Source organism: Alteromonas sp. 009811495 (assembly GCF_028865455.1).
Lineage (GTDB): Bacteria > Pseudomonadota > Gammaproteobacteria > Enterobacterales > Alteromonadaceae > Alteromonas.
The window spans coordinates 3,978,393-4,036,063 of record NZ_CP113972.1 but is presented as its reverse complement, the minus strand read 5'-3'; the positions used below and the strand labels follow the sequence as shown (position 1 = coordinate 4,036,063).

54 protein-coding genes (2 of these 54 cut by a window edge) are annotated in these 57,671 nt (G+C 45.6%); 35 read left to right on the top strand and 19 right to left on the bottom strand.

Features of this window, described 5'->3' with window-relative positions:
• The 4 genes in view from OZ660_RS18120 to rsd are tightly spaced (at most 54 nt apart) and all read right to left on the bottom strand, a layout consistent with a single transcriptional unit that may run on beyond the window.
• Positions 1–159, bottom strand: the beginning of a protein-coding gene (locus tag OZ660_RS18120; RefSeq protein ID WP_226431970.1) for a secondary thiamine-phosphate synthase enzyme YjbQ. The gene continues 279 nt to the left of window position 1, outside the view; the window shows 159 of its 438 coding nt (coding positions 1–159); the start codon lies at positions 157–159; its stop codon lies off the left edge, out of view.
• The gene (locus OZ660_RS18115; RefSeq protein ID WP_202262751.1) at positions 149–613 is read right to left on the bottom strand and encodes a chemotaxis protein CheX; all 465 of its coding nucleotides are present in this window, start codon (positions 611–613) and stop codon (positions 149–151) included. The genes OZ660_RS18120 and OZ660_RS18115 overlap by 11 nt, the downstream gene beginning before the upstream one ends.
• The gene (locus OZ660_RS18110) at positions 603–1,076 is read right to left on the bottom strand and encodes a transcriptional repressor (protein WP_202262750.1); all 474 of its coding nucleotides are present in this window, start codon (positions 1,074–1,076) and stop codon (positions 603–605) included. The genes OZ660_RS18115 and OZ660_RS18110 overlap by 11 nt, the downstream gene beginning before the upstream one ends.
• 54 nt (positions 1,077–1,130) lie before the next feature.
• A complete protein-coding gene (rsd, locus tag OZ660_RS18105; RefSeq protein WP_274741904.1) occupies positions 1,131–1,577 on the bottom strand; it encodes a sigma D regulator in 447 nt (148 codons plus the stop codon).
• A gap of 211 nt (positions 1,578–1,788) precedes the next feature.
• Between rsd and nudC the strand changes: the two genes are divergently transcribed.
• The 3 genes from nudC (at position 1,789) to OZ660_RS18090 (ending at position 4,610) form a co-directional block, all read left to right on the top strand.
• The gene (nudC, locus tag OZ660_RS18100) at positions 1,789–2,622 is read left to right on the top strand and encodes an NAD(+) diphosphatase (RefSeq protein ID WP_202262748.1); all 834 of its coding nucleotides are present in this window, start codon (positions 1,789–1,791) and stop codon (positions 2,620–2,622) included.
• Between the two features lie 269 nt (positions 2,623–2,891).
• Positions 2,892–3,983, top strand: a complete 1,092-nt coding sequence (hemE, locus tag OZ660_RS18095) for a uroporphyrinogen decarboxylase (RefSeq protein WP_202262747.1) — start codon at positions 2,892–2,894, stop codon at positions 3,981–3,983.
• 24 nt (positions 3,984–4,007) lie between these two features.
• Positions 4,008–4,610 (top strand): hypothetical protein, encoded by a 603-nt coding sequence (locus tag OZ660_RS18090; protein WP_274741903.1) that lies wholly within the window; start codon positions 4,008–4,010, stop codon positions 4,608–4,610.
• 10 nt (positions 4,611–4,620) lie between these two features.
• Here the strand turns inward: OZ660_RS18090 and queG are convergent, their stop codons facing one another.
• A complete protein-coding gene (gene queG / locus OZ660_RS18085; RefSeq protein ID WP_274741902.1) occupies positions 4,621–5,763 on the bottom strand; it encodes a tRNA epoxyqueuosine(34) reductase QueG in 1,143 nt (380 codons plus the stop codon).
• Between the two features lie 6 nt (positions 5,764–5,769).
• Between queG and OZ660_RS18080 the strand changes: the two genes are divergently transcribed.
• From OZ660_RS18080 to OZ660_RS18015, 14 genes are all read left to right on the top strand, one after another.
• Entirely contained in the window at positions 5,770–7,269 is a 1,500-nt protein-coding gene (locus OZ660_RS18080) for an NAD(P)H-hydrate dehydratase (RefSeq protein WP_274741901.1), read from the top strand.
• A gap of 74 nt (positions 7,270–7,343) precedes the next feature.
• Positions 7,344–7,826 carry a tRNA (adenosine(37)-N6)-threonylcarbamoyltransferase complex ATPase subunit type 1 TsaE gene (gene tsaE, locus OZ660_RS18075; protein WP_202262743.1) on the top strand — a complete coding sequence of 161 codons (483 nt, stop codon included), beginning with the start codon at positions 7,344–7,346 and terminating at the stop codon, positions 7,824–7,826.
• Between the two features lie 63 nt (positions 7,827–7,889).
• Entirely contained in the window at positions 7,890–9,233 is a 1,344-nt protein-coding gene (locus OZ660_RS18070; RefSeq protein ID WP_274741900.1) for an N-acetylmuramoyl-L-alanine amidase, read from the top strand.
• Between the two features lie 121 nt (positions 9,234–9,354).
• Positions 9,355–11,118, top strand: coding sequence for a DNA mismatch repair endonuclease MutL (gene mutL, locus OZ660_RS18065; protein WP_274741899.1), 1,764 nt, complete (start codon positions 9,355–9,357; stop codon positions 11,116–11,118).
• A 1-nt stretch (position 11,119) separates the two neighbouring features.
• Positions 11,120–12,055, top strand: coding sequence for a tRNA (adenosine(37)-N6)-dimethylallyltransferase MiaA (gene miaA, locus OZ660_RS18060; RefSeq protein ID WP_274741898.1), 936 nt, complete (start codon positions 11,120–11,122; stop codon positions 12,053–12,055).
• 78 nt (positions 12,056–12,133) lie between these two features.
• Entirely contained in the window at positions 12,134–12,382 is a 249-nt protein-coding gene (gene hfq, locus OZ660_RS18055; RefSeq protein WP_014951092.1) for an RNA chaperone Hfq, read from the top strand.
• Positions 12,383–12,399: 17 nt separating this feature from the next.
• Complete coding sequence (gene hflX, locus OZ660_RS18050; RefSeq protein ID WP_226431979.1) at positions 12,400–13,689, top strand: ribosome rescue GTPase HflX; 1,290 nt, start codon at positions 12,400–12,402, stop codon at positions 13,687–13,689.
• 67 nt (positions 13,690–13,756) lie between these two features.
• On the top strand, positions 13,757–14,908 hold the full coding sequence (hflK, locus tag OZ660_RS18045) for an FtsH protease activity modulator HflK (protein ID WP_202262738.1): 1,152 nt from the start codon (positions 13,757–13,759) through the stop codon (positions 14,906–14,908).
• 6 nt (positions 14,909–14,914) lie between these two features.
• The gene (gene hflC / locus OZ660_RS18040; protein ID WP_202262737.1) at positions 14,915–15,796 is read left to right on the top strand and encodes a protease modulator HflC; all 882 of its coding nucleotides are present in this window, start codon (positions 14,915–14,917) and stop codon (positions 15,794–15,796) included.
• Between the two features lie 289 nt (positions 15,797–16,085).
• Positions 16,086–17,687, top strand: a complete 1,602-nt coding sequence (locus tag OZ660_RS18035; protein ID WP_274741897.1) for an AbgT family transporter — start codon at positions 16,086–16,088, stop codon at positions 17,685–17,687.
• A 244-nt stretch (positions 17,688–17,931) separates the two neighbouring features.
• Positions 17,932–19,011, top strand: coding sequence for a ferrochelatase (gene hemH, locus OZ660_RS18030; RefSeq protein WP_274741896.1), 1,080 nt, complete (start codon positions 17,932–17,934; stop codon positions 19,009–19,011).
• A gap of 28 nt (positions 19,012–19,039) precedes the next feature.
• Complete coding sequence (locus OZ660_RS18025; protein WP_226431980.1) at positions 19,040–19,447, top strand: DUF4112 domain-containing protein; 408 nt, start codon at positions 19,040–19,042, stop codon at positions 19,445–19,447.
• A 106-nt stretch (positions 19,448–19,553) separates the two neighbouring features.
• Complete coding sequence (locus tag OZ660_RS18020; protein WP_274741895.1) at positions 19,554–21,194, top strand: acetolactate synthase large subunit; 1,641 nt, start codon at positions 19,554–19,556, stop codon at positions 21,192–21,194.
• A gap of 42 nt (positions 21,195–21,236) precedes the next feature.
• Entirely contained in the window at positions 21,237–22,667 is a 1,431-nt protein-coding gene (locus tag OZ660_RS18015; protein ID WP_202262732.1) for an aldehyde dehydrogenase family protein, read from the top strand.
• 30 nt (positions 22,668–22,697) lie between these two features.
• Here OZ660_RS18015 and OZ660_RS18010 read toward each other — a convergent pair whose 3' ends face one another.
• Positions 22,698–23,057, bottom strand: coding sequence for a DUF2237 family protein (locus OZ660_RS18010; RefSeq protein ID WP_202262731.1), 360 nt, complete (start codon positions 23,055–23,057; stop codon positions 22,698–22,700).
• A gap of 102 nt (positions 23,058–23,159) precedes the next feature.
• On the opposite strand from OZ660_RS18010, the gene ubiG reads away from it, so the two are divergent.
• From ubiG to OZ660_RS17980, 6 genes are all read left to right on the top strand, one after another.
• Positions 23,160–23,912: a bifunctional 2-polyprenyl-6-hydroxyphenol methylase/3-demethylubiquinol 3-O-methyltransferase UbiG gene (gene ubiG / locus OZ660_RS18005; protein WP_274741894.1), complete on the top strand. Its 753-nt coding sequence runs from the start codon at positions 23,160–23,162 to the stop codon at positions 23,910–23,912.
• Positions 23,913–24,168: 256 nt separating this feature from the next.
• Complete coding sequence (locus tag OZ660_RS18000; protein ID WP_274741893.1) at positions 24,169–25,107, top strand: lipase family alpha/beta hydrolase; 939 nt, start codon at positions 24,169–24,171, stop codon at positions 25,105–25,107.
• Complete coding sequence (locus OZ660_RS17995; protein ID WP_274741892.1) at positions 25,107–26,066, top strand: lipase secretion chaperone; 960 nt, start codon at positions 25,107–25,109, stop codon at positions 26,064–26,066. The genes OZ660_RS18000 and OZ660_RS17995 overlap by 1 nt, the downstream gene beginning before the upstream one ends.
• Positions 26,067–26,209: 143 nt before the next feature.
• Positions 26,210–26,818 carry a glutathione S-transferase family protein gene (locus OZ660_RS17990; protein WP_202262727.1) on the top strand — a complete coding sequence of 203 codons (609 nt, stop codon included), beginning with the start codon at positions 26,210–26,212 and terminating at the stop codon, positions 26,816–26,818.
• Positions 26,818–27,477: a glutathione S-transferase family protein gene (locus OZ660_RS17985; protein ID WP_274741891.1), complete on the top strand. Its 660-nt coding sequence runs from the start codon at positions 26,818–26,820 to the stop codon at positions 27,475–27,477. The genes OZ660_RS17990 and OZ660_RS17985 overlap by 1 nt, the downstream gene beginning before the upstream one ends.
• Positions 27,478–27,583: 106 nt before the next feature.
• The gene (locus tag OZ660_RS17980) at positions 27,584–29,563 is read left to right on the top strand and encodes an alpha/beta hydrolase family protein (RefSeq protein WP_274741890.1); all 1,980 of its coding nucleotides are present in this window, start codon (positions 27,584–27,586) and stop codon (positions 29,561–29,563) included.
• A 69-nt stretch (positions 29,564–29,632) separates the two neighbouring features.
• On the opposite strand, the gene OZ660_RS17975 is transcribed toward OZ660_RS17980, so the two are convergent.
• On the bottom strand, positions 29,633–30,529 hold the full coding sequence (locus OZ660_RS17975; RefSeq protein ID WP_274741889.1) for a LysR family transcriptional regulator: 897 nt from the start codon (positions 30,527–30,529) through the stop codon (positions 29,633–29,635).
• 179 nt (positions 30,530–30,708) lie between these two features.
• Here OZ660_RS17975 and OZ660_RS17970 point away from each other — a divergent pair, with 179 nt between their 5' ends.
• Positions 30,709–31,449: a hypothetical protein gene (locus tag OZ660_RS17970; protein WP_274741888.1), complete on the top strand. Its 741-nt coding sequence runs from the start codon at positions 30,709–30,711 to the stop codon at positions 31,447–31,449.
• Between the two features lie 25 nt (positions 31,450–31,474).
• On the opposite strand, the gene OZ660_RS17965 is transcribed toward OZ660_RS17970, so the two are convergent.
• Positions 31,475–32,641 (bottom strand): ROK family transcriptional regulator, encoded by a 1,167-nt coding sequence (locus OZ660_RS17965; RefSeq protein WP_274741887.1) that lies wholly within the window; start codon positions 32,639–32,641, stop codon positions 31,475–31,477.
• Between the two features lie 249 nt (positions 32,642–32,890).
• Here OZ660_RS17965 and OZ660_RS17960 point away from each other — a divergent pair, with 249 nt between their 5' ends.
• Positions 32,891–33,856 (top strand): carbohydrate kinase family protein, encoded by a 966-nt coding sequence (locus tag OZ660_RS17960; protein WP_274741886.1) that lies wholly within the window; start codon positions 32,891–32,893, stop codon positions 33,854–33,856.
• Between the two features lie 63 nt (positions 33,857–33,919).
• Here OZ660_RS17960 and OZ660_RS17955 read toward each other — a convergent pair whose 3' ends face one another.
• Both OZ660_RS17955 and OZ660_RS17950 read right to left on the bottom strand, forming a co-directional pair.
• Positions 33,920–35,524, bottom strand: a complete 1,605-nt coding sequence (locus OZ660_RS17955; protein WP_274741885.1) for a cisplatin damage response ATP-dependent DNA ligase — start codon at positions 35,522–35,524, stop codon at positions 33,920–33,922.
• Complete coding sequence (locus OZ660_RS17950) at positions 35,524–36,540, bottom strand: ligase-associated DNA damage response exonuclease (protein WP_274741884.1); 1,017 nt, start codon at positions 36,538–36,540, stop codon at positions 35,524–35,526. Before OZ660_RS17950 ends, OZ660_RS17955 begins: the two co-directional genes overlap by 1 nt.
• Before the next feature lie 144 nt (positions 36,541–36,684).
• Here OZ660_RS17950 and OZ660_RS17945 point away from each other — a divergent pair, with 144 nt between their 5' ends.
• Positions 36,685–39,153, top strand: coding sequence for a ligase-associated DNA damage response DEXH box helicase (locus tag OZ660_RS17945; RefSeq protein ID WP_274741883.1), 2,469 nt, complete (start codon positions 36,685–36,687; stop codon positions 39,151–39,153).
• Positions 39,154–39,193: 40 nt separating this feature from the next.
• Positions 39,194–39,898 (top strand): ligase-associated DNA damage response endonuclease PdeM, encoded by a 705-nt coding sequence (gene pdeM / locus OZ660_RS17940; protein ID WP_274741882.1) that lies wholly within the window; start codon positions 39,194–39,196, stop codon positions 39,896–39,898.
• A gap of 166 nt (positions 39,899–40,064) precedes the next feature.
• Here the strand turns inward: pdeM and OZ660_RS17935 are convergent, their stop codons facing one another.
• From OZ660_RS17935 to folM, 3 genes are all read right to left on the bottom strand, one after another.
• Positions 40,065–40,958 (bottom strand): carbon-nitrogen hydrolase, encoded by an 894-nt coding sequence (locus OZ660_RS17935; RefSeq protein WP_226431993.1) that lies wholly within the window; start codon positions 40,956–40,958, stop codon positions 40,065–40,067.
• Positions 40,945–42,009: an agmatine deiminase family protein gene (locus OZ660_RS17930; RefSeq protein ID WP_274741881.1), complete on the bottom strand. Its 1,065-nt coding sequence runs from the start codon at positions 42,007–42,009 to the stop codon at positions 40,945–40,947. Before OZ660_RS17930 ends, OZ660_RS17935 begins: the two co-directional genes overlap by 14 nt.
• 119 nt (positions 42,010–42,128) lie before the next feature.
• Positions 42,129–42,836, bottom strand: a complete 708-nt coding sequence (folM, locus tag OZ660_RS17925) for a dihydromonapterin reductase (RefSeq protein ID WP_274741880.1) — start codon at positions 42,834–42,836, stop codon at positions 42,129–42,131.
• A gap of 158 nt (positions 42,837–42,994) precedes the next feature.
• On the opposite strand from folM, the gene folE reads away from it, so the two are divergent.
• Positions 42,995–43,678 (top strand): GTP cyclohydrolase I FolE, encoded by a 684-nt coding sequence (gene folE / locus OZ660_RS17920; RefSeq protein ID WP_202262715.1) that lies wholly within the window; start codon positions 42,995–42,997, stop codon positions 43,676–43,678.
• Positions 43,679–43,735: 57 nt separating this feature from the next.
• Here folE and OZ660_RS17915 read toward each other — a convergent pair whose 3' ends face one another.
• Positions 43,736–43,963 (bottom strand): hypothetical protein, encoded by a 228-nt coding sequence (locus tag OZ660_RS17915; RefSeq protein WP_202262714.1) that lies wholly within the window; start codon positions 43,961–43,963, stop codon positions 43,736–43,738.
• A 288-nt stretch (positions 43,964–44,251) separates the two neighbouring features.
• Positions 44,252–46,201 carry an alpha-amylase family glycosyl hydrolase gene (locus tag OZ660_RS17910; protein ID WP_274741879.1) on the bottom strand — a complete coding sequence of 650 codons (1,950 nt, stop codon included), beginning with the start codon at positions 46,199–46,201 and terminating at the stop codon, positions 44,252–44,254.
• Between the two features lie 281 nt (positions 46,202–46,482).
• Here OZ660_RS17910 and OZ660_RS17905 point away from each other — a divergent pair, with 281 nt between their 5' ends.
• Complete coding sequence (locus OZ660_RS17905; RefSeq protein ID WP_274743469.1) at positions 46,483–47,697, top strand: MFS transporter; 1,215 nt, start codon at positions 46,483–46,485, stop codon at positions 47,695–47,697.
• Positions 47,698–47,810: 113 nt separating this feature from the next.
• The gene (locus OZ660_RS17900) at positions 47,811–48,623 is read left to right on the top strand and encodes a mechanosensitive ion channel family protein (protein ID WP_274741878.1); all 813 of its coding nucleotides are present in this window, start codon (positions 47,811–47,813) and stop codon (positions 48,621–48,623) included.
• Here the strand turns inward: OZ660_RS17900 and gloA2 are convergent.
• Together gloA2 and OZ660_RS17890 are read right to left on the bottom strand one after the other, a co-directional pair.
• Complete coding sequence (gene gloA2, locus OZ660_RS17895; RefSeq protein WP_202262710.1) at positions 48,620–49,003, bottom strand: SMU1112c/YaeR family gloxylase I-like metalloprotein; 384 nt, start codon at positions 49,001–49,003, stop codon at positions 48,620–48,622. The two genes, OZ660_RS17900 and gloA2, sit on opposite strands and share 4 nt — an antisense overlap.
• Before the next feature lie 14 nt (positions 49,004–49,017).
• Entirely contained in the window at positions 49,018–49,968 is a 951-nt protein-coding gene (locus tag OZ660_RS17890; RefSeq protein ID WP_274741877.1) for an aldo/keto reductase, read from the bottom strand.
• 145 nt (positions 49,969–50,113) lie between these two features.
• Here OZ660_RS17890 and OZ660_RS17885 point away from each other — a divergent pair, with 145 nt between their 5' ends.
• The 5 genes from OZ660_RS17885 (at position 50,114) to OZ660_RS17865 (ending at position 54,866) form a co-directional block, all read left to right on the top strand.
• Positions 50,114–50,650 (top strand): lipocalin family protein, encoded by a 537-nt coding sequence (locus tag OZ660_RS17885; protein ID WP_274741875.1) that lies wholly within the window; start codon positions 50,114–50,116, stop codon positions 50,648–50,650.
• 69 nt (positions 50,651–50,719) lie between these two features.
• Positions 50,720–51,769 (top strand): dihydroorotase, encoded by a 1,050-nt coding sequence (gene pyrC / locus OZ660_RS17880; RefSeq protein WP_274741873.1) that lies wholly within the window; start codon positions 50,720–50,722, stop codon positions 51,767–51,769.
• Positions 51,736–53,061 (top strand): substrate-binding periplasmic protein, encoded by a 1,326-nt coding sequence (locus tag OZ660_RS17875; RefSeq protein WP_274741871.1) that lies wholly within the window; start codon positions 51,736–51,738, stop codon positions 53,059–53,061. The genes pyrC and OZ660_RS17875 overlap by 34 nt, the downstream gene beginning before the upstream one ends.
• Positions 53,061–54,440, top strand: a complete 1,380-nt coding sequence (gene dbpA / locus OZ660_RS17870; RefSeq protein ID WP_274741869.1) for an ATP-dependent RNA helicase DbpA — start codon at positions 53,061–53,063, stop codon at positions 54,438–54,440. Before OZ660_RS17875 ends, dbpA begins: the two co-directional genes overlap by 1 nt.
• 18 nt (positions 54,441–54,458) lie before the next feature.
• Entirely contained in the window at positions 54,459–54,866 is a 408-nt protein-coding gene (locus OZ660_RS17865; RefSeq protein WP_274741867.1) for an ACT domain-containing protein, read from the top strand.
• Here the strand turns inward: OZ660_RS17865 and OZ660_RS17860 are convergent.
• Entirely contained in the window at positions 54,829–55,503 is a 675-nt protein-coding gene (locus OZ660_RS17860) for a lysoplasmalogenase (RefSeq protein WP_274741865.1), read from the bottom strand. The genes OZ660_RS17865 and OZ660_RS17860 overlap by 38 nt on opposite strands.
• Before the next feature lie 122 nt (positions 55,504–55,625).
• A protein-coding gene (locus OZ660_RS17855) for a M13 family metallopeptidase (protein ID WP_202262702.1) crosses the window boundary here: on the bottom strand, positions 55,626–57,671 show its 3' portion. It continues 21 nt past the right edge of the window; the window shows 2,046 of its 2,067 coding nt (coding positions 22–2,067); the start codon falls outside the window, past its right edge; it ends in the stop codon at positions 55,626–55,628.

The following is a 57,671-nucleotide window of genomic DNA, read 5'->3' as shown; positions in this document are numbered from 1 at the left end:
TAAGCTCGCACTTGTGTGTTGAAGCCATAAGTGGAGCAAGCCCACTTCCACGTCTCTAATATATGGAAGTGCGGCAATAACATCGTCAGTTATTAGGTGAAATCCTCGGGGGTAACTGGGCAGTGTAATTTTTTCAGACTGCCAGAAATTATTTGTCAAAGCAGATTTCCAAATGCGCTAAGCCTTCATCGCACATAAATGGCAAAATGATTTTTGCTCCGTCAACCTGATGACTTATGGTGTGCTGCTTGCCTGATACTACGATTGGCGTAGCCATACCGAATTCATAGCCTCGCTCTGCGAGATCGCGCTTTGCGTTGCCGCAAATCATGTTGGTAACCTCACCAACCATATCGCCTACTTCAGCGTCTAACTTTTCTGGGCGCTCCCCTACCATGCGTTCCATGATAGTTAAGGCTAGCGCTTCATCAAATGTAATAGACATTGAGCCTCGAACGTTGGGACCAACCATACCGATAAGACCTGATACGTCACCTTTGGCAACGTCACTTTGCTTACGCTTGGGTTTACCAGGCGTCAGTTTAGTTTGCGCCATGGTTTCCATTACATTCAGTAAACCAGAAATGAACGGGTTCACAAAATCAGCATTCATGTACATTCTCCTTAAGAGATGAGTCTTCCGTTTTTTGGCAATCAGCGCATAGGCCGTGTGCTTCTATTGTTTGTTTTGATACTCGAAAACCATGCTGTTGAGCTTGGTTTTCCAAGGTCTCTTGAAGACCTTCAGATTGAATTTCTGCCACATCGCCGCAGCTATCACAGATCAGAAATTGCACTGGGTGATTACACCCAAAGTGGTAACATGCAACGAATGCGTTTGTAGATTCCAATCGATGAATAAAGCCGAAGTCGAGCAAAAAATCTAATGCGCGATATACGGTAGCGGGTTTAGCGCTTGATTCTGTTTCTTTCAGTGAGTCGAGAAGCTCATAAGCGCCCATCGGGCCGTGCTTTGAAACGAGAATTTCGTACACTTTCTCTCGAAGCGGAGTGAATCGTGCACCGCGCTGTTCGCAATATGCGCGGGCTTTGTGGATAAGTGTGGTTTTATTCATGAATTGAAACCGTAAACTCGACTTTCATTGTTATAATAAAGCGCCATGTATGGATCACGCTTTGTGCGTGTGTACGTGAGCAATTAGTTCATCTTCAAGGGCGAACCGCTCCTCGAGTGTTTCCCCAAGCGTTGCAAGTGCAACATCAAAACCCGATGCTTGTTCTGCGCTAACTGCTTCTGCAAATTTATCATTAAACGACAGCGCGGCGTCAGTAGTTTTTGTCAATTGAGGGTAAAGATCTTCTTTTAATTGCTGCCCTTTTTCGTCGTTTTCGACAAGTAATTCGAATATTTCAAAGTGTCCAGCAGACAAATAGTCCAAAAGCGCACTACAAAAATCAGAAATTTTATCCGCATCAGGTAGGCATTCGGTTTGTTGATTAATGCCCGCTAAACTGCAATACGACACTAACAACGCCTGCCTTTCAAGCAACCATTTATCTATAACGTGGCTCTTTCCGCCCCATTTCGATTTAACGCTTTCCAATTGCTGCAACATGATTATTTTGCTACCTGCCTAGCGATATTCTTGATCAGTATAACACTGTGCCATAGCGACACAAATTTTGCGCACAATATCCTCACTATCACGCCAATTACTGTCTCAATTTTGAGACATGTAAGAGTATGGCAATTCTTTTGCTCAATACAAAGATAAATGGGCGCTAATTATATGTTATCGTGATGAAATTAGATGTGAGGTAACGACAATGATGATACGACAGGACGAAAGCCGTTTAAAAACGCAAAAAGCAATGTGGGTGGTTTTCAGCCGTGGAAAGTTAGTGGTTGATGCAAAGTCACAAATGCTCCCTGTAGCCCACTTGACGGAACTACCGTTTTTGTCGTCTTACATTGATGATATTCATCAGCTTCCCCCGTTGAACGAGAGTGCGCATCAGGAGTTACCTGTTTTTGTAGTCGATATGGGGGCTGAGCATTTAGAGGCTGCAGAGTGGGAGCGTGTTTCCCTAAGACAGTTGCTGGTTAGTGCACAGGATATTGCTTTTTCAGTCATTGGAAGGGCTTGGCAGTACACGCATTTCCTACGTACTCATCAATTTTGTGGTCAATGTGGCGCGAAAGCAGAACGTGTTGATTGGGAAATGGCAATGCACTGTCACCGTTGTCAGCATCGCAGCTACCCACGCGTGTCGCCTTGTGTGATTGTATCTATCCACAATAACGAACAAATCTTATTGGCAAAAGGCGTACGCCATAAAGAAGCCAATATGTATTCAACACTAGCGGGATTTGTCGAAAGTGGCGAGAGCCTTGAAGAAGCAGTCCATCGAGAGATTTTTGAAGAAGTTGGCGTAAAGGTAAAAAACTTGCGTTACTTTAACAGTCAGCCTTGGCCATTTCCCCATTCACTCATGGTTGGCTTTATTGCTGAATACGCAGGGGGAGAGATTCGCTGTCAGGAAAATGAAATAGACGACGCACAGTGGTTTGATATTGATAGGTTGCCAAATATTCCACCTAAAGTGTCGATTGCAGGCCAACTCATTGCAGAAACGGTGTCGCTAATTGGCAACAAATAAAAAACCCTGCCGAAGCAGGGTTTCAATAAGATTAGCACGGTCCCGTGTAGGGCTTCTTTTTAGTTAACGTGTATAGTAATAGCAAACACTCACTTTAAGTGCAAGTTACAAATTCAAGTATTATTCGTCTTTATTTGTCGACAGTATGTCGCAAGTCAAATTTTTTCCATTAGGTTTTAGCACACGCCGTGAATAATACTGGTATACTCCCGCGTTCAGGCTGCTATTGCCTTTTGTCTATTCTATCTACAGTTATTTAGGTGAGCTATATGTCGCAAAATATTCCCAGTGTTGATAAACCCGCGTTGAAGAACGATCGTTATTTACGTGCGTTACTTAAACAGCCGGTTGACATGACACCCGTATGGATGATGCGACAGGCTGGACGTTACTTGCCAGAGTATAAAGCGACACGCGCAGTTGCAGGTGACTTTATGTCTTTATGCAAAAATGCTGAATTAGCTTGCGAAGTGACACTGCAACCACTGCGTCGTTATCCCCTTGATGCCGCCATTTTGTTTTCAGATATTCTTACAATCCCTGATGCTATGGGGCTAGGGTTATATTTTGAAACTGGCGAAGGTCCTCGTTTTAAAAACCCGATTACGTGTAAAGCAGACGTAGATAAAATTGGTTTGCCCGATCCAGAGGGTGAATTGCAATATGTGATGAATGCTGTTCGTACTATTCGTCGAGAATTAAAAGGTGAAGTACCGCTAATCGGTTTTTCTGGTAGTCCGTGGACGTTGGCGACCTATATGGTTGAAGGCGGTTCAAGCAAAGCGTTTACCAAAATCAAGAAAATGGCTTTTGCGGAGCCAGCAACCCTTCATGCGCTTCTTGCAAAACTTGCTGACTCAGTTACTGAATACCTTAACGCGCAAATTGCAGCTGGCGCGCAGTCTGTAATGGTATTTGACACGTGGGGTGGTGTGCTATCACCGCGTGACTACAAAGAATTTTCTTTGCAATACATGGAACGCATTGTAAATGGTCTTACACGCGAAAGCGAAGGGCGTAAAGTGCCAGTAACCTTGTTTACCAAAAACGGTGGAATGTGGCTTGAATCTATTGCTGCAACAGGTTGTGACGCGGTTGGCCTTGACTGGACAATCGATATTAAAGAAGCCCGCGCACGTATTGGCGATAAAGTGGCTTTGCAGGGCAATATGGACCCGTCAATGCTTTACGCACCTGCAGCTCGAATTGAAGAAGAAGTAGGCTCTATCTTAGCGGGTTATGGAGAAGGTACTGGGCATGTCTTCAACTTAGGACACGGTATCCACCTTGACGTTCCGCCAGAAAACGCCGGTGTATTTGTCAATGCAGTTCACAAATTAAGCCAGCAGTACCACAAATAAGTACTAAGGCAACAAGGAAACTGGATGAAGCGGTGGTTTTTACTATTGTTGGTGGCCTTTATTGGGGTAGCGGGATATAAATTTTCTAGCTACCAGCATCAGCTTAGTGAGTCTAAAGCAGAAAAAGAGCGTCTAACTTCGGTGCTAGAACGCTCTCGCGCCACCGATACCAGTGATCTTAAGGTCATCAAAGCAGCGCCTAAATTACTTGCGAACTCAGCAGACAGTAAGTCTACTGGATTGAGTGATGAGCCTTTGCATTTGTCAGGCCCTCAATTGAGCGCAAATGCTGAAGCGTCTGCTATTGAAATATTGTTAGATTCAGATATTGAAACCTCGTTAACGCACTTCTTCGCCAATCATCCTCACAGCGAAGATGTGGTGCTGGAAAAGATCGAATGCTTATCGGGTCTGTGCGAAGTGGTTGGCAGCTACAATAAGAGTGAAAAGGAGCTATCTGAACTCGTTAACGCCTTACAAGCTGAACCTTGGTGGCAATTTACTTCTCCTGTACTCAAAACTCAGTTGGCTCAACGTGGCGTGAAGGTGAATTTGACGTTTTCGGCTAAACAGGCAAGTGAAGATAAAGTGATTGCACATTCACAGCCTGCTGTGACAGCAGGTTAGCTACTGGGCTTTAAGCGTCGCGAGGTAACCCCTTTTCAATCGCTCTTATTAAACGTTTCTGCTGACGGGTCGCATCTGTCTCGCTACTGGCTTTTGTTTGTTGCTGCGCGAGCGCCCAGTCAATATGCCGGTCTACTAAATCACTTACCATACCCCGACGTTGTATTAAAAGTTGTATGCTCATTTCATTAAAAGGGGCATTACCTAGCGCTACCGCAATATTTCGTTGCCATTTTTCGTAGCCTATGCGTCTGATAGGTGAGCCTTCTGTATTAGCCAAAAACGTTTCTTCTGACCAACTAAATAGCGTATTTAAGGACTTTCCATGAAGAACTTGGCGAGGGTGGAAATCTTCTTCGGTGGTAATATCGCTAAAACGGTTCCACGGACAAATTAATTGGCAATCGTCACACCCATAAATCCTATTACCCATACTCGGCCTGAGTGCTTCGGGAATGTCGCTATCTGACTCTATCGTTAAATAGGAAATGCAGCGCCTAGCGTCTACTTTATAAGGCGCAACAATCGCGTTGGTTGGGCAGATTGTCATGCAGGCCGTGCACGTACCACAATTTTCTTCAACAGGGGTATCTACGGGCAGCGGCAAGTTGATGAAAAGCTCCCCTAAAAAGAACCAAGAGCCTGCATCTTTGTTAAGTGTCAGGCTGTGCTTTCCTGTCCAGCCGATGCCTGCTTTTTCAGCAATAGCGTGCTCAAGAACGGGGGCTGAGTCTACAAAAGGCCTATACTGAGTATCAGATAATGCGTTGGTGATTTTTTCGCCCAGTTGCTTGAGCCTTTTGCGTAGCACTTTATGGTAGTCGCGACCAAGCGCGTAGCGGCTGATGTAGCCGATGTCAGGACTATTCAAATGCTTAGCGAAAGAGGCATCAGGCGGAAGGTAATTCATTCTTACGCTGATTACGCGCAAGGTTCCAGGAACCAGTTCGTCAGGTCGCGCGCGTTTCATTCCATGACTTTCCATGAATGTCATGTCACCGTGATAGCCTGCGTCTAACCACGCTTGTAAATGGGCCTCGTGCTGATGCAGATCAATATCACTGATACCAACTTGCTGAAAGCCTAGCGCTACACCCCAAGCCTTGATATTGTTTGTTAATTCAACGAGGTCGATGGAATTAATTGCGGACATTTGCTCATGCTAGATACTCAACTCACGTCAAGTTTATCATACAAACTATTTAGAGCCGATCAGGTTCGTGAAAACGAAGCCCAAGCTGCCGCAGATTCTAACTGCGATATGTTTACGTTAATGCAGCGCGCTGGCGATGTTGTTTTTAAACAATGCCAAGAGCTGATGCCTAATTCTGATGTTTATTTGGTTCTGGTCGGTCAGGGCAACAATGCGGGAGACGGCTACATAGCGGCAATGAATGCCAAATTAGCGGGTAAGCAGGTGCATTTGTGCGCGGTCGAGCCACAACGAATTCTAGAAGGTGATGCTGGCAAAGCTCAGCAGCGTTGGTGTGATGCAGGCGGAAAGATTAGCGCTTTTGAATCACACATACTTGAAAAGGCGGATGTGGTTATCGATGCACTGTTGGGAACGGGTATCAACAGTTATATCCGCAACGAGTTCGCCGATATTATTGATGCCCTGAATGCCTCGTCGACCCCCGTGGTGAGTGTCGATGTACCATCAGGACTAGATGCAAATACAGGGCAGAGCCTAGGGCGCTGTGTCCAAGCTGATATCACAGTCACTTTTGTTGGTATTAAGCCAGGTCTTGTAACCGGAGCAGGTAAACAATCTTGTGGCAAGCTTGTTTATGCTGATTTGGGAATAGGTAAGGCGTTTCAATCCCTCGCTAAAGCCAGTGCAACGATGCTTAACATTGATCACTTTAAAGGCATGGGGCCTCGCGAAATCAATAGCCATAAAGGCACTTACGGCAGGCTTCTGTGCATTGGTGGTAATAGAGGTACGGCGGGAGCTATTCGCTTAGCGGGAGAAGCTGCACTTCGCAGTGGAGCTGGAATGGTACGCGTGTATACCCATGAGTCTTCGGTTGTGCAAGTGAGTGCAGGGCGTCCTGAACTTATGGTAACAGACTCACACCTAACTGATGCGCTTGAATGGGCAAGTTGTGTTGTAATAGGCCCTGGACTTGGTCAAGACGACTGGGCTAACGCTACATTCGAAATGACGCTTAAGCATTGTCAAACCCATAACAAGCCTGTGGTTATTGATGCCGATGCTTTGAATATATTGTGTAAGCAGTCAACGGCTTACACCATAGCAGACAGCATTCTTACACCACATGCAGGCGAGGCGGCCCGTCTACTTGGCGTTTCAGTCGATGATGTAGAAGGTGACCGCTTTAATTACGCTAGGCAATGCTCTCAGCGCTACCACGCGGTTTGCGTACTAAAAGGGGCTGGAACGTTAATCGACAACGAAAAGAAGACATGGGTATGCCGCCATGGCAATCCGGGCATGGCTACAGCGGGTAGTGGCGATGTACTCAGTGGTATATTAGGTGCTTTACTGGCACAAGGCGTCGAAACCGATATTGCTGCTAAATATGGTGTAGTGCTGCATGCAAAGGCAGGTGACGATATTGCCCAACTTTATGGGCAACGTGGTATGATAGCGAGCGATTTATTTGACGCAGTACGTGCACTGATTAATCACTAACTTTCGTGATATTCCCTCAAAAGGGGTGGCATTGACTGTGTTTTTCGGATTTTTAACACTGTGGAATATTGTCGATGTCATACCCGCAAACCTCTTTTTTCGCTAACGAAGTAGATGATACCGCGCAGCTTGCCAAAGACCTTGCGCAAGCTGTTTCCAGTCAACTTCCAACCGATGCTGTTATTTTTTTGAATGGCGATTTAGGGGCGGGCAAAACCACTTTCAGTCGTTATTTTATTCAATCACTCGGCCATTCAGGTAGCGTTAAAAGTCCAACCTATACACTGGTTGAACCTTATGAGCTAGAAAGCGTCAATATTTATCATTTTGATCTATACCGATTGGCCGACCCTGAAGAACTTGAGTTCATGGGGATCCGTGACTACTTCACAAGTGGCGCGATAGCGTTAGTAGAGTGGTCAGAAAAAGGTGGGGAATACTTGGCATCCCCTGACTTAGTGATTAGTATAAATATTACACCGTCTGGTAGGCAGTTCACTATCGAAGCTAAAAGTGCACATGGCGCAAAATTGTTACAGCAATGCAAGCGTGTGTAGCGGGTAAGTGTTGAGAATCACATAATAAGAAAAGCGAAAAGCAAAAGAGCATGAAGGCATAATATGGTGCGTAGTATATTTTCGGTAATGCTTTTGTGGGTTGTTGTGCATATGGCACATGCGGCCCAGAATACCATTGATAGTGTAAGGGTATCACCATCATCCGACACCACGCGCGTTGTGTTTGATATGAAGTACGCGCCGGAATTCACGTATTTCACGCTTAAAAATCCTCAGCGATTAGTCATCGATTTACCTAACACCAATAATAACTTTTCACTGTCAAATGTTGATAACGGCGGCGACCTCATAAAACGTCTTCGTTATTCCACGCCAAAAAATAAAAGTGCGGCACGTGTGGTTATTGAGCTTAATCGCCAAGCGACGCCTTCTCTTTTCGCTATTACACCGGCAGGCGCTTTTGGTCACCGTCTTGTACTTGATTTGGCCGACAGTGAGCCTAATCGTACTGCTGTATTAACAGCATCAGCTCCATCAGTAGTGATTGATGATAAAACGAGTCCACGAGATAGCGATATCATCGTTGCGATTGATGCGGGGCACGGCGGTAGAGATCCAGGTTCAATAGGACCGGCAGGTACGTTTGAAAAACACATTACGTTAAGTGTGGCCAAAAAGCTGCAGGCAATGATTAACGCAGAGCCTGGCATGAAAGCGATTATGACGCGTAGCAACGATTCGTATATTTCACCCAATAGACGACCTGAAATTGCGCGAGAGAAAAAAGCCGACTTGCTAATTTCAATTCACGCAGACGCCTTTAGTCAGCCAGAGCCGCGAGGTGGCTCCGTTTGGGTGTTATCTATGAGAAGAGCTGACACAGAGCTTGGTCGCTGGCTAGAAAAATCAGAACGACATGCTGAATTATTAGGTGGCGCTGCTGAAGTTATCAATGATAAATCAAGCGAGCGCTATCTCACAGAGACCATTCTAGGACTGTCCATGGATCACAGCATGGCGAGCAGTCATGATTTAGGAAACAAGGTGGTTGATGAGCTAAAGAAGGTGACAAGTCTTCATAAAAGAAAACCTCAGGCAGCCAGTTTTGCCGTGCTGACTGCGCCGGATATTCCATCTATCTTGGTTGAGTTAGGCTTTATTTCTAATCCTCAGGAAGAGAAAAACCTCAACTGGTCAAAGTATAGAGAGCGCTTGGCCAAAGCGGTGTTTACTGCAACGAAGCAATATTTTAAGCAGACGCCTCCAGATGGTACACTGTGGGCGCAAGAGAAAGCGAATAACAGAACGCATAAAGTACGTAGTGGTGAGTCACTTTCACTGCTGGCACAGCGCTATAACGTTAAAGTGAGCAGTATCAAAGCGGCGAACGACCTAAATAGCGATGTGGTGAGGGTTGGTCAGGTATTGACTATTCCTAGAACCTAACGCGTTTTTATTTCGGTCAAAGTCATCTTCGTTTTACCAAAGTTCGTGTTCGTTTCAGTGCATTGCGTGCAAGACGGCGCGATTGCGTTGTATCAATTAAATCATTTTTTAGGGTAAGCCATTGCCTATACAGCTTTTATCTCCGCAACTTGCCAACCAAATTGCCGCCGGAGAGGTGGTAGAGCGTCCTGCATCTGTTGTGAAAGAACTCTTAGAAAACAGCTTAGATGCTGGTGCAACCAAAATTGAAGTGGACATTGAAAAAGGTGGGCACAAACGAATACGCATCAAAGATAACGGCTCTGGTATAGTCAAAGACGAGTTGCAATTGGCGCTAAGTCGCCATGCAACAAGCAAGATCACTACTCTTGATGACTTAGAGCAAATATTGTCACTGGGTTTTCGCGGCGAAGCGTTAGCCAGTATTAGTTCGGTTAGCCGTCTTACTTTAACGTCGCGCACGCAAGCGCAAACTGAAGCTTGGCAAGCGTATTGTGAAGGCCGCGATATGGCAGTAAATGTGCAACCAGCGGCGCATCCCGTAGGCACAACAATTGATGTTGCCGATCTCTTCTATAACACGCCAGCAAGAAGAAAGTTCTTACGCACTGAAAAAACCGAGTTTCAGCACATTGAAGAGGTTATTAAGCGTATTGCACTGAGTTATCCGAGTGTTTCATTTATTCTAAAGCACAACGATAAGGTGATTAAGCGCTACATCGCTGACAAAGCGGGAAGCCTAGCCACGCGAATTGGCGCGGTTGTTGGACAAAAGTTTATACAGAATGCCGTGCATATTAACACGCAATATGAAGGTATTAGTATTGATGCTTGGCTGGGTAATGAAACTATGCTGCGCAGTAGTAACGATTGCCAATTTAGCTTCGTTAACGGTCGAGGTATGCGCGATAAGCTGATTATGCACGCCATCCGTCAAGCCTATGAAAGTGTTTGGGGGGTTATAGAACAGCCTAGTTTTGTTGTGTATTTGTCGTTGAGTCCAAGAGATGTGGACGTGAATGTACATCCCGCAAAGCATGAAGTGCGATTCCAGCAGGGCAGGCTTGTTCATGACTTTATTTGCAAAACGGTCAGTGAGGCGCTTCACGCGCTCACCGATGATTTACCGTTAACTGACGATTTACATCAGACAAGTAGACCAACACAAGGTGTATTGGCAGGAGATGTGGCTCACGACTACATAAGACCTCTTAAAACACAGTCGTCAGGCACGTCATCTCAAGGGGCAAATGCGCGTATAGGTTCGAGTCGTCCTATTTCTAGCGCCAAAGGGCCTACTGCGGCTTACCAAACGAATTATTCAGCATTAATGACGCCAAAAAGCGACATTTTGTCCCAAAGCACGGGGAAATTGAACGCTATTGAGTGCATCAACCTCAATCCGACATTACGTTTGTACTCACAAGAAGACAAACTTTTCCTAATTGGTGTGGAAAAACTTGCAAGTATCTGGTTGGGCGAACTATTTTTAAAAGCACAACATGGACAACCGCTGCTAATGCCAGTTGCGTTGGAATATGATGGTGTAAAAGAAGAAAACTTAGCCCTATTGAAAGCACTGCATTTTGATATCAATAAGGTGGCTGGCAAGCTTCGTCTTCAACAAGTGCCCGCTGGCACACGTCACTTACCGTGGATTAAGTGGTTTAGTCATATGTTGTCTTTAGATGTGACTAGTGTTGAGACAGCTCACGCTCAGATTTCTTCGCTGATTTCCTTACCAGCACATGACATTGATGATGAGACTGCAACTCAAGTGTGGTACTGGTTGGAGCAGCAAAGCGAAGCGAAACAATGGGAATATATATTGCAATTTGCTAAAGTTCGCCCCATTAGTGAAGTGCTTGATGTATGGGGAGAATAATATGTCTAGTGGCATAAATTCTGCATCGCCTGTGATAGCAATTATGGGCCCTACCGCATCGGGTAAAACAGGTCTGGCACTAGATATTGCTAAGCAGGTAGACAGTGAGATTATTAGTGTCGATTCGGCCCTTGTTTATAAAGGTATGGATATCGGTACTGCGAAGCCGACAGTCGAGGAACAAGCTGGAGTTGTACATCATTTGATCGATATAATCGATCCTGCAGAGAGTTACTCTGTGTCGCAATTTGTCAACGATACCAATAAGTTAATTGGTGAAATCTTCGAAAGAGGAAGGCAACCAATCTTGGCGGGTGGCACAATGATGTACTTTAATGCCTTGATAAATGGAATTTCGCCACTACCTAAGTCGGATGAGGCATTGCGAGAAGCAATCAACGAACAGGCATTACGCGAGGGATGGGACAAATTACATGACGAATTATGTCGTGTTGACCCTGTTAGTGGTGAGAGAATTCACCCTAATGATCCACAGCGTATTACCCGAGCGCTTGAGGTGTTCCGCTCTACGGGTAAGACCTTGACCGACTGGCAACAGCAGCAAGGTGAAAGATGCCCGTATAATATCGCTCAATTTGCAATTGCACCGCAAGACAGAGCCGTATTGCATAAGCGTATTGCCGAGCGCTTCGACATTATGTTGAAGCAAGGCTTTGAGCAAGAAGTACAAGAACTCTACGAACGGAGTGATCTTCACCAAGATTTACCTTCTATACGTTCTGTGGGTTATAGACAAATGTGGCAGTACTTAGACGGAGAGTTGTCGTATGCAGAGATGCGTGAACGCGGCATTATTGCAACCCGCCAACTCGCGAAACGTCAGCTCACGTGGTTAAGGGGCTGGGAGAACGTTACTTGGCTAGACACATTTGCTAACGATAATTTGACTAAAATTACAGCGAAAGTCACACTTTAAATGTTGGAGTGTGGTATACATTAGACGTGCAGTGGTGGTGTAAGGACCGCCGCGAATAATAAAAACTAAGGATATCAAATGGCTAAAGGGCAATCTTTACAAGACCCATTCTTAAACGCTTTGCGTAAGGAACGTATTCCAGTATCAATTTATCTGGTAAACGGTATTAAACTTCAGGGACAAGTTGAGTCTTTCGACCAATTCGTCATTTTGCTGAAGAACACGGTAAGCCAAATGGTGTACAAGCATGCAATTTCTACAGTGGTACCAGCGCGCGCTATTACCATGCCAAGTGCAGGAGATTCTGAAAATACTAAAGGTGAATAAATTAAAAGGTAACGCGCTTGTTTGACCGTTATGAAGCCGGTGAACAGGCTGTACTTGTTCATGTAAATTTTTCCGACGAGAACAGTAAAGAAGACTTAAGTGAGCTTGAACTTCTTGTGTCTTCTGCTGGGGTTGATGCGGTTGAAGTGATTACTACGTCACGCAGTGCACCGCATGCCAAGTTCTTTGTTGGTTCAGGTAAGGCAGAGGAAATAGCAGCTGCTGTAAAGGCACACGATGCCAATGTTGTTATTTTTAACCACGCGCTCTCTCCTTCGCAGGAGCGTAATCTAGAAGCCGTGTGTAAATGCCGAGTGTTAGATCGCACGGGGCTTATCTTAGACATTTTCGCTCAGCGAGCGAGAACGCATGAGGGTAAGCTTCAAGTCGAACTGGCTCAGTTGAGGCATATCTCAACGCGTCTCATCAGAGGATGGACCCACCTTGAGCGTCAAAAAGGGGGTATTGGTCTTCGTGGTCCTGGTGAAACGCAGCTAGAAACAGACCGTCGATTACTTCGAGGGCGTATCAAAGCCATTCTTCGTCGTTTGGAGAAGGTACAGAAGCAGCGCGAACAAGGTCGTCGTTCGCGTAAGCGTGCTGAAATTCCTACGGTATCCTTAGTTGGCTATACGAACGCGGGTAAATCAACGTTGTTTAACACCATTACCGATTCTCACGTTTATGCAGCTGATCAGTTGTTTGCAACTCTTGACCCTACATTACGCAAAATCGAATTAAAAGACGTTGGGCCAGCCATATTGGCTGACACGGTAGGTTTTATTCGACATCTTCCTCATGATCTTGTGGCTGCGTTTAAGGCAACGCTTCAAGAAACGCAAGAGGCCGACCTTTTGCTACATGTTGTCGACATTGCAGATGCGAAATATCGCGAGACAATGGATGAAGTGAACGATGTTCTTGAAGAAATTGACGCTTCAGAGATACAACAATTACTAATCTGTAATAAGATTGATAAACTGGACGATGTTAATCCACGTATAGAAAGAAATGACGAGGGCGTGCCTGTTCGTGTGTGGCTATCTGCGCAAACAGGAGAAGGCACTGAGTTGTTGAGCCAAGCGTTGACCGAATGTCTCGGTAAAAGCATGGTTAATTACACGTTGAAGATTCCGCCAGCCCAAAGTCGAATACGTGGTGTGTTATACGAGCTAAACTGTATAGCAAGTGAAGAATACGACAGTCAGGGCGACTGGGTAGTTGATGTCAGAATGCCTACAGCCGACTGGAACAGACTTGAAAAACGTCTGGAAAACGGAATATCAGAGTATGTTGTGCGACATTAGTCTAGGCTAGACCTAGGTAATGGTTGCGTAATTCAAAAAATATAACAGTAATCTATGGAGTATCAGCATGGCTTGGAATGAGCCGGGTGGCAATAATAATGACCCGTGGAAAAATCGCGGTGGGAAAGAGCAAGGTCCCCCTGATTTAGACGATGTATTTAAAAACTTGTTCGGCAAGTTTGGTAAATCTGGCGGTAACGGTAATGGCTCAGGTAAAAGCCTAAGCGGTATCGGGGCTGGTATTCTTGTAGTCTTGCTTATTGTCATTTGGGGTGTTAGCGGTTTTTACACCATTCGCGAAGCCGAGCGTGGCGTAGTGTTGCGATTTGGCGAATACCACCAACAAGTTGAACCAGGTCTTCGTTGGGCTCCTACGTTTGTAGATACTGTGATTCCTGTGGATGTGCAGTCTATTCGCGATCAGTCTTCATCGGGTTCAATGCTTACCGAAGATGAAAACGTCGTTAGTGTGCAAATGGAAATGCAGTACCGTGTTGTTGATCCATACCGCTGGACGTTTGCTGTAGAAAGCCCAGAGCAGAGCCTTAGTCAATCATTAGATAGTGCGATACGTTATGTAGTGGGTCATTCAAAAATGGATGACGTACTTACTGATGGACGTGAGGTGACCCGTCAACGTGTTTGGGAAGAGCTTCAAGCCATCATTGAACCATATGACATGGGGGTTTCTATTATCGACATGAACTTCCGTGACGCACGCCCACCTGAGCAGGTGAAGGACGCGTTTGATGATGCCATTGCTGCCCAAGAAGATGAGCAGCGATTTATCCGCGAAGCTGAAGCGTATGCCAGAGAGATTGAGCCGCGTGCACGTGGTCAGGTCAATCGCATGAACGAAGAAGCACAAGCGTATAAAGAGCGCGTAACACTTGAAGCGCAAGGTGAAGTAGCCCGCTTTGATGAACTTCTGCCACAGTATGAGAGAGCGCCGCAAGTAACTCGCGACCGTATTTACCTTGAGACGATGGAAGAAGTATTAGGCAGCACCAGCAAAATTTTGGTGGATAGCAAAGGCGGCAACAATATGATGTATCTTCCATTAGATAAGATAATGGAACGTCAACAATCAAATACGACTACCCGCTCTCGCAATACCCTAGAAGGGCTTCAAGATCCAGTGACTGACGTTTCTGGTCGAAGCCGCAATTCGTCACCATCATCGGGTCTACGCGGTGATAGCTTCAGAGAGGGGAGATAATTAGCTATGAAGAATTTACTTATTGCAGCAGCAGTTCTTCTTGTTTTACTTGCTTCAGGCTCTTTGTTTGCAGTGAAAGAAGGTGAGCGTGCCATTGTTATTCAATTTGGTAAAGTGCAGCGTGATAACGAAACGGGCGACACGAAAGTGTTCACACCTGGTCTTCACTTTAAATTGCCGTTTATTGATTCGGTACGTGTGTTAGATGCACGTATTCAGACGTTGGATGGAACTCCAGATCGCTTTGTTACCAGCGAGAAAAAAGACCTTATTGTCGATTCTTACGTAAAATGGCGTATAGATGATTTTGCGCGTTACTACTTGTCTACCGGCGGCAACAAACTTCAGGCTGAAGCCTTGTTAAAGCAGAAAGTAAACAATGGTTTGCGTTCGGAATTCGGTACACGCACCATTGCACAAATCGTATCAGGTGAGCGTTCTGCATTGATGAACCAAGCGATGGAGCAAGCGGCGACCTCGTCTGATGAACTGGGTATTGAAATTGTAGACGTTCGTGTTAAGCAAATTAACTTACCAACAGAGGTGAGTAATTCAATATTCCAGCGTATGCGCGCAGAGCGCGCCGGTGTGGCACGTGAACACCGTTCAGAAGGCCAAGAGCAAGCAGAGGTTATTCGCGCAAATATCGATGCAAAAGTAACGGTTATGCTTGCTGATGCAGAGCGTAATGCTCGACAACTTCGCGGTGAAGGTGATGCGCTTGCAGCACAGATATACGCAGATGCATATTCTAAAAACGCTGATTTTTATAGCTTCCTTCGCAGTATGGATGCCTACAAGAAGAGCTTTAATAGTAAGCAAGACGTGATGGTTATTGCACCTGACAGTGAATTCTTTAAGTATATGAATCAGTCAAAAGGCAATTAATTGCATTTGTGCACGTAAATTTCAAAAAGCCAGTCTTTATGACTGGCTTTTTTGTATCTGTCATTTCTTGTTAAGCTGCTGTTTTTATGAAAAAAAGAGAGGGTTAGGATAAGGAGGAGTAACAAGAGATACTGTTTCATTTCACCCTTTGACTGCCAAAATTGAATGAAATCGGGTAAAATACCATCGAATTTACGATAAAAGATGCACCACTGTTTGTACGAAGACACAGCCTTCCCAGCTTGTGAGTCGATGATGTAGGTGCTAAAAAAACGACAGAGGGAAAATTTTGACAACGGAAAACACAAATACAGTTTCTGCCGACAGTAACGGCGGAAAGGGTGGTTTATTCTCGCGATTTCTCGCTACGGTTGAATTTTTAGGGAACTTACTACCTCACCCAGTGACATTGTTTGCGCTATTAGCCGTGTTCATTGTAGTGCTAAGCGGTATTTTAGGTTACTTCGATATCGCGGTTGCAGATCCTCGTCCTGTAGGGGCAAAAGGCAGAGAAGCCAATGGCATGATTGAAGTTATTTCTTTGATGAGTGCTGAGGGCTTGCAACGGATAGTGACTGGTCTTGTGACTAACTTCACTGGGTTCGCACCTTTAGGGACCGTATTGGTTGCCTTATTGGGTGTGTCAGTCGCTGAGCATTCTGGCCTGTTATCTGCCGCTATGCGGGCATTAGTAATGAATGCCTCTCAGCGTGCTGTGACTTTTGCCATCGTATTTGCAGGTATTGTCTCTAATACCGCATCAGAACTCGGTTATGTAGTACTCATACCACTGGCTGCAATGATCTTTCATTCGCTGGGTCGACACCCGTTAGCGGGTCTCGCAGCTGCCTTTGCAGGCGTATCAGCAGGTTACAGCGCAAACTTACTACTCGGAACTGTAGACCCATTGCTGTCGGGTATTACTGAAGCAGCAGCACACATGATAGACCCCGATTATGTAGTGGGTCCTGAGGTGAATTGGTATTTTATGTTTATCAGCACATTCGTAATTGCGACCATGGGAGCGCTGGTTACGGAGAAAGTGGTGGAACCGCGCCTCGGTAAATTCGACGCATCAGAAGCATCGGTCGATTTGGGTAATCAGTCAATGGATGCACCCACTAATGTCGAGAAAAAAGGGTTGCGCTGGGCAGGTATTTCTTTTGCATTAGTGTGTGCGGTACTAGCACTCACTGTGGTGCCAGAAAATGGTATTTTACGTCATCCAGAAACGGGTGAAGTTGCCGGCTCTCCTTTCTTGAAGGGGATTGTTGCGTTCATTTTCATCACGTTTGCTATTCCCGGTTTTGTTTACGGTAAAGTCACCGGTTCAATGAAGAACGATAAAGACATCATTAATGCCATGTCGAAAAGCATGGGCGCAATGGGTCTTTATATCACCTTGGTATTTTTTGCGGCGCAGTTCGTGGCGTTTTTCAAATGGACTAACCTAGGTACCGTGCTTGCGGTAAAAGGCGCTGCGTTACTACAAGCTGCCGGTCTAGATGGTCCAGCTGTGTTTATCTTGTTTATCTTGATGTGCGGCGTTGTCAATTTATCTTTAGGTAGTGCATCGGCACAGTGGGCCGTAACCGCACCAATTTTCGTGCCTATGCTTATGCTGATTGGGTATGCACCTGAGGTAATACAAGCTGCGTATCGTATTGGCGACTCAGTAACGAACGTAATTGCTCCTATGATGAGTTACTTCGGTCTTATCCTTGCCATGGCCGCCCGTTACAAAAAAGACTTAGGAATGGGCACCCTAATCGCAATGATGCTGCCGTACTCGATGGTCTTTATCGTCGGATGGACATTGTTGTTCTATATCTGGGTATTCCTACTAGGCATGCCAGTTGGCCCAGGCGCGGCAACCTATTACCAGCCTTAGTTAAATAACACTTATAGTGACACGCGAAAGGCGGTGGTTGAGTAACCTCCGCCTTTTTTTGTTTTTTGTGAAAGCACCCAGTGGCTAATCGCTTCATTTGTACGTAGCAATCGCTTTATTTTCGCCGTGTAAAAGATCATAAGTCGTGGTATTTCAGTATACTATTACTTATTAAAGCGTTACTTATAGCAGATAAAGTAATAAAGCTAATTCACAGCGTAGTACTTCTCGGAATCAGTTTTCAATGAAATATAAATCTAACAAAGGGTTCTCCCACGGTCAGGCAGACAAGATAGGTGTGTTGGTTACTAATTTGGGTACACCAGAGGCGCCAACTAAACAGGCATTGCGCCCGTATTTAAAAGAGTTTCTTTCTGATCCTCGGGTTGTTGAAGTACCAAGAGCCATTTGGTGGTTTGTGCTAAATATGATCATTCTCAATATACGTCCCAAGCGTTCTGCTCATGCTTATTCGACCGTCTGGACTGACGAGGGGTCGCCATTGATGGCAATTACCAAAGCGCAAGCCAGTGCAATCGCTGAGCGCTGTAAAGCCACTTATGGTGATGATGTGGTTGTTGACTTTGCTATGCGCTATGGCAAACCTGCCATTTCCGATGTTCTCGACAATATGCTATCTCAAGGCGTGCGTAAGTTAGTCGTGTTACCTCTTTACCCCCAATACAGCGCTTCAACGACAGGCTCAACGTTCGATGCCATCGCCAAAGACTTTACGTCACGTCGCTGGCTACCAGAGCTTCGCTTTGTTAATCACTATAATGACAGAGAAAGCTTTATCAGCGCGCTGGCAAATAAAGTGAAAACACATTGGGAAGCACATGGACGGGCTGATAAGCTTATTTTGTCTTACCACGGCATACCAAAACGCTACTTGATGAACGGCGACCCGTATCATTGTGAGTGCCATAAAACATCCCGCTTGCTAGCGGAAAAGTTAGGTCTAAGTCACGACGAGTACATGACAACATTCCAATCGCGCTTTGGACGGGAAGAGTGGTTAAAACCCTATACCGATGAAACCCTCAAAGGGCTGCCTGAGAAAGGGGTCAAATCCATTCAGGTCATGTGCCCTGGTTTTTCTGCCGATTGCCTTGAAACCATTGAAGAAATTGGTGAAGAGAATCGCGAGTACTTTATGGAAGCAGGCGGGGAGCGCTACGAATACATTGAGGCGCTCAACAGCGACAAAGAACACATTGATGCACTGTTTGAAATTATCCAAGAAAACCTTAACGGTTGGACAGTTGAATCTGACAATGGATTACGCGCAGGTCTTGCAAGAGCACTGGGAGCCAGCAAGTAGCCATTGAACATTATGAAGGAAGAATGACATGGACGTTAAAGCGCCCAAAGCCCTGCTAAAGGCACAAAAAATGGCTAACTTACTTGATACGGCAGTAAAGCTACCGATTATACCCATTCGGGTGGGGTTAGACTCTCTCGTAGGCCTTATTCCCGGGGCAGGTGATGCGCTTATGTTGTTTGTGTCACTGAGAATTGTATGGCTTGGCAAGTCCATGGGAATGCCTAAGGCGCTCATTGCGCAAATGATTAAGAACTCAGCTATCGATTTTGGCTTGGGCTTCATACCTTTTATTGGCGATATTGCTGATATCTTCTACAAGGCTAATCAGAAAAACGTGCGGATTATGGAACGCTGGTGGATTAGCGAAAACAAGGCGAATGTCGACGCTGCTACGCAGGAAAAATTAGCACAATGGGAGTCTGAGAACAGATAACCTCTGAAGAAATGTCATAAAATTATCAATCGTTTTCTATACTGTAGGCGTAACAAAAGCGTGTTCACTTCTATCGAACTACCTCTCTACAAGGAGCGTGCAGTAAATGAAAGCGTCAGACCTATTTGTAAAAGCCCTAGAAGCAGAAGGTGTTGAATATGTATTTGGTATTCCAGGCGAAGAAAACCTCGACCTTCTAGAATCACTCCGTTCATCTTCCATAAAATTAGTACTTACACGCCATGAGCAGGGCGCAGGGTTTATGGCCGCCACTTACGGTAGGCTTACCGGTAAGGTGGGGGTATGCTTATCAACGCTAGGCCCAGGCGCAACAAACTTAGTTACTCCGGCAGCTTATGCACAATTAGGTGCAATGCCTATGCTGATGATAACGGGGCAAAAGCCCATAAAGACCAGCAAACAAGGCCGCTTTCAAGTCATAGATATCGTCGATATGATGAGGCCGATTACGAAGTTTACGACGCAAGTAGTCAGTGGCGATCGCATTCCTTCTACGGTGAGAGAAGCATTTCGCTTAGCTCACGAGGAGCGACCTGGTGCAGTACATATTGAATTACCCGAAGATATAGCAGCAGAGCAGACGTCTGCGCATTTACTTGAACCGAGCGTTTCCCGCAGGCCAATTGCAGAATATAAAGCTATTGCGCAAGCAATATCTATGATTGAAGAAGCTCAGTCGCCACTGCTACTTATTGGTGCAGGTGCAAATAGAAAGCTGACGGCAAAAATGCTGAGGGAGTTCGTTGATAAAACCTGTATTCCATTTGTCACCACTCAGATGGGTAAAGGCGTGTTAAACGAGAGCGACAAGCGCTTTGCTGGCAATACCGCACTATCGGATGGTGACTTCGTTCACCGCGCTATCGAGCGCGCAGACCTTATTATTAACGTAGGCCACGATGTTGTCGAGAAGCCGCCTTTCTTTATGCATCACAACGACAAACAGGTAATTCATGTGAATTTTGAGCCTGCTGCAGTTGACCCAGTTTACTTCCCGCAATTAGAAGTCGTCGGTGATATTGCCAATAGCATATGGCAAATTAAAGAAGGTATTACACCTCAAGAGGGCTGGAAACTCGACTTCTATCAAGATGTTCACGAAGCTTATGTCAATCACAGAGCCGAGGCCGAAGATGACAGTCGCTTTCCTATTTTACCTGAGCGCTTTGTGCGAGATATACGCAAGGTCATGCCCGACAACGGTATTGTGACGCTTGATAATGGTGTGTATAAAATTTGGTTTGCTCGAAATTATCCCGCATATCACCCTAATACTCTGTTACTCGATAACGCGCTCGCAACTATGGGGGCAGGGTTGCCCTCTGCGATTGCGGCGAAATTAGTCAAACCTGATGTCCCTGTGGTAAGTGTATGCGGTGATGGTGGATTCATGATGAACAGTCAAGAAATCGAAACTGCGGTGCGGCTTAAGCTCGACCTTGTTGTGATCATCTTGCGCGATGATGCGTACGGAATGATAAAGTGGAAACAAGCGAATATGCAGTTTGATGAATTTGGTTTGGATTATGGAAACCCCAATTTCGTTAAATATGCGCAGAGTTATGGTGCTCAAGGTTGGCGTGTTGATGATACTGATGTACTGATTCCAATGGTGGAAAAGTGTTTGAATACACCGGGTGTTCATATTATTGATTGCCCTGTTGACTACAGCATGAATGATGAAACTCTAAACCACACCATTAAAGCGCTCAGCGCTAAGCTGTAAAACGCAAATGCAAAGGCAAAGGCAGAGAAAAGGAGCCTAAACATGTTGAAGGACAGTTACCCGTATTACCTTGCGAGCGAAGCCCATTTCGCGAACACCGACTTAGACGTTACTAACAAATTTACCGGTGAAGTGGCGACGAAAGTAGCAATGGCTAACGCCGACACAATAGATAAAGCCATTGCGGCAGCAGAGCAAGCACAACCTGCAATGACGGCGATGGCACCCTACGAACGCCAAGCAGTACTTGAGCACTGTGTAAAGCGTTTTACAGAACGAGCTGATGAGCTAGCACAAGCCTTGTGTATCGAAGCGGGTAAGCCTATCAAGGATGCTAAAGGAGAAGTGAGCCGTCTTATTGATACGTTTAAAATTGCGGCCGAAGAATCTGTGCGCATAAATGGTGAGGTGGTTAATTTGGAGATTTCAGCCCGCGCCAAGGGGTATCAAGGGATGACCAAGAAAGTACCTATTGGACCCTGCTCGTTCATTTCTCCATTTAACTTTCCTTTAAATTTGGCTGCACATAAAGTTGCTCCTGCAATTGCGGCCGGCTGTACCTTTGTTTTAAAACCTGCCTCTCGCACACCTATCGGCGCGCTGATTATCGGTGAAGTACTTGCTGAAACAGATTTACCTAAAGGTGCATTCTCAATTCTGCCATGTAGCCGCGACGGGGCGGACTTATTCACAACGGATGAGCGCCTCAAACTGCTGAGTTTCACTGGGTCGCCAGATGTGGGTTGGGCACTAAAGGCAAAAGCGGGGAAGAAGCCAGTTGTACTTGAATTAGGTGGTAACGCAGCATGTATTGTCGATGAAGATGCCGATATTAAAGACGCCATAGAACGGGTAATCATTGGTGCATTTTACCAGTCTGGTCAAAGCTGCATTAGCGTTCAACGTTTACTTGTTCACAGCAGTATTTACGATGAGTTTAAACAACAATTCGTAGAGCAAGTCAAAGCGTTGGTATCGGGTGACCCATCCGACGAAGACACCTTCATTGGGCCAATGATTTCAGAAGGTGAAGCAAAACGCTTACACGGCTGGATAGAAGAGGCTAAAGATAAAGGTGCCACTATCCTGTGTGGAGGAACTCGCGATGGTGCGATGCTTGAGGCAACGGTTATGGAGAATGTACCAAAAGACTGTGATGCAAGCGCAGAAGAGGCATTTGGTCCACTCGCGATTTTAGTACCGTTTGATGATTTTGATGCGGCATTAGATGAAGTGAATAATAGCCGCTATGGTCTACAAGCAGGCGTATTTACGCGAGATTTATACAAAGCGCACAAAGCGTGGAACGTGTTAGATGTTGGCGGTGTAGTGATTGGCGATGTTCCTAGTTGGCGCGTAGATAATATGCCCTATGGCGGTGTCAAAGACTCGGGCTTGGGCCGAGAGGGCATCCGTTACGCGATAGAAGACATGACTGAAACTCGCCTAATGGTAATTCGAACCCCGCAATAACTCTCTTGCAGTAGGTGCTCAATGGATCACCTACTGCGCAGCGTACTCTTCCAATAGGGCTAACGGAATAATATCCAATGCCTTTTCATGCGTCGCTTCAAGACGCACTTTTGGCGCAACGCCCGCTTGGTAAGCTTGTAGCCATCTTGAAGCACATAAGCACCAACGATCACCGGCCAGCAGCCCTGGAAACTCCATACTTGGCCATGGCGTTATAAGATCGTTGCCTTGGCGTAATGAAAACTGCAAAAATTCATCAGTAACAACAGCGCATACACTGTGGTTGCCTACATCAGCATCGGGTACGTAGCAGAACCCTTCTCGTGTGAAGCCTGTATTTCCACAGCACAGTTGCAATGGTCGACCGTAGACATTTTTTGCGTTTGCCAAATCAAATACTCCTTTCACAACGTATTACTAGCTTTAGAATAACATAGTACTTCATGTGAGCCACATGGTAGCGATTGTATAACGTGCCAAGGAATAATTGATATGCTGGATAAGAGTCAAAAAACGGGGAGCGAGAATTTTTCTCGTGAGGAAGTCGCACGATTTGACGCACTTGCTGAAAGCTGGTGGGATCCAAAAGGGCAGTACAAAACTGCACTGGCATTTAATCAAGCGCGGTTAGAAGTCATAAAAACACAGATTGAGCGTCATTTTGGAATAAACAGCGTTGTTTCAGACTACAGCGCACTGTCAATTATTGATATTGGCAGTGGTGGTGGACTCATCAGTGAACCGCTAGCGAAACTCGGCGCCAAGGTCACCGGAATTGATGCAAGTGCAGTAAGTGTAGAAGTAGCTAAACGGCATGCGGCTAAAGAAGGCGTAAAGGTGACCTATAAACATATGCTGTCAAGCGATGTGGTCAAAGAACAGTCTCAGTACGATGTAGTGATTAATGCAGAGGTGGTAGAGCACGTTCCGGATCAGCAACAACTTATCAGGGAATGTGCGAGTATGGTTAAACCCGGTGGGTTACTCATATTAGCTACCTTAAATAGAACTGTTAAAAGTTATATCATCGCCATAGTAGGTGCCGAGTACGTTATGCGCTATCTACCTATAGGCACCCATGCTTGGCGCAAGTTTGTTAAACCTGCAGAGTTGTATAGCTGGATAGGCGATGCTTTTGAGCTTCATCACCAAATAGGCATGAAGTTGAATCCTTTTAAAGGTGAATGGGCTACAACGTCGAGCCTCGCCGTCAATTACATTCAAACCTATCGTCACAGAAAGTAATACGTTTACATTAGTTGTGTTTATGCAGTCTATGCACAACAAAAATAGTATGGTAGAGCATACTCAGCGGATACAGTTAACAAACTGATTTACAATGACTTTGAAAAAATAGGGTGCGAAAAATTTGAGCAATACGACACCGCGCGTCTAATTTGTGTCGCATCAAATGTTGATCTTTACATTGTGTTTACATAATTATAACAAAGGTCTGACCACAGACCTCATGTCAATAGACAATATAATTATGGGACACACAATGAAACTAGTTAAAAAACTCGTTGTAACCGTGGCTATTGTTGCTGCGGCGCTTGTTAGCCAAGCTTACGCCAGTACGTACGCCAAAACCAAGTACCCAATAGTATTAGTGCACGGCCTATTTGGCTTTGATGACGTGCTCTTTGTTGATTACTTCTACAAAGTACCGCATAAACTTAGCCGCAATGGTGCCGAGGTATATGTTGCTCAAGTCTCTCCTGCCAATTCCTCGGAAGTACGTGGTGAACAGCTTTTAGCTTATATCGATGAAGTACTCGCATTATCAGGAGCGCAAAAAGTTAATCTTATTGGGCACAGTCACGGCGGTCCAACAGCGCGTTACGCCGCTAGTGTTGCTCCAGACAAAGTGGCATCAGTCTCCTCAGTAGCGGGTGTTAATTGGGGCAGTAAAGTCGCAGACCAACTTCGCAATGCGATAGCTGAAGATTCTTTTCAAGAAGGCGCTGCAAGTGTAGTGGTTGATGCTTTTGCGAATATTATAGAGATTGCTTCAGGTTCTGACCCGCGTGACAAACCTACTGACTCTATTGCAGCAATGGACTCGCTTTCAACCACAGGCAGTATTGCTTTTAATCGCAAGTATCCAGAAGGTATGCCCTCTGCATACTGTCGCAACGATGGGAAGATGCTTGCAGAAAATGGTGTTTATTATTTTTCTTGGAGCGGGGCGAGAACGTTCACCAATGCACTGGATATTGCTGACCCGTTTCTTGCTATTACGGGCACCGCATTTAATGAAGCTAACGATGGCCTTGTGTCTACTTGTAGCTCTCACTTAGGCAAAGTGCTGAAAGACAATTACAAGATGAACCATTTGGATGAAGTTAACCAAAGTTTTGGTATCACCCATTGGTTTGAAACAAACCCAGTTGATGTATTCGTTAATCAAGCCAATAGGCTGAAAAACTTAGGTTTGTAATGAAGGTTATTCTTATTTTCCTAGGAGGGCTTGCAGCCCTCCTTATCGGCACGTTGGCACTTAATAAACAGCAGTCTGCTGCTTCAGTAGAACAACATTTAGTTGCCGACACACCAATGCTACCTTCTTCGCAAGTTGCACTACCGCAAACCTCGTCAGTAGAAAGTAATATAGGTAGCGTAACTCAGAACCAGAATGCCTTTTATTTGAGCTTCACCGTTAAGGACGATTTCGATAAATTTATTTTTGATAGGCAGGAAACCGCACCTGAGTTGGTGATAGCGCATTTCAATGTGTATGCGAGAGAAATGTTTAGCGATGATACCGAGAGTGTGGCGACAGATCTCTTTGAGCGTTATGTAAGATACAAAGTGGCGTTGTCTGACGAAGACATCGAGGTAGATATGTCGCTCTCAAATCTACGCGATGTTGCGTACAAACTCGATGAGAGAGAACTATTAAGGCGTGAGTATTTTTCCGACATTGAATATTACTACTTGTTTAGTCAAGACGCCCAAATTGATCAAGCCGCGTTAGATAGGCTACAGATAGCGCAAGAGAAAATGCTCGACAAATCACAGCGCCAAGCCTTGATCTTTGCGCAAATTGAAAATGCGAGCGACGCTGAAAAACACGCATTTAAGCCAACAGTAGACATGCACAAGATTCAGCAAATAAAGCGCACACACACAACGCTAAATGCGCGTTACAACGCCGTGGCTGCCGAGTTTGGTCACGAGGTGGCCGAGCGATTCAGGAAAACTTGGCAAGCACAAAGCTCATGGGATGAGCGCGTTAAAGCGTATGAGAGCTACCGACAATCAATAGGGAATAAAGACCTGAAGAGTGATGTCGTGAAACAACAAATTGTCGACTATGAAAATGCTCACTTTAGTGCCAACGAACTAAAACGGCTAAGAGTGATAACTTCTCTGCAAACGGCAGCTTCGGCCGATTAAGCTTCAACGCATACACAGGTATAACCATAAAAGCGCTGAATAGTCATACTGTTAAGCAGAGTGATTTGAATGCCTACTCTCCACTGACTACATTAGCAATACACACCTCGCCCTACCGAGTTGCCTATGGAGAGTTTGACAGTATGAAAATATATGAAACGAAAACAGCACCCAATCCTCGCCGAGTACGCATGTTCCTCGCAGAAAAAGGAATAGACGTCGACTATGTTCAAGTCGATATTCAAAAAGGTGAGAATCTAACTGCTGAAATGCGTGCGAAAAACCCACTTGGGAAAATTCCAATTTTAGAACTCGACGATGGAACCTGCATCGCAGAAACCGACGCTATTTGTACATATTTTGAAGCACTGCAACCTGAGCCGCCATTAATGGGCACTACGCCGGTAGAAAAAGCAACGATTTCTATGTGGCAACGACAAGTTGAGTTTGCATTTATGCTTCAGGTTGGCATGTGCTTTCAACATACAACGGGCTATTTTAAAGACCGCATGGTGCCGGTACCTGAGTATGGAAAAGAAGCGGGTATTAATGCATCGAAGTACTTAAATATCTTGGAGCGTAGGCTTGGTGTAAAACCCTTTATAGCCGGTGATGCGTTTAGTATTGCAGATATTACCGCATTGTGTGCCTTAGACTTCGCCCGCGTTGTCGATATTCGAATGAAAGAAGAGCAAACCAACTTGGCTCGCTGGTATGAGACAGTGAGTAGCAGAGCGAGTGCAAAAGCCTGATGATTGATTTATATACCGCAGCAACCCCCAATGGATGGAAAGCCTCTGTCGCCCTTGAAGAAATGGGGCTTCAGTATACTGCCCATAGCGTTAATTTAATGAAAGGCGAACAAAAAACACCTGAGTTTCTCGCCATGAACCCCAACGGACGTATTCCGGTGATTGTCGACCGTGATGAGCAGGGGCATGTTGTGTTTGAATCCGGGGCCATAATGCTCTATCTCGCTGAAAAAACGGGTATGTTTTTACCCCAATCAGCAAAAGGTAAGAGTCAGGTTACTCAGTGGCTTATGTTCCAAATAGGGGGGATTGGTCCCATGATGGGACAAGCGAACGTGTTTTATCGCTATCTAGAAGAAAAGATCCCAGTTGCTATCGACAGATACCAAAACGAAGTGCGACGACTTTTCACTGTTTTAGACGGTCGTTTAGCTGAACATGAGTACTTGGTTGACGACTACTCTATTGCAGACATGGCGAACTGGTGCTGGGTACGCACTTATGAGTGGTCTGGCGTTAGCATAGAGGGACTGGACAATCTTATTCGCTGGAAAAATAGCATTGAAGCGAGACCAGCAGCGCGACGCGGTGTGGAAGTGCCTAATAAGATTGATAAAGAAGCCCTAATTAAAGGCGCCAAGAACGTGGTGACTCGCTAGAACATTAAACAAAGCGTGCTGTACTTTTTTAAATGCACGCTTTGTATTACACTGCGGGCGTGCAAAAACGCGCTAGAACTACGAAAAATAACGTTAAAGGTGTATCATGAAAGGGATTTTACTCTCGCTAATGCTATTAGTTGTGAGCGCTGCGTCCTTCGCTTCGCAACAGCTGCCACTTGAATACTTCATTAAACACGGTGATTACCTCGATTTAAAACTGTCGCCTAACGGCAAACACATTGCCGCGCGCGTGCGTGTGGATGGTCGAGTATTCCTAGCCATATTAAATGCTGCGGATATGCAGATTGTAGGCGGTATCAAACCAGGTAATAAAGACATTATCCACACGGTTAACTGGGTAAATGATGAGCGTCTGGTTTTCGAATACGCGGAAAAACAAAGTTACCTCGATAGTCCTATCCCAACAGGCGAGTTATTTGCCATGAATATCGATGGCTCGCAAAAAGAAATGCTTTATGGTTATCGAGCTAGCGACGAAAGAACGGGTTCGCGTTTATCAAGTAGAGAAAACACGTTAGCAAGCCAAGAGATCTTAAGTTATCTAGAAGATGATGAAGACCATATTCTTATTGCCGAATATCCATGGACAAAAGAGGGTACATTGTATTACGACTCTCGTGAAAGACCTCCCATTATTAGCCGTCTTAATATTTACAGTGGTAAAAAGCGCAAACTAGACATATTACCTTATGGGCACAGCCGTGCACTAGCCACGAAAAAAGGCCAGGTTAACTTTATGACGTGGCGCGACGAAAATGGCAACGGACACTCTGCCTATCGCAAAAATAACGACGCAGAATGGGTGCCGTTGAACGAAGCTTTTGAAATTCAAGAAGGGCTATACCCACTAGGCCTTAGCGAAGATAATAAATCAATTTATCTGTCTGGCCGCACAGGTGAAGAAGAAGTGTATACACTGTACACGTTAAATCTTGAGACAGGTAAATACGCGCGCGCGTTCCCAGAGCATACAACCGATATTGAAAATGTGATTTTAGATACCAATGGAATGCCTGCAGTAGGTATTACTTATCCAAACAAGTCAGCGTTTGTTTATGCTAAAAATAACTCGAAGATTGGTAAGATCCACAAAATGCTAGCAGATGCATTTGAAGGGCAAACCGTTGATATAGCTAGTGCGACAAAAGATTGGAAAACGCTTCTTGTACACGTTTCTAGCGATGTAAATCCGGGTGAATACTACTTATTTGATAGTGAATCGATGGGGGCCGAATTTATTTGGGCGAACAGCTCATGGATAGACCCTGGTTACCTATCAGCAATGCAGCCTATCGACATTCCTACAGAAGATGGTGAAACCATTCACGGTTACCTTACCATGCCAAGTGTAAAGCTTAACGAAGGCAAGCCACCATTGGTTGTGATTATTCACGGTGGTCCGCATCAACAAGGAACTCGAGATTTTTGGCAGTATGATGCCGAAACTCAGTTGATTGCCAACCGTGGTTATGCCGTTTTACGCGTAAACTTTAGAGGCAGTGACGGCTACGGCAAACGCTTCGAGCGCTTGGGTTATCGAGAGTGGGGCGGCGCGATGATTAAAGACATTAACGACTCGGTTAAGTACGTTATTGATAAAGGCTACGTGGACGGAAACAAAGTATGTTCTTACGGCGCTAGCTACGGAGGTTACGCTGCCTTGATGTCAGTGGTTCGCGACCCAGATTTGTATAAGTGTACCATTGGCTATGTAGGCATTTACGACCTAGAGTACGTATATTCAGAAAGTGATATTCCAAATAGCTGGGGCGGTCAGGCTTATTTGCAGCGCGTACTGGGCACCGACAAACAAGTATTATCTGAGTTCTCGCCGATTAGTCATGCCAGTGAAATTAAGGCCAAAGTAATGCTTATTCATGGCTCAAAAGACCGTCGTGTACCTGAGATAAACTCAGAAGCCCTTGCTGAAAAGTTAGAAGAAGTAGGCAATGCGCCTCAATATCTTCAGTATTCACAAGCAGGCCACGGCGTGTTTGATGAAGGTGACAGACAAGAGTTGTATCAGGGATTACTCGATTTCCTAGATGCAAATCTTCATTAAAAACGTAAAATAAAACACGTTAGGGCCATTAAACAACTTATGAAATATACGTTGTTAAATGGCCCTTTTTTATTGAGCTATGTCCTTGAGAGTTTGCATGAGGCGGTTGAGCCAACCGTTGGCCAGACTAGGCTTGTAAACCAGTACGACCTCCTCTTCGTTACAACTCTGGCTTTCTACTATATTAATCGTCGCGAGCTCTTCTGTCGTCGCTACAAACTCAGGAACGTACGCCAGTGCCAACCCACGACGCACCAAAGATATAAGCGTGCTAAAGTCGTTGCAGCGATACTGAATGTATCTTGGCATTTTTTCATCATGCCAACCATCAGAGCCCATACCTCGGCGAATGCCACAAAGAGGGGAAACATTAGGGCAGGCAAAACCGAAACTGCTCAAACCTTCCATTGAGACGTTGCCATCTATCAATGAATTTATGATGGGATGAGACTTGCCTGCTACAACGCAATACGTCGTTTTCCCTAAACTAATAGAAGTGAGCTCACTTCTGGCACCATGCTCTTGCAGCCCTGCTTTGGTGACCAAAGCTAAATGGCTTTGCCCAGTAGATACATGGCTTAGCGCCTGCCCCTCCCAAACTGCATCAACGTTAAATTCCAAGGACATACTGTGTAGCCCTTTAACAATATCGCTTAGCTGATGTTGGAGCAGGATCGCTGGTCCAGACAGTTTTACGGTTGTGGTATGGTCAGCACCAATAAACTCACTAATCGCTTGTTCAGTCTCATGGACAATATGCAATGCATACTGGCGAAACTTTGCTCCCTGTGAATTAAGTACAATATTGCGCCCAATTCGATCGAAAAGTGTAGTGCCAAGTGTGTTCTCAAGTCGTTTAACGACTTTTGATAGGGCGCCAGCAGTGACATTCAGCTTAACCGATGCACGTTGTAAATTGCCACAATTCGCTATTTCTATAAATTTCTTCAGGTCATCGGTATCCATTAAATTATTTCCTAAATGGAAATGAATATTGAAATTTTATAGCTTAAAAGTGAATGTTTGCAATGTAATACTCTCGCCAATTCAACCCATACGCACATACAGTCAGGATTCTTTGTAGGAATGCCAAGAGCAACAATTGGTATTTAGGTATTGTGTCTTCGTCATCACGAGTAATAAAAATGAGATTGAGTTTAATTTTTCTGTGCTTTTTTACACTTGTAGGTTATTGCCTTGCCAACACTGAAAATTATGGCGGGGAGCATAGTGGTCATGAGTCACATCGAGTGGGTATGCATGGTATGGTATTGTTCAGCGATGGCTTGCACCTATATGCGAGCCACCTTCCACTATATAGTACGCCGCATGACTATCAAATTCTTTATCAAGTCGAAAGTCGGTACCAACGTGAGTTAATCAGCCTGCTTACTACAGCGCGTCGAGAAGTTGATCAGGGAAACGCGCTGCTAACGCTACTGCCAGAGTCATTTGACTTGAATAGACTTATTGCCGGTGATGCTTTTGAAATAAGAGCAACATTCTATAAAGGCCATTTTGAACGCGGTGGTTCAAAATGGAAAGAAGACGAGAGTTTTCAATTTGTGAAACGAGTTTATAAGCGACAGTTACCAGTTTCCAAGAAGGGGGGCGCATCGGCCTCTCAAACAATACACAACCCAAATCATCATGCTACCCAATGGGTTTCACTGCCAACTGAAAATGGCAAAAAGTCCTTGTATGTCTATCGAATTGAGCGCAGGCCATCATTTGATGCCATAGTGTTAGCAGAGGGTTGTCCATCTGTAGAGCATCTGCCATCAGTGGCACCGCGAACGCCAAGTATTGAGCAAGTTTATGCAGCATTTGATACTTGTAGTCATCGCTCGGTTATGTATTTTGAGACAGCGGATTTCGCACTCTAAAGCAAACATTATGGGTAACGTACCTTCACGCGTAATTAGCCAATAAAGGTAAGTTGGCGCTGCCTATGGACTGCGCTTTGGCGCCAACATTACCCGCTGTTATTGTTATAGGAGGCAGCCCTCTCATATCTAAATGCGATAGTGCATTTTGCGTTGTGTCTACAAGCGCTTGTCTCACGTCGTTGGGCATTGCGCCGTCTATAATGATGCCATCGAGGTCGAGCAAACTCATTGCGCAGTGACTTGCATATGCGAGTCCTTGCGAGGCATTGCTTATCCACGTTGTTATTTCATGGGGAGAACACTGCCAATGGGAAGGATGCTCATACAAAAGACCACCATTCTCGCCATTCGCATTAAGTTGCTGCTCAAGTAGATAAAGAGAAGACTGTTTTATGAGTTGTTGTACTTCCTTTCCATTAAACAGTGACAGCGAGCCAATTGCTCCCGCCCTACCGCTTTTGCCCTCTAAAAGAGAACCATTGAGCACTAACCCACCACCCACAAAAGTACCAACAAAAATATAGAGAAAGTTACGCCATTGGTGAGCGTTGCCAAACGATAGTTCGGCGCTACATGCTGCGGCGGCGTCATTTCGCACAAAAACTGGAAGGGCTAACAATGCGTTTAACTGACTTGCGATATCACATTGCTGCCATTGTTTTAACACCTCTATTGGCGCTCCTGCTTCCTCTGCCCAGTGCCATATTTCAAAAGGCATGGCTACACCGATTCCGCGGATCCGGGTGGTAAGGCATTGGTCTAACGAGCTCGCAACAACATTAAATGCGCGCTGTGAAAAAGAGAGTAGGCTATCGACACTCGGGAAATCAACGCGTTCGTGCAGTGAGGCAACTACATTGCCAACGAAATCGATGAGCGTCATATCATAACTGCGCCTGCCGATCTTAAGTCCTACACTAAAAGCACCGTCTTCATTAAGTGCAAAAGGGATCTTGGGTTGGCCTTTCGCGCCTTTTAGGGGCGAAAGTCGCTTAACCAAATCGTCGGCTTCGAGTTTTTTAATAATAACTGTTGCAGATTGAGCAGACAGGCCTGTCATTTTTGAGATAGTCGCTTTTGGGAGGGCACCGTGCTGACGTATGAGTGCAAGCACCTCTCGTTCGTTTTGTGAGCGATTATCTAACAGTTCAGGTGCATTATTGTCGTTTAAGTCTACAGGTGTATTCACTATCTATGTGCATCAGCATTATGACAAAAGTTACGCTAAGGTTATCACACAATTCTCATCACTTAATGGTGTAATCATAAGCACAATACAATTAAATCAATCTAGTTGATTTAATTGGGGTGATGGTCAATACTACAGCATAAGGTTGCGCAGAGAATTGGCATTAAGCGCATTAACGTTCGAACAGTCCCTAAAAGTGACTAGTGATTAATGACCTAGTAGCGAATAGTAAAAAATGTCGAGGTGGGTATGAAAATTTTATGTTTAGGTGAAGTGCTAATTGATATGTTAAGCCAGGGGGCTGCGCCAAAAGACAGTAGCACACCTGCAATGCTTCCCTTTCAACCCTACGCGGGTGGTGCACCTGCCAATGTTGCCGTGGCGGTCGCAAAGCTAGGCGGGCAAAGTGCAATGGTTTCTAAAGTGGGCAACGACACCTTTGGCGAGTTCCTTAAAGCAATGCTAGCGCACTACCAAGTGAATACCGATTTTGTGTGGACCACTGACGCGGGTAAAACGGCCTTAGCATTCGTTAATTTAGACGACGATGGCGAGCGTTCATTTGATTTCTACGTTGATAATGCGGCGCACAAGCACATTTCAGAAGATGATTTGTCGTTAATCCAATGCGATGACAACAGCGTTCTGCATTTTTGCTCTGGTTCTATTTCTACTCCAGAACTGCTACCAAGTACCCAATACATGTTAGATAAAGCCAAACAGAATAATATGATGGTGTGTTTGGATATTAACTATCGCCCCGCATTTTGGGACGACACGACAAAAGCACCTGTGCGTATTGATGAGGCGGCCAAAAAGGCGACCATTATTAAGGCAAGCAGAGAAGAGCTTGCTGCACTTTATTGCGAAGACAACGCAGAGATCAAAGTTCAGCAGTGGTTACAAAGCGGCGTAAAGCTGGTTCTTGTTACCGATGGTGGCGAGCCTATTCACTATTACACTGCCACATTCAAAGGTACGCTTGCATCGCCAAAAGCTGATGTAAAAGACACAACGGCAGCAGGTGATTCCTTTATTGGCGGTTTCTTGTATTACATCACCACTTGTGTTGGTAACACGGTTGAGTTTAACCAATGGGTTGAACGCGCAGAACAGGTTAATGAGGCCACTGCGTTTGCTATTCGCTGCGGCGCCTATACGGTTACCCAGTTTGGGGCTTTCAGTGCACTTCCTACGCACGATGATATTGCCTAGCGATAACGACAATGTGGGCGCAAAGGCAAAAGCCCGCAGGTTAAAGCCCGCGAGTTTAAACCGTTAACGTTCAATCAAGCTTTTTACCGTATCCAGTGTGTCTGCCTCGTTTGCTGGTTTATCCCAGCGAATGCGGTGGATACGCGGAAAGCGAAGGGCCACGCCCGATTTATGTCGGTTAGACGGATGCACAGCATCAAAGGCGACTTCTAGCACCAAGGCTTTTTCCACTTCCCTTACCGGGCCAAAACGGCCAACAGCATGTCGCCTCACCCAATTATCTAGCTTTTTTAGTTCTTCGTCAGTAAACCCCGAGTAGGCTTTGCCTATAGGCAATAGCTGCCCGCCTTCCCATGCGCCAAAAGTGTAGTCGGAGTAAAAACTGGAACGCTTACCGTGGCCGCGCTGGGCATACATCATGACCGCGTCTACCAAGAGTGGGCCGCGTTTCCATTTAAACCACTGCCCTTTAGGCCGCCCCGGCACATACACACTGTCTAAGCGTTTAATCATCAATCCTTCAACAGCACGGTTTTCACACACGGTGGTATGGAGTGCTCTCAGGTCCTTTGGTGAATCTGCATGTAGTACATCAGACAAAAACAACTGCGGATGTGGGTTGGCGCTTAGGTAGTTGGCGAGTTTTTCTCTGCGCGCACTCAAAGGCATTTGTGTTATCGATTTACCCTCAAGCATAAGTGCGTCATACACAATTAGGCCTACGGGTGACGATTGCATTAGCGCTTTACTGGGTTTCTTTTTGTTCAGTCGCTGCTGAAGTGCGTTGAAGGTATTTACATCAGGAACTGAATTGTCTGTAGCGTGGTTATGGATCACCAATAACTCACCGTCTAACACCATGTGACCTGACATATCACTGAGCAAATCGGGAAATGAACGACTAATGTCATCGCCCGTACGTGAATAGAGCGCTTTTTCTGGTTCTGCTTTATGCGTATTTAGGCTTAACTGCACTCGTATACCGTCGTATTTGTTCTCAATTTGCCAGGTATTTGGCGCAAAGGCGTCGATATTCTTCTCTTCAATGGGGTGTGACAACATAACGGGGTGAAAGGTCACCACATCGTCAATGTTCGGCTTACTCCCTTTCCCTTCAAGCCATTGCAAAAGTTCGGTGTAGGGCGGCGAGACTGCATGCCATAAGGTCTCAATATCCTTAATGTCTTTGTTACCATAGTCAGCGAGAATGTGCTTGATGGAGCGTGCTGACACCCCAATGCGTAGCCCCCGTGTACCAAGCTTTAGTAACGCCCAGCGCTGCGAGGGAGTCATCATCGTCAGGTAGTCAGCCAAGGTCTCTGAAACGCGTTGCTTGCTAATACTGGCAAAGGTCTCAACAATGCTTCCTAGTGAAGGCAGTGGAGAAATTGGCTCGTTTTCAGGCCAAAGGTGAGCCACTGTCTCACTCGCCTCACCAACGTAATCATAACTCATGGCAAATAAGGCAGGGTCGGTACGCTCGGTTATCAATTTCTTAACCGTGTTGCGTTTGAAAAAATCAAATCGCAGCGTCCCCGCCATGGCTGCAATAGCCCATCCTCTGTCGGGGTCGGGTGTATTGGCAATGTAGTCAGCAATAAGCTGCGCTTTGGCTTTTGTACCAGCGGTGTAGTAAAGCTGCTCAAGTAAATGACTGAAGGCTTCCATTAGTCACCTCCTTGTTCTGCTTCATCATACCCAACAAGTGACAATGCACGCGCTTTGTAGCCCATCTTTTGGGCTTGGTACATCAGCGCATCTTCTCTTCCATGGGTTACCCACACTTCTTTGGGGTTAACTTCTTGAATGGTTTGAAGTAGTTCAGGCCAATCGCAATGATCGGAAATAATAAGTGGAAGCTCGGCATTGCGCTGTTTAGCGCGAGCGCGAATTTGCATCCAACCTGAGGCCATCACCGTGCGTACATTAGGTAAACTTCGAGACCAGCGATCTGCCAATGCTGACGGTGGTGCAATCACTATTTCGCCTGCCAGCATAGCTTTGTCTACAACGTCTGAAACGGGAATTAAATTGCCTAAGTCAATATCGAATTGGCGATAGAGTTCGCAAAGCTTTACCTGTGCACCATGCAGGTAAATGGGCTTGTGATATCCTGCTCGGCGCAGCGCAATAATGAGACGTTGGCACTTACCCAGCGCGTAAGCTCCTACCAAATGGCATCGCTGTGGAAATACTCGTAATGAATGCAGCAGTTTGTCGATCTCATTTTCTATGGGCGGGTGCGTAAAAACGGGTAAGCCAAAGGTTGCCTCGGTGATAAGTACATCACACGAAACGACTTGAAACGGCGGGCAGGTGGGGTCAGGCCGACGCTTGTAATCGCCTGATACCACAACGCGGTAGCCAGCATATTCAATCAGCAACTGGCAAGAGCCCAAAATATGCCCTGCAGGATAGTACGTGACTGAAACATTGTTGAAATAAAGCGGCTCGGCCAGAGTCACGGCATGTTGTTCTTTAGCCATCTCCTCGCCATAGCGGCTACGCATGATAGCTAGCGTCTCTGTGCTGGCGTAGACGCTATGATGCCCTGCACGTGCATGGTCTGCATGACCGTGAGTGATAAGTGCTGTGGCGACCTCTTTCATGGGGTCGATATAAAAGTCACCTGGTTCGCAATAAAGGCCAATGTCGTCTGTTTTTAACCATGTTTCAGGATGCACGCTGTTTAAATACCTATTTTGAACACAAACCTACCGATATATACGTAAAATCAGTAAGAAGGCGCAATCTCTTGCCACTTTTCATATAACTAAACCGTTCAGTGCAGCCTGCGTATAATGAAAGAAAACCACAACGAGCAAGAAATGACATCACTGCCTTCAGTATTCACTGACTGGTTCAAGCAAAAAGGCTGGCAGCTTCGCGACTATCAAAAGCGCATGTTGGTAGAGAAGGACCAACACAAAAGCACTCTGCTAATTGCGCCAACGGGCGCAGGCAAAACCCTGTCGGGGTTTCTTCCAAGCTTGGTGGAGCTTTATGAACACACTAAACAGGCAGAATTTAAAGGGTTGCATACGCTCTATATTTCCCCGCTTAAGGCCCTGACCCAAGATATCCATCGCAACCTTTTGCAACCTATAGAGGAGATGGGATTAAGTATTACCGCAGAGACGCGCACTGGCGATACCCCATCGCATAAGCGCCAGCGCCAGAGAAAAAAGCCGCCTCATATACTGTTAACCACGCCTGAGTCGCTCATGCTGATGTTAAGCTATGCTGACGCCGATAAGCTGTTTGGCAAATTACAGCGTGTAATCATTGATGAAACCCACAGCTTAATGGCCAATAAGCGAGGGGACTTCTTATCGCTTGCGTTAGCGCGGCTTAATGTGCTGTCACCACAGCTTAAACGCATAGGCTTGTCAGCCACGGTAGCCTTTCCTGAAACTTTAGGGGCGTGGTTGGCTGGAACTGACAGCCAGTCGCACATTGTTAAAGTAAAAGCCGGCGAGAAGCCTAATGTGGAGATGCTCCACTCGAAAGCGCGCATGCCTTTTGGTGGCTTTATGGCGCGCTACGCCATTGATGATATCTATCACGCCATTGAAAACGCCCAAACTACCCTTGTTTTTGTGAACACCCGTGCGCAGTCAGAGCTTCTGTTTCAAATGTTATGGGAGGCAAATAAAGCGGCGCTCCCGATAGCCTTGTATCACGGTAGTTTGAGTAAAGAGCAGCGTCGTAAAACGGAAGCTATGATGGCAAGCGGGCTATTGCGCGCTGTGGTGTGTACGTCTGCCCTTGAACTGGGCATCGATTGGGGGGACGTGGACAAGGTCATTCAAGTGGGGGCACCAAAAGGTGTTAGCCGTTTACTGCAGCGTATTGGGCGCGCCAATCACCGCTTGGACGAACCCAGTGAAGCATTGCTAGTGCCGGCCAACAGGTTTGAAGCGTTGGAGTGTCAGGCGGCCATTGCGGCGATTGAAAAAGGAGAGCTAGATGGCGAATCGCCGCAACCGGGCGCGCTCGATATTGTTCCCCAGTTTATTCTAAATTGTTTGTGCAGTAACCCTGATACACCGGATACTCTTTATGCGCAGATACTTTCGGCAACGCCGTATCAAGGGTTAGACAAGGATGATTTCGACAAGCTATGGCAGTTTACCCAAGACGGCGGTAGTGCCCTAAATGCTTACGAGCGTTACCAGCGCCTGAGTCAAAACGAAGACGGCACCTATTCACCGGCTAATCGCCGTGTTATTCAGCGCCATCGACAAAATATCGGTACCATCGTTGAAGCTGGACGGCTCAAGGTGAAGCGTATCCGCCGGGGTAACCAAGGGAAAATTATTGGCGAAGTAGAAGAGTATTTTGCACAGCAGCTAACGCCTGGCGATACCTTCTATTTTGCCGGCGAGGTGCTCAAATTTGAGGCCATTCGCGATATGCAGCTACACGCAAAGCCCGCGAAAGCCAAAGAGCCTAAAATCCCCAGTTATGCGGGTGGGCAAATGCCCCTATCGACCTATTTAGCAGACGGTGTACGCGCCATTTTGGCAACGCCGACAACGTGGAAGGCTCTGCCCGGGCAGGTGCAAGAGTGGTTAAACCTTCAAGCTGCTTTTTCTGAGCTACCTCAACCTGGCAATGTATTGGTTGAACAGTTCCCTTTTAGGCAAGCTTACTACACCCTTTACTATACATTTGACGGTAGAAAGGCCAATCAAACACTTGGCATGCTGCTAACGCGGCGCATGGAGAAAATGGGCATTAAACCGTTAAGTTTCAGTGTGACAGATTACGGGCTCTCGATAGCGTCAGTAAATACACTCTCCAAGGGGCAGCTTCAGCAGCTGTTTCAACCTGTTATCTTGGGTGATGAGTTAGAAGACTGGATGCTGCAAGCGCCTATGCTCAAGCGCTCGTTTCGACAAGTGGCGGTGGTAAGTGGCTTGACCGAGCAGCGTTATCACGCTAGTCAAAAGACCATGAAGCAGGTCACGTTTTCTACCGATTTAATATACGATACGCTGCGCGAACACGACGCAGACCATATACTGTTAAAGGTTGCGCGGGCGGACGCCGAGCGCGAGTTATTAGACTTAACGCGCTTGGCTAACCTACTTATTCGCTATGTGGATAGTGCGGTGCTTGTGAACTTAGAAAAACCGTCGCCTATGGCTATTCCAATAGTGCTTGATGTGCGCAGTGAACAAGTGAAAGGTGCAGGGGCACAAGCCATTATCGAGCAAGCTAACTTGTATGCTGAAGCAGAAAGTATGCTTGATGAAGTGCGTGCGCTGCTTTCCACTACCGAGCGCGAGTAAATGGCGTGTTGACGTTAATTTATGAAGTAGAAGGATTATTTTGGCTATCAGTGACACTTGGCTGACGCAGCAGTTGAGTCAGCGGCAGCTCAGCATTACAAAATTTGCTGATTATCTATGGATCCTCGATGCCCGTGGCGTTGCTTATTTACCAGCCTGTGATTGGCTAATAGTGTCTGATTTACACTTGGAAAAAGGCAGTTACCTAAGTAGTTATGCAAACCCGTTACCTAATCTAGATTCAAGGGCAACACTACTGCGATTAGACAAGATAATACGCGACTATAATCCTCGTCGCGTCATTAGCTTAGGCGATAGCTTTCATGACAAACACAGTATGTCACGCATGACAGAAGAAGACCGGGTTTACCTGTGTGATTTGGTTCATCGCGTAGAAGAATGGTTTTGGGTGGAAGGAAATCACGACCCCGATTTACCCGATGGCATACCCGGAACGCCTTGTTTTGAAGTGCTGCTGGGTGATGCTGTGTTTCGTCATGAGCCACAGCAAACAGATGGTAAAGCGCAAATAATAGGGCACTTTCACCCCAAGACGCGCACCGCTATTTCGCGGCGTCGCTTTACTGGTAAATGTTTCACCCATGACGACGGGCTATTTATTATGCCTGCGTTTGGACAGTTTACGGGCGGGCTTGATATTGATGAAGACGTTATGCTGGCGCTTTTACCTAAGAAAGCGCGGCACACTTTTATGATGTATGACGACATTCTTTTTAAGGTGTAGCGTTTAAAGGTGCAGCGCTAAAAGATGTTGGGCTTTAAAGTGAAGCTATCTGAAAAGACGGTGTTGTTGAGTGTTCTTTCAAACAGTCAACCAAGCATAAAAAAAGCGGCACAACCCTTTTGGTTTATGCCGCTTTTTCTTTAGCTGTTACTTTCGTCAGTGTGCATTAATCGCGCCAGCGCTTTGTCAAATCGTCGTAGGCGTCAATGCGTCGGTCGCGGAAGTAAGGCCAAATGCGTTTTACTTTCTCGGTACGCTCCATATCCAGCTCAACAGCTAATGTTGTTTCGCCATCAGCGTCGGCTTTGGCCAAAATTTCACCCTGCGGGCCCGCAATAAAACTTTGCCCCCAGAACTGAATACCTGGGTCGCCTTCTACTGGAGAGGCTTCAAAGCCCGTACGGTTAGCGACAATAACAGGTACTGAGTTGGCTACCGCGTGTGCACGTTGAATGGTTTCCCAGGCGCCATGCTGACGAGCACGCTCGTCATCAGTGTCGGTTAGATCCCAGCCTATTGCCGTTGGGTAGAACAGCAAGTCAGCTCCTGCCATCGCCATAAGGCGTGCAGCTTCTGGATACCATTGGTCCCAGCATACCAATACGCCAAGTTTTCCAACGCTGGTTTCAATGGGAGTGAACCCCATATCGCCCGGGGTGAAGTAAAACTTCTCATAAAAGCCAGGGTCGTCAGGAATATGCATTTTGCGATATTTACCGGCAATCTCTTTACTTCTGTCGAACACAACGGCGGTATTGTGATAAAGCCCAGAACCACGTTTTTCAAATAGTGAGGTGACCAACACAATGTTGTGTTTTTCTGCAAGTTCGCCAAAAAACTCCGTTGCCGGACCTGGAATTGGCTCTGCCAAATCAAAAGCGTCAGTATCTTCTTGCTGACAGAAGTACATGGTGCTGTGCAGCTCCTGAAGCAATATACATTCACAGCCTTCAGCGGCTAACTTGGCTATTTGCTCGGCACTTTTATTCCAGTTCGTTGCTTTGTTGTTATCAGCAACGGCCTGCTGTACCAGACCAACTTTTAGCTTAGTTGGGCGCATGTAGTGACACTCCTTTCTTTAAGGTGGCAATAATTGAATCTTTCAATGTATGTGTGGGTACTTGCATAGAAATACAATGCAAACTACCGTACTGCTTTACGAGTACACTGCAATCAATAGGTTCAACACTGTGCTCAGGATACGCTTTTTGTATCACAGCTATTGCCTCATCGTCTTCTGGCTGCCCGTATACGGGTAACAAAATTGCCTTGTTACAAATGAGGTAGTTGGCATAAGACGCAGGCAACCTGTCACCCTCTTCATTTTCAATGTAAGGCAGCGGCAGGTGGAATTGCTCATGTTCTGGCAATTCTAGCGCGCATTCGTCACACAATGCTTTTAGCCCCTCGTGATGGCTGTCTTGTGGTCGGTTGTTACTCGCTTGAATGACCAGGCCTTTATCCGGTGTAAAGCGTACAAGTGTATCTATGTGTCCGTCAGTATCATCACCCTCAAGGTGACCGTGTTGCAATACGGTTACCTTGGTACAGCCCAACATATCTTTAAAGGTGTCTTCGTAGGCACTCAACGACATATCGCCATTGCGCTCAGGGTTTAACAAACACTGTGCGGTGCTAAGCAAATGCCCGTCTTCATCAATTTCAAGTGCACCACCTTCGGCAACTACAGGGCTGCTGCGCAGTGCTGCATTACACATAGACGCTAAATAGCGCTGGTTTGCTAGGTTGTCTTCGCTTGCGTTGAATTTATTTCCCCAGCCATTGAAGCGAAACTCCACTGGATAACCTATGCCTTGTGCATCTTTACACGTGATAAAACCGTAGTCTCGCATCCAGGTATCATTGAATATGGCGGGTACGATAAGTACACGAGCATCGTCAGGCAAGCGACTTTTTAGACTATCCACATCGTCAGCAGCACAAAGCAGAATAACGCCCGCATTAAAACGGTTTACCGCAGCAATGACATTAAGATAAGTGCTTCTTGCTTCTTCAAGCCAAGGTGCCCAGTCGGTTTGCGCATGTGGCCACGCCAACATAACGGCATCGATATCATGCCATTCGGGCGCCATAGTGCGATTGCCTTGCATAGTAAATTCCAATTAAACAATAAAGCCGAGATTATAGCCTCACCAAGGCCTATGACCAAGATGAGGGGTGATGAAATAAATTGGCTGTGACGATTCGTAAATACGTTGATTGAAGTGAATTACTTTAGGTGCCGCCCACCGTTTAGGTGAAGGGTTTGCCCTGTGATGTAATCGCTTTGCATGAGATAGTGCATGGCTTTTACCGCTTCTTGTGCGCCGGGAACAATTTCAAGCAAGGATTTTTTTATCGCCTTTTGCTTGTAGGTGTCGTCATCACCCTCGTTAAACATGAGCAGTGCTGGCGCAATACTGTTTACCTTCACGCGAGGTGCGAGCTTTTTAGCAAAAGATAGCGTGAGGTTGTGCAAGGCGGCTTTGCTAGCGGCATACGCCATATGTTTTTCGCTACCTGTTTCTTGGACATAATCAGTCATATGGATGATGTCGGCTTGTCCCTTATCGCTAGTTAGGTGTGATTCAAGCGCCAAATTAATACGATAGGGCGCAACGGCGTGCACCATCATCATGCTGTGTATTAATGCGTGCTTGTCTTCACTGTCTTTCTCTTGTGCCCAATCTGAGGCATTGTGAATAATGGCTCGATAGGTTTTACTGATTGCTTTAATCTCATCAATTGCTCGATCAATAGCCGCCTCAGTGCTAAAATCCGCCTGTAAAACGGTGGCGCCCATCTCTTTGAGTGTGGTTATTGTTGGTTTAAGTGTTCGATAGGTGATGACTACTGAGTAACCTGTCTCTAACAAACTTTCTGCCATGGCCAGCCCGAGTCTTTGGCTGGCCCCTGTAATTAAAATGGGTGAACTCAACGCGAATGCCTTATTAGTTGGGTAACGGTTTACCAAAAGTGTGCCACACACCCAATAGGATGCATTGGCATTAAATAAAAGTCATGTTTCCTTGTAATGGATCTGTAACGATTTGATTAACGTACAAGATCAAAAAAGAAGTAATAACGGATAAAGTAATGTTAGCAAAAGAAGCGGTAATTGTGCGTGATGCACTGGACCCCTCCATTTCAGAACCTGCGCAGCGCGTGCGAGAAGCCTTACAAGCCAAAGGGTTAGAAACCCCTATGGTTGAAAATGGCCTATCGGATGAACAAAAGCGTAAACGCATCGAAAGTGCAATGCGTGATGTAATGGAAACGCTTGGCTTGGATTTAACCGACGATAGCTTGTGCGATACACCTAATCGCATTGCTAAAATGTACGTAAATGAAGTGTTCAGTGGGCTGGATTACCGCAAGTTTCCGAAAATCACTGCTATTGAAAACAAAATGCAGATTGATCAACCTGTACAAGTGTCAGACATTAGTTTGACAAGTACATGTGAGCATCACTTTGTGACCATTGATGGTACGGCGACGGTTTCTTATATACCGAAAGACACCGTTATTGGTTTGTCAAAATTGAACCGCTTGGTTGGCTTTTTTGCCCAGCGCCCTCAAGTGCAAGAGCGATTAACGCAACAAGTACTGGTTGCGGTTCAAACCCTAGCGAACACCGATGATGTTGCGGTAAGCATTAATGCAACACATTATTGCGTGAAAGCAAGGGGTATTCGAGACACCAGTTCTTATACCAAAACATCGGCCCTCGGTGGGCGTTTTTTAACTGATAACGAACTTAGACGGGACTTTTTCCGCTAACCACGAACATAAAAAAGCCGCTCAATTGAGCGGCTTTTTACTTAACGTCAATTAAAATTATTTCATTGCCTTATCAGATTCGATAGCATCGATAACTAGATTAACACGTCCGCCTATACCATCGGCTGGGGTTAGACTTAACATTTTTTTACAGCAGTCACAGGTTTCGTGCTGTTCGTGATACATATCACGCAGCGCTTCGCGTCTTAACTCATTAATTGTGCCGCAATGCGGGCACATGTATTCCAAAGCACTATCACTTTGCATAGCTTTTTCCGTCACCATTTTCACATATCCGTATGAAGTAAGGTCTACCCCGTATAGTGGCACCACATAATTGATGATGCATTGCCGCAAGAGCAACGTTCACAACCATTATACGTAAAGCGAAAGCAATTCGATTTGCTTAACGGAAAGTATAGAACACATCAGCAAAATCACAGGGTGATTTTACACAAAAATGTTAAGTGTCTGGCGTATATAGGAATTAAGCTTTTTGGGGGAAGTGTAGTGCAGCCACAACGGCGGTTGTGACTGCCTTGGTCGAGAAAATCTTACGGATTTGCCAAGCCGCTAGTCGGCACTCAGCCATACTTGCTGAAATGGGCGAAGCGTAATAAGCGCCTCATTTCCATCAATGGTACTTCCTGTCAGTAAATCACTGCAGCGCTTGCGTTCAATGGTATTCAAAATATCCCCGCTTACCTGCTGAACATGTTCACTAAAGTTACAAATGACCAATAACTTTTGGTTGTCATGGCCTTCTCGTAAGAACGCGAAACAATGCTGATTGTCAGACTCAAGAATGTGTGTTGTCGCGTCCCCAAATACCGCATTCGTCTTTCTGATTTGCAGCATTTTTTGAAGCCCGTCAAAAACGGCTTTACTCGCAGATTGCTGCGGGCTCAGTGCTTTAGAAGGGGAGAGGGCTAAAGCGGTATCTTGCTCGGTAACTGCAATGCGATTTACCCAACGATCATCATGCTTTTTACTGTCGTCGTTACGATAGCTATAGTCATTTAGCTTGGCTATTTCATCACTAGAGTAAAGCAATGGAATACCACCAATACTAAAGGTAATACCGTAAAGCAGAAGCATACGTTTCACTGCATCATCTATTGCTTTTTGATCGCCGTGTTCTAACGCACCCTCTAGCCCACACAACGATGCCAATGAACCACATACCCGACAATCACCATTAGACGGGTTTTCAGCAAAAGGCACACCATTGGCAAAACTGCCATCAAAACGACCGGTGTAAAATTGGTTTAAGAAGTAGCGATGATCAAACGGATTAATTCCTAGTTCCTGTGCGACCGCGTCATCAAAGGTCCACCCAATGTCATCGTGACACCTTACGTAGTTCACCCATGTACATTCGCTTGATATTGGAAAACTTTTTTGCATAGATCGCGTTAGCAAGCGTGTTTTGCGTGTTGCTAATGAATTCCACAACAACGCCATCAATAATGGGTTGTACGACAATTGACATTCATCTTTGTCGACATACTTAACCACTTCATCTGGGTGCACTATGGCTTCCGATTTAAACACTACTGCCGGTGCTGCTATTTGTAAGCAACTGTTGAACGCCTGTATGAGAACATGTGCTTTATCTTGGTTCTCACAGTTCGTTCCCATTTCCTTCCATATAAACGCCAACGCATCCAAGCGTAACGCGGCACAACCAATATTGGCCAAAAATAGCATTTCTGATGTTATGGCATTGAATACTTCTGGGTTGCTGTAATTTAGGTCCCATTGAAAGCTATTGAACGTTGTCCACACCCACTTTTCCATCGTTTCGTTGTACGTAAAACTGCCGCGGCGCACTTGCGGAAATATTTCTCGTAATGTGGTTTCAAACTGATCGGGAATTGTTCGGTCGTCAAAAAGGTAATAATAGTTTTGGTATTGCTTATCGCCTGCTAGTGCAGCCTTTGCCCACTGATGTTCGTCAGACGTATGGTTGAAAACAAAATCTAGTACTAGGTTTATGCCTTCTTTTCGCAGTGCCGCTGCGAGCTTCTCTAAATCAGCCATTGTCCCTAAAGACGGGTTTACTTTTCGGTAATCGCTGACTGCATAGCCTCCGTCGCTGTCACCTTTTGGCGCATCGTAAAGTGGCATTAGATGAAGGTAGGTAATACCAAGCGCTTTGTAGTAAGGAATGCGGTCATGTAAGTCATTCAGTGTGGGGCCCATTAAGTCAACATAAGCGGCCATGCCAACCTGATTTTGGTCTCGATACCACAACGGGTTTTTTAAGCGATTTTCATCGAGTTTTTTTAGCGCAGTTTTTCGGTTCTTAACACCGTCTCTTAACGTTTCTACTAATTTTTGTAAATGAAAATAGCAATCGTACTGGTGACCATACACATGCGTGTATTTTTCAAATAGCGTAGGGAAATGCGCCTTTAATCGTCGAGTGAACATAGCTGCATCTTTCTTTGTCAGGCCTGACAAATCAGTCGATGCCAAGATTCGGTCTAAACATAAACCACTGTCAGCTGCATAATTCATAAATGACTCCAACACATTACACATTTAGGCGCGACCACTTGTTGAATTGGCTTAGCCCAATTAACAAGTTTACAGCCTGTTTAAATTCTGTTAACTTTTATCTTAAACGATTAAGTGATTTTAGCAAATAAATTTGCGCAAGTATTTTTTGTTTGCAGTTAAGTGGCGAAAAGCGAAGTGTGTTACTGATGAAGCGGACCGCTTTCGTAGAAACTTTTATGAGATGCTCTATGACCAATCAAGATCCTAACAGCAAAATTATCCGATGGTTGACCTACTTGATGTTTATGATGTTCGCGATGACATCAGACTCTGTTGGCGAGATAATTAAAGAAGTAAAAGTGGCGTTTTCTGTGTCCAATGCACAGGCCAGCTTAATGCACTCTCTACCTATGCTAGGTATCGCGCTTTCAGGTCTGTTTCTTGGCTTTCTAGCTGACAAGTTAGGGCGTAAGCCTACAATTATTATAGGTCTCGCCCTGTTCGGTGTGGCATGTTACAGCTTTCTTATTGCTAACGATTTCGTACTCATCGTGAGTTTGATGACCTTATCTGGTGTTGCTGTCGGTGTTTTTAAAACCGGCGCACTGGCGCTTATTGGTGATATTTCCACTTCGACTAAACAACATACCGCGACCATGAACGGTGCAGAAGCATTTTTTGGGGTGGGGGCTATTATCGGCCCGCTTATTGTTGCTTATTTAATTCATCAAGGTGTGGCGTGGCAATGGCTTTACGTAATTGCTGGTGGCGTGTGCACAGTCCTTATCGTTGGAGCGTTGTTGGTAAAGTATCCCAGCTATATGCGTGGCAACAGCGAGCAGGTTAAAAAAGTATCAGTAACCCAGAGCTTGGCACTGCTGAAAAACCCCTACGCCCTTGGCTTTTCTATCGGGGCATTTTTATACGTCGCGGCAGAAAGCGCCATTTATGTGTGGATGCCTAGCTATTTGGTGTGTGATGCAACATCGCTAAAGGCGACATACGAATGTTATACAGAAGGCTTTGCGCAAACGTTAGCTATCTACTCTGTTACTGCATTTTTCATTCTACGTGCCGCTGGGCGCTTTGTGGGTATTTGGATGATGTCCCATTTCAATTGGGCGTTGGTGTTAATGTTGTTCAGTGGCGCCATCGTTTTGTGCTTTAGTGCAGGGCTTTGGGGTGGAAAAAATGTAGCCTTGTTTCTATTTCCACTGACCGGCATATTTATGTCGGTGATTTACCCAACATTTAACTCAAAAGGCATTAGTTGTTTCCCTAAGCACCAGCATGGCACTGTCGCCGGCGTGATACTCTTCTTTACGGCTGCAGGGGCGGCGACTGGCCCATTTGTTATGGGGCTAGTAAGTGATGCGAATGGCGGCGATGCAAAATACGGATTTATGGTGGCTACCGTGTTTGCAACAATCTTGTTCATGGGTCTGGTATTTAACTACCTTTATAATCCTACACAAAGGAAACTGGCTGAGATAGAAGCCTCAGAGTACCATTAAATCAATTTTGCTGTGGCGCAAAACGACGGGTTTTGCGCTACAGCAAAAGATTGTGCTACCAACTATTGTTGTTTATGCTCTACGCATAATTGTTACAACAAGCCTTTCTTTTTATGGAAGAACTTAAACAAGCTCAAGTCCTTTACGACACACTCGTTGAATTCGCTGTTACCTATAGCTTCCAAATCTTTGGCGCAATTGTCATATTTCTTGTGGGCTGGTGGCTAGCTTCGAAAATAGGTGGCGCAGTAGAGCGCCTAATGGTAAAGCGTGATATTGATATTACACTAAGTCGCTTTACTGGCGGGGCAAGTAAGCTCGTTATTTTAGGTATTGTTATCATTATAGCACTGGGCAATGTGGGCATCAGTGTCACGCCGCTTATTGCTGCAGTCGGCGCAGTGGGTTTGGGTGCTGGCTTAGCAATACAGGGCATGCTTGCTAATTACGCTGCAGGATTCACTATTATTATCACGCGACCATTTGTTGTGGGCGACACTATTCGGGTTCAAGGTGTTGCGGGTGTGGTAGACCAGGTTATGCTGCCTTACACTATCCTTATCGATGAAGACGATGTCCATATTCAAATCCCAAACAAGCTTATTGTGGGTGAAATTCTTCAAAATTCCGCAGAACAAATGCTTATCGAGCTTGAGATTGGCGTTGCCTATTCCAGTGATGTTGAACAAGTGACCCAAATAATTACCGAGGCGGTAGCCAGTGTAGAAGGTGTGTCTAAAGAAAAGTCACCTGCGATAGGTATCGACAATTTTGGGGATAGTAGTATTAATTTCGGTGTGCGCGTGTGGGCACCCACCACACGACATTTCGAAACGCGCTATGCGTTAAATCAGGCTATATTCAGTGCACTGCAAAACGCACATGTGGAAATTCCTTTTCCACAGCGCGAAGTTCGAATGCTTTAAAGTTCGTACAGCTCTAAAGGCAGTCCATCTGGGTCTTGGAAAAATGTGAAGCGTTTGCCTGTGTATTCATCAACTCGCACAGGCTCGCTTTCAACACCTTTGTCACTCAGGTGACTAACCACTTCATCAAGGTTATCTACCTTAAATGCGAGATGGCGAAGTCCCTGTGCTTCAGGTCTGGTTGGCCGCTCAGGTGCTCCAGGAAAGGAGAATAGCTCTATTTGGCTTCCGTCAGGTAGTCCAAGGTCGCATTTGTATGAGTCTCTTGCTTCGCGATAATTCTCATCAATCACGCTAAAACCCAACACATCGGTATAAAACGTTTTCGACGTCGGGTAGTCGCTACAAATAATAGCGACGTGATGGAAACCTTTTAGCATATGCGCTCCTTTTTTTATGGCATTTCTTGACCGCGGGCAGTTTCAAAAAGCAGATACCAATGTTCGCGGGTTAGCGTTACATCCATTGCGCGTTGACTCGCTTCAATACGCGATAGATTTGTGCTTCCCAAAACTGGCTGTATCTTCGCGGGGTGTTTCATTAACCACGCCAATACAATAGCTTCAGGTGTTGTTTCATACTGTGCTGCTAGCGACGCCACAAGCTTAGCCGTTGCTTTATCATGTGCACTTTCACTCTTAGCTCCAGTATAGCGCCCCTGCGCCAAACTGCCCCATGCTTGGAGTTGGACTTTATGTGACATGCAGTATTCCAACGTTCCTGGTGCGTAACCCATTTGCCTATTAGCTGCACTATTAGTAGTAATGCCGTCTTCTAACCAATCCCTGAATGCCAAGCTCATTTCTAATTGATTCGCCACTATAGGAGTATCGAGGGCAGACTGAAGGTACGCAATCTGGTGACCATGCATGTTAGATACACCCACATGCTTTATTTTTCCTTGCGTCTGCAATTGCTGTAAAACGCCTGCTACTTCTTCCAACTCCATAAGTGGGTCCGGGCGATGTAACAGAAGAATGTCTAATTGCTCGATATTAAGGCGCGATAAAATGCCCTCTACGGAAGATTGAATATACTGGGCAGAAAAATCGTAGCGTTTTGGTCCTAACGAGTCCTCAAAACGTATTGCACACTTAGATTGAATAAGCATGTTTTCTCTTAAGCTGGGCGTGTGTTTCAGCACTTGCCCAAACACGTATTCTGCTTTGCCAAACGTGTAGATATCGGCATGGTCAAATACATTGATGTTAAGCTCAAGAACCTTGTCTACGATGGCACGGGCTTGGTCCACATCGTTTTGGGTGGCGGGGCTATCATTCCAGCCTCCTCCAAGGCCCATGCAGCCGTAAATCAGTCGGCTTGCGTGTGGAAAGTATGCTTGCATGTGTATTCTCCCTCGTGAATAAGTGCGACATGAACGGCTTACATTAGAGCGCGACGGCGACTCAATGAAAACCGCGTATAGATGAATTTAACCCAATGGGCGACAGTTTACGCCCTGAATACGTATGAAGATAAGGATTAATTACATGATCAGACGCACTGTATGGTTATCAAGCATTTTGGCGTTGTTATTTGCTGTGTCAGGCTGCACGGGGTTGCCGGACAACGTGAAGCCGGTCGATGACTTTGAGCTCTCGCGATATTTAGGGACGTGGTATGAAGTGGCGCGTTTTGATCATAGTTTTGAGGAAGGGCTAAGTGAGGTTACCGCTACCTACAGTATGCGAGAAGATGGCGGTGTTAATGTAATCAATAAAGGGTTTTCCAAAGAGGAAGGAAAATGGGATGAAGCGCAAGGGAAAGCCTTTTTTGTGGGGAGTGAGAATACAGGGCATTTGAAGGTTTCTTTTTTTGGTCCTTTCTATGCGAGTTACGTGATCATGGAATTAGATAAAGAAAACTATCAATATGCGCTTGTTACTGGGCCTGATAGGGATTTTCTTTGGATATTGGCAAGAACGCCGACACTGCCACAAGATACACTCGAACAATTACTCAATAGTGCACAGCAAGCGGGCTACGACACTGAAAAACTCATCTGGGTTGAACATTCTTCAAAGTAACGTTAACGGATGGCTTGTGCTATTATTGCGCGAACCCGCCGTTTAAACACGTATTGAGAGAGTTAAAGCATGCAAACGCTTACCATTACTACCCCTGACGATTGGCATCTTCATTTTCGCGATAACGAAATGCTAGCGGAAACAGTACCCGCTACCGCACGCTGCTTCCAGCGAGCTATCGTAATGCCAAACTTGGTTCCACCAGTGGTGAATGCTGAGATGGCAATGGCTTATAAAGCACGAATTGAAGCGGCGCGTCCGGCGGGTAGCAGCTTTGAGCCTTTGATGACCTTATTCTTGACCAACCAAACAACGGCGCAAGATATCGTTGATGCCAAAAATGCAGGTGTGACAGCCTGTAAGCTTTATCCGGCTGGCGCAACCACTAACTCAGATGCAGCAGTTAAAGGCATTCAAGCGCTTTATCCTGTGTTTCAGGCCATGCAAGAGCAAGGCTTATTGCTACTTATTCATGGTGAAGTCACTGAGCATCACATTGATATCTTTGACCGCGAGAAAGTGTTTATCGATACGCACTTAGGCCCAATCGTTGAAGCATTCCCCCAGCTTAAAGTGGTCTTTGAGCATATCACTACCGCCGATGCTGCGAGTTTTGTCGCACAGGCGAGTGATTTTGTTGGCGCTACTATTACGCCTCAACATCTACTATTAAACCGCAACGACCTTCTCGTAGGCGGTGTACGCCCTCATAATTATTGCCTACCTGTACTAAAGCGTAATACCCATCAACAGGCACTTCGTGAGATGGTAGCAAGTGGAAACAAGAAGTTTTTCTTGGGTACAGACTCTGCACCTCACGCGAAACATAAGAAAGAAAACGCTTGTGGCTGTGCAGGCTGTTACAGTGCATGGTCAGCTATCGAGCTCTATGCTGAAGTATTTGAGCAATTGGGCGTTATTGACAAGTTAGAAGGCTTCGCGAGCCATTATGGCGCTGATTTTTATGGGTTACCAAGAAATACGACTACAATGACGTTAGTAAAAGAAGAATGGACAGTGCCTGAAGAAGTAACCCTAGCAGATGGCACTGACATGGTACCATTTTATGCGGGGCAAACCTTAAGATGGAAATTGCACAAGGCATTTCAAGGCGCATAATTTTCGCGCTTTTCGCAGTAAGCTGCTTGTGGGGCTTTGCTCTACAAGCAAGCGCTGAGTCGTTATCGTATTCAATAGATACGATGCAATCATTGCCGCTAAATTCGCGCGATAAAGCAAAAATCCAAGGATACTCAAAAGTACTACTTGCTGAAAGCTTGAAAGAAAGCGGTATTACTTTAATGGCCACCGAGAGTGATTCACGCCCTACTAGCACTTCCCATATACGGCTCGGCATATTAAGAACGCCCGAAAATGAGCAGGGCTTCTACTGGATTTCACCCCTGATAGCACTTGAATGTTCTGAATCAGGAGTGGTCTGTACACCAAATGCGGGCAGTCAGGCGATTAAAGTGGGCGTTACTTATATTGCATTAGAAAAGCGCAATGCTAATTCATTACTGGCTGAAAAACTTTCAGAAACCATTAGTGACTTTAAAACATCAGAGGCTTTCGCTGAATTAGCGAACCCGCTAGTTACATCGCTTAGCACTCGTTATCCCAATGCGCTATTAACCTATGGCACAATCAGTTTACCAGGCGAACTTCACGCGAATACTTCGAACCTGTGGGTAATCGCTGATTTAGTGCCTTTGTTCTCAGAACTGGGCGAGCGTGGTGAATTGAAAGGCATTGTGGCTGATTTTGTGAGAGACATTCTTGAACAAATGGAAATGCCACCTGCTATTTTGTCTGCGCCTTGGAAGCGCATTGCAAAAGAGGCAATGAGTAAGTCAAACGTCATGGTGTTTTCTGTAGTGAGAACACAAGAGCGCGATAATGTATTTCATTGGGTAACGCCTGTCTCCCGCAATCTTCATGGGCTATATGGATTAAATAAGCCCTACTTTGCATCGCTTAACGACGTGCCAAAAACGTATAGAATCGGGACATTACTAGAAGATTATCGGTATAATGTGGCAATTGATAACGGGTTCGAAGTGCGGGGATTTGGTTCTTGGCAGGAACTGGTTGAAGCGCTACTTAGTGATGAAATAGATGTGGTGTTTGGTTCGCAGGGAGCAGTAGACCTCGGATGCACCGCAAAAAAAGATACTTGTAATAAAATCAAATTGGTAAGTGAATACGAAGTTACCACAGCATACGTTGCCCTTTCTCGAAAAAACACCTGCATTTTGGTACTCGAAAAACTCAAATTAGCGGCAGCAAGAGTAAGAAAAAGTAACACATTTAATGAGCAGTTATCTTCTTGGAGCCATATGGTGTCCAGTGACTACGGCATTGCTCATCACACCAAAAACGGTGTCATACACCTTTGGAACAAAAATTAATGACAGTTGAAACAGTAAAGCATTTAGACATTAATCTCGCCATTGTGAAGGCGCTAGATGCACAGGGTATTTATCAGTTATCCCCTATACAAGCACAATCGCTGCCGGATGCTTTGCAAGGTAAAGATATAATCGGTCAAGCACAAACGGGCAGTGGCAAAACCTTATGTTTTGTTATTCCCGCATTAGAAAGCATTGAAGTAAATGAGTTCACTACGCAAGTAGTAGTGCTTTGCCCTACTCGAGAGCTTGCCGACCAAGTTGCCGATCAATTCAGAATGGCAGCGAAGAACATTGGTAATGTAAAAGTAACGACCTTGTGCGGCGGCCAACCGATGGGGCCACAAATTCAATCGCTTAAACACAGCCCTCATATCATAGTCGGCACGCCAGGGCGTGTTATGGACCACGTTGAAAAGCGCAGAGTAGACTTAAGCAACGTGAAGCTTCGAGTATTGGATGAAGCCGATCGTATGCTAGATATGGGGTTTGAAGATGACTTGCGCGTGATTTTTGGGCAAGTACCACGTCAAGTGCAAACGCTACTATTCTCAGCAACTTATACAGAGCAAATTGAACGCGTTGCTACGCAATACCTCAGTGATCCAGTGACGTGTAAAGTAGAGTCTCAGGACAGCAAGCCAGCTATTACGCAATTGGGTTACAACGTGTTAGCCCACACGCGTATTCAGGCACTAAAAGCCGTGTTAACGCACTATCAGCCGAAAAACGCTATCGTGTTTTGCAATCGCAAGGTACAGGTGACAGAAGTGGTTGAAGAATTAGTGGAAGAAGGCTTTAGCGCAGCTGGCCTTCAAGGAGATATGGAGCAACACGCCCGCACTGCGGTACTCATGCAGTTTGCCAGTGATGCGCTGCAAGTGTTAGTGGCAACCGATGTGGCAGCGCGAGGACTCGATATCGATGATGTAGCCTGCGTTATTAATTACACGGTTAGTGAAGAGCCTGAAACCCATGTTCACCGCATTGGTAGAACTGCAAGGGCAGGTGCTCAGGGTATGGCAATTACCTTAGTAAGTGATGAGGAAGAGCACTTCCTCCGCAAGATAGAAGTGCTGCAAGAAAGCGATATACCGCTTAAAGGCGCGCAGAGCTTACGCTTTCATAAAAACAAAATTACCCAACCTGAATTTACCTGTATTTCATTAAGTGCTGGCAAGAAGCAGAAATTGCGCCCGGGTGATCTTGTTGGTGCATTAACGAAAGATGCCGGTATACCTGGAGATGATGTAGGTAAAATTGCAGTACAAAATAGCATGAGTTTTGTTGCGGTAAAGGCCCGCAGTGTAAAACGCGCGATGACGCAATTTCGCGAGGGCAAAATCAAGGGTAAACGCATAAGAGCACGAAAACTCTAACGAGGTTGAAAGATAACAATGGTTGGCGAAACAGAACTGAGTACATTGCTGCGTAACTTGTCACCAGTGGCAAGCGAAGATACCTATGTGTTTGTTTCTGTCGCCCCTGAAAAGGTAACAGCTGCCTTGTTACAGCGTGCTAAAGGAATGTTCAAAGAGCGAGAAGGTGTCACCTTTATTTTAAAAGCGCATTTAGCGCGAGATATGGGATTGACCTTTAGTGGCGAATACCGCTGTATTACTTGTGAGGTGCATTCTAGCCTAGATGCCGTTGGCATGACTGCTGCCATGTCTACAGCGCTTGCCAATGCGGGCATGAGTGCGAATGTCGTGGCAGCCTATTATCACGACCATATATTTATTCAGTCAGATAAGGTGTCAGCAGCGCTCAACGTGTTGAAGTCTCTCGCCGATTCGCCCCAATAAGTCCTCTTGTAAGCAAGTATTGCGCAACGTAATACGTTAGCATAACGGCAAATCCAGATAGCGTGATAGGCTCTCTAAACACGGATTGCGCTAAAATGGCGTCTGAAATGACAAAAATAAGCGCGCCTGCCGCTATCCACCACGAACGCGTAAGTAGCACAGCCGTTACTCCCATTATGGTTATTACACACAAGTATGCGAGAACGGGATAATAAAGTTGTTGTGCCACAGGTAAGATATGCCCTGCCATTAATACAGCGAAACAAATTACTACAAAGCTTAGAAAGAGCTGTATTGAGGTGACGCGTTTTTTCTGCGGCGCGCTTGAAACTTTATTCGCACGCAAATGAATAAAGCTCACAATGTAAGCTAAGTGCGCTATGAAAAAGCAGGCTAGCCCATAAATAAAGCTTTTCGAAATAGGTAGGGCCAAGAATACATCACCCGCTAAACTCGCGATAAGGGCAAAGCAAACAATCAACCTAGCGTTGCCTTTGAGGCGCAGAAAGGTGAAAAGCACCAGTAGTCCTATAGGCAAGGCTTTTACAATAAATTGCCCAATGTAAGGCGTGTAGCTCAAACTGCCTAAATAGAGAAATGCAAATGCGGCATAAATCAACGACATGTAATTTGGCATTACCCCTCCCAGTAAAAATAGCGACTAGGTTTATAAAAAAGGGCAGCGAAATGTCATCCATTTTGCCGCCCTCTATTTAGCGCTAGTTTCGCGCTAACGTGTTTTCATAAAGCGCTAGCGAGTTACCAGATTTTTACGCGCTCTTCTGGAGGAAGATAAAGTGCATCTTCAGGTGTTACGTCAAATGCTTCGTAAAACTCTGGTACGTTGCGCACTGCGCCATTAGTACGGAACTTGGTAGGCGAGTGCGTATCAGTTTGTACTTGGCTACGAAGCGCTTCTTCACGGTATTTACTGGCCCAAACCTGTCCGTAACCTATAAATACACGTTGATCACCAGTAAAGCCATCAAGTACTGGTGCTTCTTCACCGTCTAATGATAGATGATAGGCTTTCAGTGCAATGCTAATACCACCTAAATCACCAATATTTTCACCTAGCGTGTATTCGCCGTTGACATGAAGGTCTGGTAATACTTCAAACTGGTTGTACTGCTCAATCAGATTCGCCGTACGTGCTTCAAACTCACCACGGTCGGTATCGGTCCACCAGTTGCGCAGCACACCGTCGCCGTCGAATGTCGAACCTGAATCATCGAAACCGTGGCCAATTTCGTGCCCGATAACGGCGCCAATTCCACCATAGTTAACGGCGTCTTCTGCGTTCATGTCGAAAAATGGCGGTTGCAGAATAGCGGCAGGGAATACAATCTCATTTAGCGGTGGATTGTAGTAGGCATTAACCGTTTGTGGTGTCATACCCCACTCATGTGTCCATACCGGGCCGCCTTGCTTTTTCAGCATCTCTTCATAAACAACGTCTGATGAACGCTTTAAGTTACCAAATAAATCACCTGCATCAACCGTAAGTGCAGTGTAGTCACGCCACTCGTCAGGGTAACCAATTTTAACGGTAAACTTCGATAACTTGTCGAGGGCTTGAGCGCGTGTTTCATCGGTCATCCACTCAAGGTTTTCAATACTCTCTTTATAGGCAAGTAACAGGTTATTCACCATTTCCATCATGCGTTCTTTGGCTTCTGGTGGGAAATGTTGTTTTACATAAACCTTACCAATAAGTTCGCCAACGTGCGCATTCGATAGACTAACCGCACGACGCCATTGTGGCTCTTGCTCTTCAACGCCACGCAATACCTTGCTGTAGAAATTGAAGTTTGCTTCGTCTAATTGTGCAGATAGGCGGCTAGCAGAGGCGTTTAACAAGCCCCACTTTAAGAATGTCTTCCAGTTATCTAGCGATGTTTCACTTATAACGCCATCAATGTTCTGCATAAAGTCTTTTTGCAGAATACCTAGGGCAGCGATATCACTGATTTCTGCTTTATCTAGGTAGGCATCCCAGTCGAAGTTGGGCATTAATGCTTTTAACTCTTCAATGGTTAGCTTGTTGTAGTTTGCTGCAAAATTACGAGCCTGCTCTTTCTTCATATGCAGCTCTGCAATTTTAGTTTCAAGGTCGAATAGCATTTTGGCGCTTTCTGCTGGCGCTTCAAAGTTGGCGAGTTCAAACATAGTTTGGATATGCTTTACGTACGCGTCGCGAATAGTCTGAGAGGCTTCGTCGTCTTTGAAATAGTACTCGCGCTCTGGAAGACCAAGGCCAGCTTGCCATGTGTACATCAAATACTCTTTGGGCGATTTTAAATCTGGGTACTGAGTAAGACTGAATGGTGTACCGTATCCATAGCGCGCTGCATAAGCAAAGTAGGCAGCAAGATCTGAGTAATTTTCAATACTATCAATTTTTTCAATCTCAGGTTTTAGTGGCGCTACACCTAAGGCATTACGCGTTTCCATGTCCATGTAAGCGCGATAAAAATCACCCACTTTCTGCTCGTCACTACCGGCTTTAAAATCACCTTCTGCAGACGATTTAATAATGTCCATCACGTGATCTTGCGCTTCATCTCGCAGAATCACGAAAGCGCCATAGCTTGACTTGTCAGCCGGAATTTCAAAGTTGTCGAACCATTTACCATTTACGTAACGGAAAAAGTCGTCACCCGGAGAAACAGACAAATCCATATTGTCTTTCATAATACCCGAGCTTAGCGTTTGTGTTTGTGCTGACTCTACTGGGGCTTGTGTTTGTTGTTCTGGGGCTGAGTTTTGCGGGCTACAGGCGGTAAGGGCCAGCGCAACACTCAA

Coding starts and splice junctions, on each gene's coding strand:
- OZ660_RS17885 (WP_274741875.1), top strand. CDS start 50,114: ATGATCAGACGCACTGTATGGTTATCAAGCATTTTGGCGTTGTTATTT.
- OZ660_RS18115 (WP_202262751.1), bottom strand. CDS start 613: ATGAATGCTGATTTTGTGAACCCGTTCATTTCTGGTTTACTGAATGTA.
- hemH (WP_274741896.1), top strand. CDS start 17,932: ATGAAATATAAATCTAACAAAGGGTTCTCCCACGGTCAGGCAGACAAG.
- OZ660_RS17985 (WP_274741891.1), top strand. CDS start 26,818: ATGATTGATTTATATACCGCAGCAACCCCCAATGGATGGAAAGCCTCT.
- OZ660_RS18110 (WP_202262750.1), bottom strand. CDS start 1,076: ATGAATAAAACCACACTTATCCACAAAGCCCGCGCATATTGCGAACAG.
- OZ660_RS17990 (WP_202262727.1), top strand. CDS start 26,210: ATGAAAATATATGAAACGAAAACAGCACCCAATCCTCGCCGAGTACGC.
- OZ660_RS18015 (WP_202262732.1), top strand. CDS start 21,237: ATGTTGAAGGACAGTTACCCGTATTACCTTGCGAGCGAAGCCCATTTC.
- pyrC (WP_274741873.1), top strand. CDS start 50,720: ATGCAAACGCTTACCATTACTACCCCTGACGATTGGCATCTTCATTTT.
- OZ660_RS17910 (WP_274741879.1), bottom strand. CDS start 46,201: ATGAATTATGCAGCTGACAGTGGTTTATGTTTAGACCGAATCTTGGCA.
- OZ660_RS17875 (WP_274741871.1), top strand. CDS start 51,736: ATGGAAATTGCACAAGGCATTTCAAGGCGCATAATTTTCGCGCTTTTC.
- OZ660_RS17980 (WP_274741890.1), top strand. CDS start 27,584: ATGAAAGGGATTTTACTCTCGCTAATGCTATTAGTTGTGAGCGCTGCG.
- OZ660_RS17900 (WP_274741878.1), top strand. CDS start 47,811: ATGGAAGAACTTAAACAAGCTCAAGTCCTTTACGACACACTCGTTGAA.
- queG (WP_274741902.1), bottom strand. CDS start 5,763: ATGTCCGCAATTAATTCCATCGACCTCGTTGAATTAACAAACAATATC.
- tsaE (WP_202262743.1), top strand. CDS start 7,344: ATGTCATACCCGCAAACCTCTTTTTTCGCTAACGAAGTAGATGATACC.
- OZ660_RS17935 (WP_226431993.1), bottom strand. CDS start 40,958: ATGCGCCCAACTAAGCTAAAAGTTGGTCTGGTACAGCAGGCCGTTGCT.
- rsd (WP_274741904.1), bottom strand. CDS start 1,577: ATGTTGCAGCAATTGGAAAGCGTTAAATCGAAATGGGGCGGAAAGAGC.
- OZ660_RS18070 (WP_274741900.1), top strand. CDS start 7,890: ATGGTGCGTAGTATATTTTCGGTAATGCTTTTGTGGGTTGTTGTGCAT.
- gloA2 (WP_202262710.1), bottom strand. CDS start 49,003: ATGCTAAAAGGTTTCCATCACGTCGCTATTATTTGTAGCGACTACCCG.
- OZ660_RS17890 (WP_274741877.1), bottom strand. CDS start 49,968: ATGCAAGCATACTTTCCACACGCAAGCCGACTGATTTACGGCTGCATG.
- OZ660_RS17995 (WP_274741892.1), top strand. CDS start 25,107: ATGAAGGTTATTCTTATTTTCCTAGGAGGGCTTGCAGCCCTCCTTATC.
- OZ660_RS17955 (WP_274741885.1), bottom strand. CDS start 35,524: ATGGAAGCCTTCAGTCATTTACTTGAGCAGCTTTACTACACCGCTGGT.
- hflK (WP_202262738.1), top strand. CDS start 13,757: ATGGCTTGGAATGAGCCGGGTGGCAATAATAATGACCCGTGGAAAAAT.
- nudC (WP_202262748.1), top strand. CDS start 1,789: ATGATGATACGACAGGACGAAAGCCGTTTAAAAACGCAAAAAGCAATG.
- OZ660_RS17970 (WP_274741888.1), top strand. CDS start 30,709: ATGAGATTGAGTTTAATTTTTCTGTGCTTTTTTACACTTGTAGGTTAT.
- hflC (WP_202262737.1), top strand. CDS start 14,915: ATGAAGAATTTACTTATTGCAGCAGCAGTTCTTCTTGTTTTACTTGCT.
- miaA (WP_274741898.1), top strand. CDS start 11,120: ATGTCTAGTGGCATAAATTCTGCATCGCCTGTGATAGCAATTATGGGC.
- OZ660_RS18090 (WP_274741903.1), top strand. CDS start 4,008: ATGAAGCGGTGGTTTTTACTATTGTTGGTGGCCTTTATTGGGGTAGCG.
- OZ660_RS18000 (WP_274741893.1), top strand. CDS start 24,169: ATGAAACTAGTTAAAAAACTCGTTGTAACCGTGGCTATTGTTGCTGCG.
- OZ660_RS17915 (WP_202262714.1), bottom strand. CDS start 43,963: ATGGTGACGGAAAAAGCTATGCAAAGTGATAGTGCTTTGGAATACATG.
- ubiG (WP_274741894.1), top strand. CDS start 23,160: ATGCTGGATAAGAGTCAAAAAACGGGGAGCGAGAATTTTTCTCGTGAG.
- hfq (WP_014951092.1), top strand. CDS start 12,134: ATGGCTAAAGGGCAATCTTTACAAGACCCATTCTTAAACGCTTTGCGT.
- dbpA (WP_274741869.1), top strand. CDS start 53,061: ATGACAGTTGAAACAGTAAAGCATTTAGACATTAATCTCGCCATTGTG.
- OZ660_RS17945 (WP_274741883.1), top strand. CDS start 36,685: ATGACATCACTGCCTTCAGTATTCACTGACTGGTTCAAGCAAAAAGGC.
- OZ660_RS18020 (WP_274741895.1), top strand. CDS start 19,554: ATGAAAGCGTCAGACCTATTTGTAAAAGCCCTAGAAGCAGAAGGTGTT.
- OZ660_RS18080 (WP_274741901.1), top strand. CDS start 5,770: ATGCTAGATACTCAACTCACGTCAAGTTTATCATACAAACTATTTAGA.
- OZ660_RS18025 (WP_226431980.1), top strand. CDS start 19,040: ATGGACGTTAAAGCGCCCAAAGCCCTGCTAAAGGCACAAAAAATGGCT.
- OZ660_RS17930 (WP_274741881.1), bottom strand. CDS start 42,009: ATGCAAGGCAATCGCACTATGGCGCCCGAATGGCATGATATCGATGCC.
- OZ660_RS17960 (WP_274741886.1), top strand. CDS start 32,891: ATGAAAATTTTATGTTTAGGTGAAGTGCTAATTGATATGTTAAGCCAG.
- folE (WP_202262715.1), top strand. CDS start 42,995: ATGTTAGCAAAAGAAGCGGTAATTGTGCGTGATGCACTGGACCCCTCC.
- OZ660_RS17905 (WP_274743469.1), top strand. CDS start 46,483: ATGTTTATGATGTTCGCGATGACATCAGACTCTGTTGGCGAGATAATT.
- OZ660_RS17865 (WP_274741867.1), top strand. CDS start 54,459: ATGGTTGGCGAAACAGAACTGAGTACATTGCTGCGTAACTTGTCACCA.
- OZ660_RS17975 (WP_274741889.1), bottom strand. CDS start 30,529: ATGGATACCGATGACCTGAAGAAATTTATAGAAATAGCGAATTGTGGC.
- OZ660_RS17860 (WP_274741865.1), bottom strand. CDS start 55,503: ATGCCAAATTACATGTCGTTGATTTATGCCGCATTTGCATTTCTCTAT.
- hemE (WP_202262747.1), top strand. CDS start 2,892: ATGTCGCAAAATATTCCCAGTGTTGATAAACCCGCGTTGAAGAACGAT.